The sequence below is a fragment of the Haloactinopolyspora sp. genome, from assembly GCF_027324685.1.
Taxonomy (GTDB): Bacteria; Actinomycetota; Actinomycetes; order Jiangellales; family Jiangellaceae; genus Haloactinopolyspora.
In genome coordinates, this window is the sequence record NZ_DAHVSH010000002.1 from 1 (window position 1) to 53836 (window position 53836).

General features: G+C 68.6%; 48 protein-coding genes and 3 tRNA genes. 43 read left to right on the top strand and 8 right to left on the bottom strand.

Annotated features, from left to right (window positions below; all coding sequences use genetic code 11):
- The first annotated feature begins 141 nt into the window (after positions 1–141).
- Together M6444_RS00165 and M6444_RS00170 are read left to right on the top strand one after the other, a co-directional pair.
- The gene (locus tag M6444_RS00165; RefSeq protein WP_298321677.1) at positions 142–372 is read left to right on the top strand and encodes a helix-turn-helix domain-containing protein; all 231 of its coding nucleotides are present in this window, start codon (positions 142–144) and stop codon (positions 370–372) included.
- 26 nt (positions 373–398) lie between these two features.
- Positions 399–1574 carry a tyrosine-type recombinase/integrase gene (locus M6444_RS00170; protein WP_298321678.1) on the top strand — a complete coding sequence of 392 codons (1176 nt, stop codon included), beginning with the start codon at positions 399–401 and terminating at the stop codon, positions 1572–1574.
- Positions 1575–1590: 16 nt separating this feature from the next.
- On the opposite strand, the gene M6444_RS00175 is transcribed toward M6444_RS00170, so the two are convergent.
- Positions 1591–1664 (bottom strand) — tRNA-Gly (locus M6444_RS00175).
- Positions 1665–1728: 64 nt separating this feature from the next.
- Between M6444_RS00175 and M6444_RS00180 the strand changes: the two genes are divergently transcribed.
- The 11 genes from M6444_RS00180 to M6444_RS00230 all read left to right on the top strand — a co-directional run bounded on the left by M6444_RS00180 (position 1729) and on the right by M6444_RS00230 (position 15202).
- Positions 1729–1804: transfer RNA gene (locus M6444_RS00180), tRNA-Pro, on the top strand.
- A gap of 84 nt (positions 1805–1888) precedes the next feature.
- Positions 1889–3376 (top strand): trigger factor, encoded by a 1488-nt coding sequence (gene tig, locus M6444_RS00185; protein WP_298321680.1) that lies wholly within the window; start codon positions 1889–1891, stop codon positions 3374–3376.
- A gap of 389 nt (positions 3377–3765) precedes the next feature.
- The gene (locus M6444_RS00190) at positions 3766–4344 is read left to right on the top strand and encodes an ATP-dependent Clp protease proteolytic subunit (RefSeq protein ID WP_363326180.1); all 579 of its coding nucleotides are present in this window, start codon (positions 3766–3768) and stop codon (positions 4342–4344) included.
- A 56-nt stretch (positions 4345–4400) separates the two neighbouring features.
- Positions 4401–5006: an ATP-dependent Clp protease proteolytic subunit gene (locus M6444_RS00195; RefSeq protein WP_298321684.1), complete on the top strand. Its 606-nt coding sequence runs from the start codon at positions 4401–4403 to the stop codon at positions 5004–5006.
- Between the two features lie 233 nt (positions 5007–5239).
- A complete protein-coding gene (gene clpX, locus M6444_RS00200) occupies positions 5240–6526 on the top strand; it encodes an ATP-dependent Clp protease ATP-binding subunit ClpX (RefSeq protein ID WP_298321686.1) in 1287 nt (428 codons plus the stop codon).
- Between the two features lie 92 nt (positions 6527–6618).
- Complete coding sequence (locus tag M6444_RS00205) at positions 6619–8283, top strand: metallophosphoesterase (protein ID WP_298321688.1); 1665 nt, start codon at positions 6619–6621, stop codon at positions 8281–8283.
- A 77-nt stretch (positions 8284–8360) separates the two neighbouring features.
- Entirely contained in the window at positions 8361–9797 is a 1437-nt protein-coding gene (locus M6444_RS00210) for a GuaB1 family IMP dehydrogenase-related protein (protein WP_298321690.1), read from the top strand.
- 17 nt (positions 9798–9814) lie between these two features.
- On the top strand, positions 9815–10732 hold the full coding sequence (locus tag M6444_RS00215) for an NADP-dependent oxidoreductase (protein WP_298321692.1): 918 nt from the start codon (positions 9815–9817) through the stop codon (positions 10730–10732).
- A gap of 100 nt (positions 10733–10832) precedes the next feature.
- Positions 10833–13448 (top strand): valine--tRNA ligase, encoded by a 2616-nt coding sequence (locus M6444_RS00220; RefSeq protein ID WP_363326181.1) that lies wholly within the window; start codon positions 10833–10835, stop codon positions 13446–13448.
- 90 nt (positions 13449–13538) lie between these two features.
- Complete coding sequence (locus M6444_RS00225) at positions 13539–14873, top strand: Mur ligase family protein (RefSeq protein WP_298321699.1); 1335 nt, start codon at positions 13539–13541, stop codon at positions 14871–14873.
- Positions 14870–15202 (top strand): DUF4233 domain-containing protein, encoded by a 333-nt coding sequence (locus M6444_RS00230; RefSeq protein WP_298321701.1) that lies wholly within the window; start codon positions 14870–14872, stop codon positions 15200–15202. Before M6444_RS00225 ends, M6444_RS00230 begins: the two co-directional genes overlap by 4 nt.
- A 48-nt stretch (positions 15203–15250) precedes the next feature.
- On the opposite strand, the gene ndk is transcribed toward M6444_RS00230, so the two are convergent.
- Positions 15251–15703 carry a nucleoside-diphosphate kinase gene (ndk, locus tag M6444_RS00235; RefSeq protein ID WP_363326179.1) on the bottom strand — a complete coding sequence of 151 codons (453 nt, stop codon included), beginning with the start codon at positions 15701–15703 and terminating at the stop codon, positions 15251–15253.
- 182 nt (positions 15704–15885) lie between these two features.
- On the opposite strand from ndk, the gene M6444_RS00240 reads away from it, so the two are divergent.
- The 16 genes from M6444_RS00240 (at position 15886) to M6444_RS00315 (ending at position 34078) form a co-directional block, all read left to right on the top strand.
- A complete protein-coding gene (locus M6444_RS00240) occupies positions 15886–16683 on the top strand; it encodes an SAF domain-containing protein (protein ID WP_298321705.1) in 798 nt (265 codons plus the stop codon).
- A gap of 4 nt (positions 16684–16687) precedes the next feature.
- On the top strand, positions 16688–17467 hold the full coding sequence (locus tag M6444_RS00245) for a hypothetical protein (protein WP_298321707.1): 780 nt from the start codon (positions 16688–16690) through the stop codon (positions 17465–17467).
- 6 nt (positions 17468–17473) lie between these two features.
- Entirely contained in the window at positions 17474–18775 is a 1302-nt protein-coding gene (locus tag M6444_RS00250; RefSeq protein WP_298321709.1) for an ATPase, T2SS/T4P/T4SS family, read from the top strand.
- Positions 18772–19641, top strand: coding sequence for a type II secretion system F family protein (locus M6444_RS00255; protein ID WP_298321710.1), 870 nt, complete (start codon positions 18772–18774; stop codon positions 19639–19641). The genes M6444_RS00250 and M6444_RS00255 overlap by 4 nt, the downstream gene beginning before the upstream one ends.
- Entirely contained in the window at positions 19638–20564 is a 927-nt protein-coding gene (locus tag M6444_RS00260) for a type II secretion system F family protein (RefSeq protein ID WP_298321712.1), read from the top strand. Before M6444_RS00255 ends, M6444_RS00260 begins: the two co-directional genes overlap by 4 nt.
- Before the next feature lie 61 nt (positions 20565–20625).
- Positions 20626–20859: a hypothetical protein gene (locus M6444_RS00265; RefSeq protein ID WP_298321714.1), complete on the top strand. Its 234-nt coding sequence runs from the start codon at positions 20626–20628 to the stop codon at positions 20857–20859.
- 14 nt (positions 20860–20873) lie between these two features.
- Positions 20874–21281: a TadE/TadG family type IV pilus assembly protein gene (locus tag M6444_RS00270; protein WP_298321716.1), complete on the top strand. Its 408-nt coding sequence runs from the start codon at positions 20874–20876 to the stop codon at positions 21279–21281.
- Positions 21278–21703 carry a TadE/TadG family type IV pilus assembly protein gene (locus tag M6444_RS00275; protein WP_298321718.1) on the top strand — a complete coding sequence of 142 codons (426 nt, stop codon included), beginning with the start codon at positions 21278–21280 and terminating at the stop codon, positions 21701–21703. Before M6444_RS00270 ends, M6444_RS00275 begins: the two co-directional genes overlap by 4 nt.
- Positions 21700–22137 (top strand): pilus assembly protein TadG-related protein, encoded by a 438-nt coding sequence (locus tag M6444_RS00280; RefSeq protein ID WP_298321721.1) that lies wholly within the window; start codon positions 21700–21702, stop codon positions 22135–22137. The genes M6444_RS00275 and M6444_RS00280 overlap by 4 nt, the downstream gene beginning before the upstream one ends.
- A 70-nt stretch (positions 22138–22207) precedes the next feature.
- Positions 22208–25222: a hypothetical protein gene (locus M6444_RS00285; RefSeq protein WP_298321723.1), complete on the top strand. Its 3015-nt coding sequence runs from the start codon at positions 22208–22210 to the stop codon at positions 25220–25222.
- 171 nt (positions 25223–25393) lie between these two features.
- On the top strand, positions 25394–25666 hold the full coding sequence (locus tag M6444_RS00290; protein WP_298321725.1) for a WXG100 family type VII secretion target: 273 nt from the start codon (positions 25394–25396) through the stop codon (positions 25664–25666).
- Positions 25667–25856: 190 nt separating this feature from the next.
- Complete coding sequence (locus M6444_RS00295) at positions 25857–30506, top strand: FtsK/SpoIIIE domain-containing protein (protein ID WP_298321727.1); 4650 nt, start codon at positions 25857–25859, stop codon at positions 30504–30506.
- 139 nt (positions 30507–30645) lie between these two features.
- Positions 30646–30930, top strand: coding sequence for a hypothetical protein (locus M6444_RS00300; protein WP_298321729.1), 285 nt, complete (start codon positions 30646–30648; stop codon positions 30928–30930).
- A gap of 53 nt (positions 30931–30983) precedes the next feature.
- On the top strand, positions 30984–33074 hold the full coding sequence (locus M6444_RS00305; RefSeq protein WP_298321731.1) for a hypothetical protein: 2091 nt from the start codon (positions 30984–30986) through the stop codon (positions 33072–33074).
- Positions 33075–33160: 86 nt separating this feature from the next.
- Entirely contained in the window at positions 33161–33667 is a 507-nt protein-coding gene (locus M6444_RS00310; RefSeq protein ID WP_298321733.1) for a hypothetical protein, read from the top strand.
- 246 nt (positions 33668–33913) lie between these two features.
- Positions 33914–34078, top strand: a complete 165-nt coding sequence (locus M6444_RS00315) for a hypothetical protein (RefSeq protein ID WP_298321735.1) — start codon at positions 33914–33916, stop codon at positions 34076–34078.
- Between the two features lie 6 nt (positions 34079–34084).
- Here M6444_RS00315 and M6444_RS00320 read toward each other — a convergent pair whose 3' ends face one another.
- The 4 genes from M6444_RS00320 to M6444_RS00335 all read right to left on the bottom strand — a co-directional run bounded on the left by M6444_RS00320 (position 34085) and on the right by M6444_RS00335 (position 37513).
- Entirely contained in the window at positions 34085–35110 is a 1026-nt protein-coding gene (locus tag M6444_RS00320) for a hypothetical protein (protein WP_298321737.1), read from the bottom strand.
- On the bottom strand, positions 35107–35805 hold the full coding sequence (locus M6444_RS00325) for a hypothetical protein (RefSeq protein ID WP_298321739.1): 699 nt from the start codon (positions 35803–35805) through the stop codon (positions 35107–35109). The genes M6444_RS00320 and M6444_RS00325 overlap by 4 nt, the downstream gene beginning before the upstream one ends.
- A gap of 122 nt (positions 35806–35927) precedes the next feature.
- Entirely contained in the window at positions 35928–37079 is a 1152-nt protein-coding gene (locus M6444_RS00330; protein ID WP_298321741.1) for a hypothetical protein, read from the bottom strand.
- Positions 37076–37513 (bottom strand): hypothetical protein, encoded by a 438-nt coding sequence (locus M6444_RS00335; RefSeq protein WP_298321743.1) that lies wholly within the window; start codon positions 37511–37513, stop codon positions 37076–37078. The genes M6444_RS00330 and M6444_RS00335 overlap by 4 nt, the downstream gene beginning before the upstream one ends.
- Positions 37514–37725: 212 nt before the next feature.
- Between M6444_RS00335 and M6444_RS00340 the strand changes: the two genes are divergently transcribed.
- Entirely contained in the window at positions 37726–39648 is a 1923-nt protein-coding gene (locus M6444_RS00340; protein WP_298321744.1) for a TIGR03960 family B12-binding radical SAM protein, read from the top strand.
- Between the two features lie 76 nt (positions 39649–39724).
- Here M6444_RS00340 and M6444_RS00345 read toward each other — a convergent pair whose 3' ends face one another.
- Positions 39725–40441 carry an MBL fold metallo-hydrolase gene (locus M6444_RS00345; protein ID WP_298321745.1) on the bottom strand — a complete coding sequence of 239 codons (717 nt, stop codon included), beginning with the start codon at positions 40439–40441 and terminating at the stop codon, positions 39725–39727.
- A 46-nt stretch (positions 40442–40487) separates the two neighbouring features.
- Between M6444_RS00345 and M6444_RS00350 the strand changes: the two genes are divergently transcribed.
- Positions 40488–41303: a PhzF family phenazine biosynthesis isomerase gene (locus M6444_RS00350; protein ID WP_298321747.1), complete on the top strand. Its 816-nt coding sequence runs from the start codon at positions 40488–40490 to the stop codon at positions 41301–41303.
- On the opposite strand, the gene M6444_RS00355 is transcribed toward M6444_RS00350, so the two are convergent.
- Positions 41278–42666 carry an FAD-binding oxidoreductase gene (locus tag M6444_RS00355; RefSeq protein WP_298321750.1) on the bottom strand — a complete coding sequence of 463 codons (1389 nt, stop codon included), beginning with the start codon at positions 42664–42666 and terminating at the stop codon, positions 41278–41280. The two genes, M6444_RS00350 and M6444_RS00355, sit on opposite strands and share 26 nt — an antisense overlap.
- A 116-nt stretch (positions 42667–42782) precedes the next feature.
- Between M6444_RS00355 and M6444_RS00360 the strand changes: the two genes are divergently transcribed.
- From M6444_RS00360 to M6444_RS00415, 12 genes are all read left to right on the top strand, one after another.
- Entirely contained in the window at positions 42783–43553 is a 771-nt protein-coding gene (locus tag M6444_RS00360) for a TIGR03936 family radical SAM-associated protein (RefSeq protein ID WP_298321752.1), read from the top strand.
- A gap of 395 nt (positions 43554–43948) precedes the next feature.
- The gene (locus tag M6444_RS00365; RefSeq protein ID WP_298321754.1) at positions 43949–46819 is read left to right on the top strand and encodes a ribonuclease E/G; all 2871 of its coding nucleotides are present in this window, start codon (positions 43949–43951) and stop codon (positions 46817–46819) included.
- A gap of 93 nt (positions 46820–46912) precedes the next feature.
- Positions 46913–47224 carry a 50S ribosomal protein L21 gene (gene rplU, locus M6444_RS00370; protein WP_298321756.1) on the top strand — a complete coding sequence of 104 codons (312 nt, stop codon included), beginning with the start codon at positions 46913–46915 and terminating at the stop codon, positions 47222–47224.
- 13 nt (positions 47225–47237) lie between these two features.
- Positions 47238–47495, top strand: coding sequence for a 50S ribosomal protein L27 (gene rpmA, locus M6444_RS00375; protein ID WP_298321758.1), 258 nt, complete (start codon positions 47238–47240; stop codon positions 47493–47495).
- Between the two features lie 113 nt (positions 47496–47608).
- The gene (obgE, locus tag M6444_RS00380) at positions 47609–48952 is read left to right on the top strand and encodes a GTPase ObgE (RefSeq protein ID WP_363326182.1); all 1344 of its coding nucleotides are present in this window, start codon (positions 47609–47611) and stop codon (positions 48950–48952) included.
- A 37-nt stretch (positions 48953–48989) separates the two neighbouring features.
- Entirely contained in the window at positions 48990–50099 is a 1110-nt protein-coding gene (gene proB, locus M6444_RS00385; protein WP_363326183.1) for a glutamate 5-kinase, read from the top strand.
- Between the two features lie 49 nt (positions 50100–50148).
- Positions 50149–51411 (top strand): glutamate-5-semialdehyde dehydrogenase, encoded by a 1263-nt coding sequence (locus M6444_RS00390; RefSeq protein ID WP_298321764.1) that lies wholly within the window; start codon positions 50149–50151, stop codon positions 51409–51411.
- Between the two features lie 26 nt (positions 51412–51437).
- Positions 51438–51581, top strand: coding sequence for a hypothetical protein (locus M6444_RS00395; protein WP_298321766.1), 144 nt, complete (start codon positions 51438–51440; stop codon positions 51579–51581).
- Between the two features lie 28 nt (positions 51582–51609).
- Positions 51610–52206 carry a nicotinate-nucleotide adenylyltransferase gene (nadD, locus tag M6444_RS00400; RefSeq protein WP_298321768.1) on the top strand — a complete coding sequence of 199 codons (597 nt, stop codon included), beginning with the start codon at positions 51610–51612 and terminating at the stop codon, positions 52204–52206.
- Positions 52207–52253: 47 nt separating this feature from the next.
- The gene (rsfS, locus tag M6444_RS00405) at positions 52254–52667 is read left to right on the top strand and encodes a ribosome silencing factor (protein WP_298321770.1); all 414 of its coding nucleotides are present in this window, start codon (positions 52254–52256) and stop codon (positions 52665–52667) included.
- Complete coding sequence (locus tag M6444_RS00410) at positions 52664–53299, top strand: histidine phosphatase family protein (protein WP_298321772.1); 636 nt, start codon at positions 52664–52666, stop codon at positions 53297–53299. The genes rsfS and M6444_RS00410 overlap by 4 nt, the downstream gene beginning before the upstream one ends.
- A 67-nt stretch (positions 53300–53366) precedes the next feature.
- A tRNA-Ala gene (locus M6444_RS00415) sits at positions 53367–53439 on the top strand.
- Positions 53440–53836: the final 397 nt, after the last annotated feature.

Genomic DNA, 53836 nt, shown 5'->3' on the forward strand with positions numbered 1-53836 from the left:
CTCGTACGCCCGACTCATCGGCCACGCCATCGCCCAGAAACACCGATGGCGCACCCAATACCGACAAGCCCAAACTCGCGCCGGACCCGACACCCCAGATCTTTCGGCAACCACAACAGCAGCATGACTAGGAAGGACATCATGATGGCGAGTGACGACAACGAGATGTTGACGGTTGCTCAGGCAGCCGCAGCGATGGGAATGAGCCCGCGTTACGTGCGTCGGCTGATTGCTGAGCGGCGCATCGCGTTCCATCGCCTCGGTCGGTCGGTTCGTATCGCACGGGCTGATGTGCGTGCGTTCATAGACGACGGGCGGGTGGAGCCCATGACCGCTTCGGAGGTCTGGCGTTACCTGCGTGGAGTTGCGTGATGCCTGCTCGTCGACGATTTGGCAGTGTGCGGCGGCGAGACTCGGGCCGGTGGCAAGCGCGGTATCGCGGCCCAGACGGGCAATTGCGGTCGGCTCCCCACACCTTTGAGCGTAAGTCGGATGCTGAACGGTTCCTGAGCCTGGTCGAGGCACAGATCATGCGGGGGGAGTGGCTGGATCCAGAGCGCCAAAAGGTGCGACTCGTCGACTACGCCGAACGCTGGATCGCCGAACGTCCGGGGCTTCGGCCTCGCACTGTCGAGCTGTACGAGATGCTGTTGCGCAAGCACATCGCGCCGTATATCGGCGGCGCTCCGCTCGGAAAGATCACCACGCCACTCGTTCGGGAATGGCGCGCGCAATTGCTGCGCGACGGTCGATCGCAGTCGACGACGGCCAAGGCGTATCGGCTGCTTCGAGCGGTGTTGATGACGGCTGTCAAAGAAGACCACATCCTTGCGCGTAACCCTTGCCGCGTGAAGGGAGCAGATCAGGAGACGCCTGAGGAACGTCCCGTGCTCACGCCAGGGCAGGTCTTCCGGCTAGCTGATGCGGTCAGGCCTCGCTACCGGGCGCTCGTGCTGTTCGCCGCATTCACCGGCCTTCGTTATGGCGAGCTCGCAGCACTCCGGCGTTCTGACATCGACTTGAACAGCGCTGTGGTGACCGTTGTGCGCGCCTACGTGGAGCAGAAGGGCAAAGGGCCGGTGATCGGTCCGCCAAAGTCACGTGCCGGTCGTCGACGAGTCGGGTTTCCACGTCGGCTCGTGCCCATACTCGTCGACCACATGGCCGAGCATGTGGGCCCGGGCCACGATGCGTTGGTCTTCGCCGGACCCAAAGGTGCGGTCATTCGGCGTAGCAACTTTCGGCGCCAAGTCGGTTGGAAGTCCGCAGTAGAACAGATCGGTGTTCCCGCGTTGCACTTCCACGATCTGCGTCACACAGGGAACATGCTCGCCGCTCGAGCGAATGTCAGTACCCGCGATCTGATGGACCGGATGGGTCACGACTCTATGCGTGCCGCCTTGATGTACCAGCATGGATCGGACAGTGCGACGCGCACCATCGCTGATGCTCTCGATGTGCACATGGACGGACTGAATGGCGCCGAGAACGATGCCGCCGTGGCCCAAACGTGGCCCAGGGGCGGACCTGCCGCTAGCGATGCCGAGATCGAACAGGTCGAATCCGGCCCGTGACCTGGTTCGGTCGTCGTGGAGCGGGTGACGGGAATCGAACCCGCACGACCAGCTTGGAAGGCTGGGGCTCTGCCATTGAGCTACACCCGCATGGGCGGCGAACCGCCCGCGGTACAGAGTACCCTGTCGCCTGGCCTAGACTTGTCCGGGCACGCGGGGCGTAGCGTAGTGGCTAGCGCGCCTGCTTTGGGAGCAGGAGATCGCAGGTTCGAGTCCTGTCGCCCCGACCAGCCAGCGTTCGCGGTGGTGGTCCGGTTCGCCGGCCCCCGCTGTGACCGTGCCAGACAGACCACCATTACAGGAGACACGTCAGCGTGAAGAGCGTCGTCGAGACCCTCAATCCGACGCGGGTCCGGCTTGCGGTCGAGGTTCCGTTCGCCGAGCTTGAGTCGAACATCAAGTCCGCTTACCAGCGGATCGCCGCACAGGTGACGGTGCCCGGCTTCCGTAAGGGCAAGGTGCCTCCTGTGGTCATCGATCAGCGGATCGGCCGGCCCGTCGTGCTCGAGGAGGCCGTCAACGAGGCGCTTCCCAAGCTCTACGGTGACGCGATCCGCGAGAACGACCTGCAGCCGTTGGGCCAGCCTGAGGTCGACATCTCGGAGTTCAACGACGGCGAGGAGCTGAAGTTCACCGCCGAGGTCGCCGTACGGCCCAAGATCACCCTGCCGGAATGGGAGGGCCTGGAGGTCCAGGTCGACGACGCCGTGGTCGAGGACTCCGACGTCGAGGAGCGCCTCGAAGCGCTGCGCGCCCGGTTCGGCACGCTCGTCGGCGTCGAGCGGCCGGCGGCGGACGGCGACTTCGTCCAGATCGATCTCAACGCCACCGCTGACGGCGAGCCCATCGAAGGCGGGCAGGCCACCGGCGTGTCGTATCAGATCGGCAAGGGCGGCATGATCGATGGCCTCGACGAGGCCGTCACCGGCTTGTCGGCGGGTGAGTCGACGACGTTCCGCACCAAGCTGGTCGGCACCCACGAAGGTGAAGAGGTCGACTGCGAGGTCACCGTCACTGCGGTGAAGGAACAGCAGCTGCCTGAGCTCGACGACGAGTTCGCCCAGCTCGCCAGCGAGTTCGACACGCTCGAAGAGTTGAAGGCGGACGTACAGGAGCAGGCCCTGCGCGCCGCGCGGATCGAGCAGGCGATGTCGGCTCGTGACAAGGTGCTCGACCTGCTGCTGGAGAAGGTCGGCGACGTGCCGTTGCCGGACGAGCTGGTGCAGGAACAGGTCGAGGAGCACTTCTCGGACGGTCACGGCGACGACGACCACCGCGCCGAGTACGAGGAACAGTTCCGCAAGAACCTCAAGTCGCAGTTCGTGCTCGACGAGCTCGTCAAGGCCGAGAACATCGAGGTCGCGCAGGACGAGCTGAGCTCCTACATCATCCAGCAGGCGATGCAGCAGCGGATGGACCCCAACCAGCTCGCTCAGCGCATCGTCGACCAGGGCAACCTCCCGTCGGTCATGGCCGACGTCGCGCGCGGCAAGGCCCTCGCGCAGGTGGTCGAGAAGGCCAACGTCGTCGACGCCTCGGGGAAGCGGGTCGAGCTGGACCGGCTGCGTGAGGACGGCACGATCGCCGAGCCCGGCGAGGACGATGGCGCGCAGCAGGTCGGGGACTCGTTCGAGTTCGCCGAGATCGAGGACGACTCCGCGGCTGGTGACCAGGCCGCTGATGCGGACGCCGTCGAGGGTGCGGAGGCCGCTGACGACGCGGCCGAAGTCGCTGACGATGCGGCAGAGGCTGCTGACGGCGATCAAGACGACGCTGACGACTCGGGCGAGTCGAAGGCCTGACCGGAACACCGGTTTTCGTGACGGTCGGACGAGGCTTCGGTGCCTCGTTCGACCGTCGCCGTTCGAGGTCGGGTCAGGCGGCCGCGGTCGGCCATCGCGTCCCTGTATGGCGCTACACCACGAGGTTTTCTGCTGCGCCAACAGGCGTGCACGGGTGGTGCGGCAGGGAATCGCCAAGTGAACATGATCATTCAGGAGCACGCCGTGAGCGAACAGGGGCGCGCAGCGGATGGGCGCGGACCTGTGCTTGGTTAGTGTCAGTGAAGCAACCGAACCCAGGTCGTGACGACCATCTGTACTGCCCCTAGGAGATCACGGTGAGCACACGCCCCGAGACGTCCGGCCCGGTCGAATTTCCGCAGGCCCAGACACCCACTCCCGGCTCGTCCATGGGCCTGGACGACCACATCTACAACCGGCTGCTCCGCGAACGGATCATCTTCCTGGGCTCGGAGGTCCGCGACGAGAACGCCAATGCCATCTGTGCGCAGTTGCTGCTGCTCGCAGCCGAGGACCCCGAGCGTGACATCGAGCTGTACATCAACTCGCCCGGCGGCTCGGTGTCGGCGGGCATGGCGATCTACGACACGATGCAGTTCGTCCGGCCCGACGTCATGACGGTGGCGATGGGCTTCGCGGCCTCCATGGGCCAGTTCCTCCTCACCGCCGGAACCCCGGGCAAGCGCTACGCCCTGCCGCACTCGCGCATCCTCATGCACCAGCCCTCCGGCGGGATGGGTGGCTCGGCCAGCGACATCCGGATCCAGGCCGAGCAGATGCTGCGCACCAAGCAGGAGATGGCCGAGATCACCGCCCACCACACCGGGCAGCCGGTCGAGACCATCGTGCGCGACTCCGACCGCGACCGCTACTTCACGCCGCACGAGGCGCTGGAGTACGGATTCATCGACCACGTGATCGAGAGCGCCACGCAGCTGCCGCGCAACGGTAACGGCGCCAGCTCGTGATCACGGCTCGTCCGTTCGACTCCGGCCCCCTCGCAGCGCACATCTAGGAGACTTCGATGAACTACTACATCCCGCAATGGGAGGAGCGCACCTCCTACGGCTACCGGCGTATCGATCCGTACGGCAAGCTGTTCGAGGAACGCATCATCTTCCTCGGGACCCCGATCAGCGACGATGTCGCCAACGCCGTCATGGCCCAGCTGATCTGCCTGGAGTCCATGGAGCCCGACCGCGACATCGAGATCTACATCAACTCGCCCGGTGGTTCGTTCACCGCGATGACGACCATCTACGACACCATGCAGTTCATCAAGCCCGATGTGCGCACGGTGTGCATGGGCCAGGCGGCCTCGGCGGCTGCGGTGCTGCTGGCGGCCGGCGCGCCGGGCAAGCGGCTGGCCGTCCCGAACGCGCGGATCCTCATCCACCAGCCCTACACCGAGGGCACCTACGGCCAGGCCAGCGACATCGAGATCCAGGCGAACGAGATCCTCCGGATGCGCTCGCTGCTGGAGAAGATGCTCTCCGAGCACTCCGGCCGCGACGTCGAGCAGGTCCGTCAGGACATCGAGCGGGACAAGATCCTCACGACCCAGGAAGCCATCGACTACGGCTTGGTCGACAACTTCACGTCCTCGCGCAAGGCCAGCCTCGTCGGCTGACCGGCCGGACCCGGATCGTGGCGCGTCGCCGTCCGTGCGACGCGCCACGCCCGATCTGGCGAGGGGGTGCCCGATTGTCGGGCCGACGTTGTACCGTCAAAGGACGCGGGGCTCGAGAGGTCCGCGATACGCACGACGTCGATTCGCGCGTGGGTCGTTGAAACAGCGGCCCGTCTCGCGGATCCTCGGTCGTTACGGCCGGGAATGCAGTTCAGGACGGAAGGACGTACCGCGTGGCACGCATCGGCGACGCTGATCACTTGCTCAAGTGCTCGTTCTGCGGCAAGAGCCAGAAGCAGGTGAAGAAGCTCATCGCAGGGCCTGGGGTGTACATCTGCGACGAGTGCATCGATCTGTGTAACGAGATCATCGAAGAAGAGCTCAGCGAAACGCCCGGTGGCGAGCTTGCTGAGCTTCCCAAGCCGCGCGAGATCTACGAGTTCCTCGAGTCCTACGTCATCGGGCAGGACGTGGCGAAGAAGGCCCTGTCGGTGGCGGTGTACAACCACTACAAGCGGGTGCAGGCTCGCCAGGCCGGCAGCTCGCGCAACCAGGGCGACACCGTCGAGCTGTCGAAGTCGAACATCCTGCTCATCGGGCCTACCGGCTGCGGTAAGACCTATCTGGCGCAAACCCTGGCCAAGATGTTGAACGTGCCGTTCGCCATCGCTGATGCCACCGCGCTGACCGAAGCCGGCTACGTCGGCGAGGACGTCGAGAACATCCTGCTGAAGCTGATCCAGGCCGCGGACTACGACGTGAAGAAGGCCGAGACCGGCATCATCTACATCGACGAGGTCGACAAGATCGCGCGGAAGTCCGAGAACCCGTCCATCACCCGCGACGTCTCCGGCGAAGGCGTACAGCAGGCGCTGCTGAAGATCCTCGAGGGAACGACGGCCAGTGTGCCGCCGCAGGGCGGGCGGAAGCACCCGCACCAGGAGTTCATCCAGATCGACACCACGAACGTGCTGTTCATCGTCGGTGGCGCGTTCGCCGGACTGGACGAGATCATCGAGCAGCGCGTCGGCAAGCGAGGCCTCGGATTCGGCGCGGACATCCGCAGCAAGGCCGAGCGTGAGGCCGCCGACACGTTCGGTGACGTGATGCCGGAGGACCTGCTGAAGTTCGGCCTGATTCCGGAATTCATCGGCCGGTTGCCGGTCATCACCACGGTGTCGCCACTGGACCGCGAGGCCCTGATCCGCATTCTCTCCGAGCCGCGCAACGCCCTGGTGAAACAGTACGTCCGGTTGTTCGACCTCGACCACGTGGAGCTGGAGTTCGCCGACGACGCCATCGAGGCAGTCGCTGACCTGGCGTTGATGCGGGGGACCGGTGCGCGCGGCTTGCGCGCGATCCTCGAAGAGGTGCTGCTGCACGTCATGTACGAGGTTCCCAGCCGCGAGGACGTGGAGCGTGTGATCGTCACCCGTGAGGTGGTCGAGCAGAACGTGCTGCCCACGCTGATCCCCCGGGAAGGCCCCCGCAAGCGCGAACGGCGCGAGAAGACCGCCTGAATCCCGGTAGGCTCGCCGCCGCTGCCGACCGTCGCCCGGCGTCGCGGCGACTACCTGTCGATCATGTCGTCGGGGCCCCGTAAGGTCAGCCCATGCGTGATCAGCGCCCGAGCGACATGTCGCCGGTACAGATCGGCTTCACGCCGCAGAAGCCCGTGCCCTGGCTCAACCCCGGTCTGCTCGCGGGCACCGCGGTACGGGTGGCGTTGGCGCACCTGTTCGGCGGTTACCTCGACAAGCGCGAGCTGCAGGCGGTGCTGCCGAGCGCCGTGGACGACCATTCCGGCGCCGAGGAGCTCTGGATCGACTACGTCGCCGACCTCGGGGACGGCTTCGACGCCACGTACAGCATCGCCCACCTGCTCGCCCGGGAAAGCCTGACCGTCGACGGGACCGACCTGCCGCGCGCCGACGCCGTCGTCCTCGGTGGCGACCAGGTGTACCCCACGGCGTCGGTCACCGACTACGAGAACCGGTTCAAGGGCCCGTACCGCGCGGCCTTCCCACCGCAGCCGGGCCAACCGAGCCATGCGGCGCCGACGATGTACGCCGTGCCGGGTAACCACGACTGGTACGACGGGCTCACCGCGTTTCTGCGCCTGTTCGCTCAGAACGACCCGATCGGCGGCTGGCAGACCAGCCAGCGTCGCAGCTACTTCGCCGTCGCCCTGCCGCACCGGTGGTGGCTGCTGGCCATCGACGTCCAGCTCGCCTCCTACATCGACGAACCACAGCTCGAGTACTTCCGGCAGGTGGCCAGCCAGCTGGGGCCGGACGATCGCATCGTGCTGTGCTCGGCCAAGCCCGGCTGGGTTCAGACCATCGACGACCCCCAGGCGTACGACAACCTCGACTACTTCGTTCGTACCGTGATCGAGCCGACCGGCGCGCGAGTGCCGCTGCTGCTGGCGGGCGACCTGCACCACTACACCCGCTACGCCGGCGACGACACCGACGGCCGGCCCCGCCACTTGGTGACCTGCGGCGGCGGCGGAGCATACCTGGTGGGTACGGCGCACCTTCCGGAGGCCGTCTCGGTGCCGCCCGAGACGACGACCGACCGCGAGGCCAGCAAGCCGCGCCAGTACCGCCTCGAGTCCGCTTACCCCGACCGGAAGCGGTCACGTCGGCTCGGTCGGGGCATCCTCACGAAACTGCCGCGGCGCAACCCGGGCTTCGTTGCGTTGCTCGGTGTGATGCAGACGCTGTGGATGCTGGCGTTGCTCACCGCGGACGGCGGCTGGCTCAACGGCGCCGTCGGCGTCACCGGGGCCGGCGTGGTCGCAGGGACGCTGTTGTTCGCCACCGCGCTCGGTACCCGTGGCCGGCGGCAGTGGATCTGCGGTGCGTTGCACGCGGTGCCGCATCTGGCGCTCGGCCTCGTCGGGGCGGCCGCGTGGTCGGCGCTGCCACTGGCCGACGCGCCGAGCCCCTGGGACACCGTGCTGGCCTTCGTCGTTTACCTGCCCGTGGCCGGGCTCGTCGACACCTGGATCGTCGGCGTGTACATGCTGCTGGCGCGTTACGTCCGGGTCAACGTCAACGAGCTGTACGCCGGTATGGGTATCACCGACTACAAGTCCTTCGTGCGCATGCACATCGGTACCGACGGCTCGTTGACACTGCATCCGATCGCGGTCGAGCGGGTGTGCCGCCGCTGGCACGCCGATCCCGACGCACCAGCCGCGGCGTCGTGGATCGCGCCGGTTGAACCGCTGCGTCCCAGCCGGGTCGAGCCGCCTGTCACGCTGTCCTGAGCCTCGCCCATAGGCTAAAGATGGAGGGCCGCCGGAAATCCGTCCGGCCGGCACACCGCAGCCGAGGGGAGCGTCCGATGCGATTCATCCGGGGGCAGGCGCCGGACCAGGACCTCACGTACAGCGACGTCTTCCTGGTCCCGAACCGTTCCGCTGTCGGTTCCCGCCTCGACGTGGACCTCACCACGTCCGACGGCAGCGGCACCACCATTCCCATCGTCGCGGCGAACATGACGGCGGTGTCGGGGCGGCGGATGGCCGAGACCATCGCCCGCTGCGGTGGCCTGGCGATCATTCCGCAAGACATTCCGGTGGATGTCGTCGCCGACGTCATCGCCTGGGTCAAGCGCCGCCACATCATCTACGACACCCCGCTGACCATGGATCCCTCCGGCACCGTCGGCGAAGCGTTCAACCTGTTGCCCAAGCGTGGCCACGGCGCTGTCATCGTGGTCGACGACGGCCGAGCCGTCGGGGTGGTCACCGAGGCGGACTGCCAGGATGTCGATCGCTTCACCCAGTTGCGCAGCGTGATGTCCACCGAGTTGCTCACCCTGCCTGACGGCGTCGACGCCGAGGCGGCGTTCAATCAGCTGCACGACGGCCGCCACCGGCTGGCGCCGGTGGTCGACGAGAACGATCGCATCGTCGGCATTCTCACCCGGGAGCGTGCCCTGCGGGCCACGCTGTATCGCCCCGCGGTCGACGCCGACGGCAGGCTGCGGGTGGGCGCGGCCGTCGGCATCAACGGCGACGTCGAAGGCAAGGCCAAGGCGCTGCTCGCCGCAGGCGCGGACGTCCTGGTCATCGACACCGCGCACGGCCATCAGGAGCGCACCATCGAGGTGCTGCGCAAGGTGCGTGGCCTCGACCCGCAGGTGCCCGTGGTCGCCGGCAACGTCGTCACAGCCCAGGGCGTCACCGACCTCGCCGAGGCCGGCGCCGACATCATCAAGGTCGGGGTCGGCCCGGGCGCGATGTGCACCACCCGCATGATGACCGGTGTCGGGCGCCCGCAGTTCTCGTCGGTGCTCGAATGCGCCGACCGAGCGCGCGAGCTCGGCGTGCACGTCTGGGCCGACGGTGGCGTCCGGCATCCCCGCGACGTCGCGCTGGCCCTGGCCGCAGGTGCCGACAACGTCATGATCGGGTCCTGGTTCGCCGGCACGTACGAGTCGCCGGGCGACGTGCTGCGTGACGGTGACGGACAGATGTACAAGGAAAGCTTCGGCATGGCGTCGGCACGCGCGGTGAAGCTGCGCTCGGCCGGCGACTCCGCGTTCGAGCGGGCCCGCAAGGGGATCTTCGAAGAGGGCGTGTCGAGCTCGCGGATGTACTTGGATCCGAGCCGGCCCAGCGTCGAGGATCTCATCGACAACATCGTCGCCGGTGTGCGCAGCGCTTCCACCTACGTCGGGGCGGCGACGATCAGCGAGTTCCGGCAGAAGGCCGTGGTGGGAGTGCAGAGCGCGTCCGGGTACACCGAGGGCATGCCCGTCGACGTGAGCTGGTGACGAGGAGAGGGAGTCAGATGACCCAGGCAGTCCGCTACGACCGGTACGGCGGTCCCGAGGTCCTGCGGATCGTCGATCTGCCCACGCCGGAGCCGGCGCCCGGCCAGGTCCGGGTCGCGGTGCACGCCGCCGGGGTGAACCCCCTCGACTGGAAGTTGCGCAGCGGCCTGTACTCCGGGGGCAAGCCGTTGGGCAAGCCGGCCGGGGTAGGGTTCGACTTCGCCGGGACGATCGACGCCGTCGGCTCGGACGTCACCGGCTGGGCTCCTGGGCAGGCGGTGTTCGGGCAGACTCGCCCGGGCGCCGCGGCCACGCACGTGCTGGCCGATCCGGCCGCGCTCGTCGCCAAACCGGACTGGCTGTCGTTCGAGCAGGCCGCCGCGTTGCCGGCGCCGACCGAAGCCGCGCATCGCACCGTGCACATGCTCGACATCAAGGCCGGGCAGCGGCTGCTCATCCATGCTGTGGCCGGCGGGGTCGGGCTGGTGGCCGCTCAGCTCGCCCGGGCGCGTGGCGCCACGGTGATCGGCACGGCCAGCGCGGAGCGCCACGACCTCCTCCGCGACTTCGGCGTCACCGCGGTGACCTACGGCGACGGCTGGGCCGACCGGGTCCGGGCGGTCGCCCCCGACGGTGTGGACGCGGTCCTCGACGCCTCCGGCCGGGGCGTGCTCAAGGAGTCCGTCGAGCTGGCCGGCTCACCTGACCGCGTGGTGACCCTCGCCGACAACTCCGCCGCCGACCACGGCGTGCGGCTGACCACCAGCGGCCAGGCCACCATCCCCGAGGTGTTCGCCGAGGTGCTGCCGTTGATGGAGCGCGGCGATCTGACCCTTCCGGTGACGGCGACCTACCCGCTGGAGCAGGTCGCCGAGGCACACCGCATCAGCGAAGAGGGTCACCTGTTCGGCAAGATCGTCATCGTCGTGGCGTAGGCCGGCACGTCGCCGATGACGCCTGCTCCGTACATCACATCGGCCACGGTCACACGTTGCCGTCTCGACGTCGGTAGACTTCGCCCGCGTGACCGAGACCATGCGACCCGACTCCACACTGCCGACCACCTTCGACCCGGTGGAGGTCGAACAGCCGACCTACGAGCGGTGGGTCGAGCGTGGTTACTTCGAGGCTGACGACCACAGCGACAAGCCGCCGTTCTGCATCGTCATCCCGCCGCCGAACGTCACCGGCTCGCTGCATCTGGGGCACGCCTTCGAGCACACGCTGATCGACGCTCTGGTCCGGCGCCGGCGGATGCAGGGCTACGAGGCGCTGTGGATGCCGGGCATGGACCACGCCGGCATCGCGACCCAGAACGTCGTGGAGCGTGAGCTGGCCAAGGCCGGCCAGTCCCGCCATGACCTCGGGCGCGAAGCCTTCGTGCAGAAGGTCTGGGAGTGGAAGGCCGAATCCGGCGGCAAGATCCTGGCGCAGATGCGCCGACTCGGCGACGGCGTGGCGTGGAGCCGCGAACGATTCACCATGGACGACGGGTTGTCCCGCGCCGTGCAGACGATCTTCAAGCGGCTCTACGACGACGAACTCATCTACCGCGCCGAGCGGATCATCAACTGGTGTGTGCGCTGCCACACGGCGCTGTCGGACATCGAGGTCGAGCACAGCGACGACGACGGCGAACTGATCTCCATCCGCTACGGCGACGAGGACAGCGGCATCGTCGTCGCGACCACGCGGGCCGAGACGATGCTCGGCGACACCGCGGTCGCCGTGCACCCCGACGACCCGCGCTACCAGCACCTGATCGGCACCGAGGTCGAGCTGCCGCTGACCGGGCGGCGCATCCCCGTCATCGCCGACGCGCACGTCGACCCCGAGTTCGGCACCGGCATGGTCAAGGTCACCCCGGCTCACGACCCGAACGACTTCGAGATCGGCCGGCGCCACGATCTGCCGCAGCTGACGATCATGGACGAGCACGGCGTCATCACCGCGCACGGACCGTTCGAGGGGCTGGACCGGTTCGAGGCCCGTCCGGCCATCGTCGCCGCGCTGCGCGAGCAGGGTCGCATCGTGGCCGAGAAGCGTCCCTACGTGCACGCCGTGGGGCACTGCTCGCGGTGCAAGACGGTGGTGGAGCCGCGGCTGTCGCTGCAATGGTGGGTCAAGGTCGCCCCGCTGGCCCAGGCCGCCGGGGACGCCGTGCGCGACGGCCGGGTGCGCATCCACCCGTCGTCGATGGAAGCACGCTGGTTCGGCTGGGTGGACGACATGCACGACTGGTGCATCTCTCGCCAGCTGTGGTGGGGCCACCGCATCCCGGTCTGGTACGGCCCCGATGGCGAGGTCGTCTGCGTCGGGCCGGACGAGCAGCCGCCGTCGGGCGAGGGCTGGCACCAGGACGAGGACGTGCTGGACACGTGGTTCTCGTCGGCGCTGTGGCCGTTCTCCACGCTGGGCTGGCCCGAGCGCACCCCGGCGCTGGCCAAGTTCTATCCGAACCAGGTCCTGGTGACCGGCTACGACATCCTGTTCTTCTGGGTCGCCCGGATGATGATGTTCGGCATTTACGCCAACGCCGAGAACGGTCCCGACGACGCCGTGCCGTTCCGGACCATCGCCTTGCACGGCATGGTCCGCGACGAGCGGGGCAAGAAGATGTCGAAGTCGTTCGGCAACGCCGTCGACCCGATGGACTGGATGGACGCCTACGGCTCGGACGCGTTGCGCTTCACGCTCGCGCGGGGCGCCAACCCCGGTACCGACGTGCCGATCGGCGAGGACTGGGTCCAGGCGTCGCGCAACTTCTGCAACAAGCTGTGGAACGCCACGCGCTTCGCGCTGATCAGCGGTGCGCGCCTCGGCGACGTTCCGCCGGCCGACGAGCTCACCGCGCCGGACCGGTGGATCCTGTCGCGGTTGGCCGCCACCGTCGCCCAGATCGATGCCTTCTATGAGGACTTCCAGTTCGCCAAGCTCACTGACGCGCTCTACCACTTCGCCTGGGACGAGTTCTGCGACTGGTACGTCGAGCTGGCCAAGACACAGTTGAGCGCCGGCGGGGAACGGGCCGAGCGGACCCGGCTGGTGCTCGGGCACGTCCTGGACACGCTGCTGCGGCTGCTGCATCCGGTGACGCCGTTCGTCACCGAGGCGCTGTGGACGACGCTGACCGGGCACGAGTCGGTCGTCATCGCCGAATGGCCGCAGGCCGAGAACGCCCGGGCCGACGCCGCCGCCGAGGCGACGGTGGCCGAGCTGCAGCGCATCGTCACCGAGGTCCGCCGTTTCCGTGGCGACCAAGGGGTCAAGCCCGGCCAGCGGGTCCCCGCGCGCATCATCGAAGAGACCGGCAGCGTCGTCGCCGACCACGAGGACGCGTTCCGCTCGCTGACCCGCCTCGACCGGCCGGGCGAGGCGTTCTCGCCGACGGCCCGCGTGGTGGTGGGCGCCGTCACCGTCGAGCTCGACCTGTCCGACGCCGTCGACGTCGAGGCCGAACGCCGCCGCCTGACCAAGGACCTCGCCAACGAGCGCAAGGCGCTGGAGCAGGCGAACCGCAAACTCAGCAACGAGCAGTTCCTCGCCAAGGCTCCGGAGGCCGAGGTGGCCAAGGTCCGCCGCCGCCGCAGTGATGCCGAGGCCGACATCGCCCGACTGGAAGCCCAGCTCGCACAACTGCCGACGACGTGACAGTTGCGGCGATGCCGGTGGGCGAGGCGACCGGGTGGTGGGGGAGAATTGCCCCGGAGGCCGTGGTGGAGTCGTCGAGATGGGTGAGCTGTGAGCAGTGACGTCGTGCGCCGGATCGAAGCCGAACTGCTCGCTCGGCGGCCGGAGTCGCACGTCGAGCCGTCTCTCGAGCGCATCCGCGACCTCGTCGACATGCTGGGTAACCCGCAGCGGGCGTTTCCGGTCGTGCACGTGGCGGGAACGAACGGCAAGACGTCGACGGCCCGGATGATCGACGAGCTCTTGCGTGAGCTCAACCTGCGCACGGGCCGGTTCACCAGTCCGCACCTGCAATCGGTCACCGAACGTATCGTCCTCGACGGTGAGCCGGTCGCCGCCGAGCGCTTCGCGGCGACCTACGCCGAAGTGGCGCCGTTCCTCGACCTGGTCGACTCCAAACACGACGTCGCGCTGGGCTACTTCGAGGTCCTGACGGCGCTGGCATACGCGATCTTCGCCGACGCCCCCGTGGACGCCGCCGTCGTCGAGGTCGGCATGGGCGGGTCGTGGGACGCCACGAACGTCGCGGACGGCAAGGTCGCCGTCGTCATGCCCATCTCGGTCGACCACGCCGACTATCTGGGCGACACCGTCGAGGTGATCAGCGAGGAGAAGGCGGGCATCATCAAGCCCGGCTCGTACGCGGTGCTCGCTGCGCAGGATGCGGCCGCCGCCGAGGTTCTGCTGGCCCGCTCGGTCGAGGTCGGCGCCACGGTGGCGCGCCAGGGCGTGGAGTTCGGGGTGCGGCGGCGCGAGATGGCCGTGGGCGGACAGATGCTGGACATCCAGGGTCTCGCCGGCTTGTACGACGACGTCTTCCTGCCGCTGCACGGTGAGTTCCAGGCGCACAACGCCGCCGCGGCTGTGGCGGCGGTCGAGGCGTTCGTGGGCGGGGGCCGCGACGAGCTCGACGCGGAAGGGGTGCGCGCGGCGTTCTCCCGGGTCACGTCGCCAGGCCGGGTCGAGGCGCTGCGCCGGGGCCCGGTGGTGCTGGCCGACGCGGCACACAACCCGGCCGGCGCTGCCGCCCTGGCCGCGACGCTGTCGGAGGAGTTCTCGGCCACGTCGTTGGTGGCGGTCGTGGCGGTGCTGGGCGACAAGGACGCTGCCGGCATCCTCGCTGCGCTGGAGCCGGTGGTGGCCGCGGTCGTCGTCACCGAGAACTCCTCGCCGCGTTGTCTTCCGGTCGCCGACCTGGAGGCCGTGGCCGTCGACGTGTTCGGCGAACAGCGCGTCAGCGTCGCCACCCCGCTACCCGAGGCCATCGACACCGGCCTGGCCCTGGCTGAGCGCGAAGGCGCCATCGGCGGTCACGGCGTCGTCGTGACCGGCTCGGTGGTGACGGCGGGCGACGCTCGGCAGGCGTTCCTGGGGGACAGCGGATGAGCCGGATCGCTGCGACGATCCTGACCTTCGAGTCGATCGTCATCCTGCTGGCGGTGCCGGTCGCGGTGAACGTCTCCGACGTGCGAACGTCGACGGCGTGGCTGGCCGCGGGCGCACTGGTACTGATGTGCGTCGTGGCCGCCGGTAGCCTGCGTCACGGCCGAGTGGGTTACGTCCTCGGCTCCGTCGCGCAGGTGGCCGTCGTGCTCGCCGGGTTCGTGGTGCCGGTGATGTTCGTGCTGGGCGGGTTGTTCGCCCTCATCTGGTTCATCCTGATGCGCATCGGCCCCGAGGTCGAGCGCGCCAAGGCCGCCCGCGAGGGCGAGTGACGAAGCAGGATCTGCCAGCGCTTCGGCGCCGGCAGATCCTGCGTCGACTCACAGCCCAGGGAACCAGAGCTCGAGCTCGCGCTTGGCGGAGTCGGCCGAGTCCGAGGCGTGCACCAGGTTCTCCGACGTCGACAGTGCATAGTCGCCGCGGATGGTGCCGGGAGCGGCCTTACGCCCGTCGGTGGCGCCGTTGAGCCCGCGTACGACGTCGATGGCCTGGTCTCCTTCGAGGACGAGCGCGACCAGCGGCCCGCCGGTGACGAACTCGCGCAAGGCCGGGTAGAACGGCTTTTCGACGTGCTCGGCGTAGTGAGCGTCGGCCAGCGAAGCATCGATGGTGCGCTGATCCATCGCGACGATGGACAGTCCCTTGTTCTCGTAACGGGCCAGAATCGTTCCGACCAGGCCGCGGCGGACGGCGTCGGGCTTGATCAAGACGAGCGTGCGCTCGGACACGGGGATTCTCCTGTGCGAAAAGTGATACGGACGTTGTGCAGACATTAACGCGTTCTGCCCGCCGGGCAGGCGCCGGCAGTGACCTGGCCGGCCATGCTCATGGTCAAGATTCGCGATACAGTGCCCCACGGACAAGTACGCGGTGCGGGGCCGCGGCGCGCGGCGCGAGCGGCGAGCGGATCGCCCGCCGACGACATGGACCGATTCTGGAGCGGTAGAGCGACCTCATGGCGGGGACAGTGCAAAGCGGCGATGCGACCAGTGAACGACAGCGAGCACGCGAACAGCGCGGCATCCGCAGCACTCAACGAGTCAAGAGCGAAGCCAACCGGCTGCCCGCTCCGCCGCGCCAGCGCCGCCCGGCGCTGGCCGCGCTGGCGGTCCTGCTGATCGTCGGCGGCGCGGCGGTGGCCGCGCTGCTGGCGCTGCGGGTGGACGAACGGGTCGAGGTGGTCCAGGCCGGTGCCACCATCCAAGCCGGCCAGCAGATCACCGCGGAGCACCTCACCACCACTCGTGTCGCCGCCGAAAGCGACCTGCTGGTGCCGGAGTCTCAGGCCGACCGCCTCATCGGCACCTACGCGTCGTCCCAGATCACCGAGGGCCAGCTCATCGACGTCACCATGCTCAACGAGTCCGGCCCGATCGAAAGCGACGGCGTCGCGGTGGGTGCCTCGTTGGCCACCGGGTTCGCGCCGGCCGAGGGTCTGCGTGCCGGCGACATCGTCGACTTGGTCTCCATCGTCACCGGGCAGGGCGAGACCATCGTCGAAGACGCTCGCGTCGCGTCCGCGTCGACCACCGGCGGCAACGACGGTACGCAGGCGGGTGTGTCGGCGACATTCATCGTCGACCGCGAAGATGCCGCGCAGGTGGCCGGCGTTGCCGCCACCAACCAGTTGGTCGTCGTGCTGGTCGAGCGCGGTGTGCCGTTCGAGGACAACGCCGACGACGCCGACAACGCCGACGATGGCGGCGGCGACGACGCCGGGTCCGACGAGGAATCCGCTGAGGAACAGGGGTGAGCCGGTGCTGATCGCCTTTGTCTCGGCCAAGGGCTCGCCCGGCGTCACCACCACGGTGAACGCGCTGGGCGGAATCTGGCCTTCGGACGTCGTCGTGGCCGATTTCGACCCGGCCGGAGGCGACTTCGCCTTGCGTCACCGCGGGGTGGACGGCGAGCCGTTGGACAACGACCGCGGCCTGCTGTCGCTCGCGGCCGCTGCCCGGCGCGGTACCGGCGAGGCCGATCTCGGCGAGCACGTCCAGGTCGCCTCGGGAGGGCTCCAGGTCATCCCTGGTGTCACCCGGCCGGAGCAGTTCACCGGTATCGGCGCTGCGTGGCCGGCCGTTGCCACCATGCTGGCCAACAGCCCCTTCGACGTGCTCGTCGACTGCGGGCGGGTGGTGCCCGGCACCCCGCTCCTGCCGGTGCTCACCGCCGCCGACGCCGTCATCTTCGTCGTCCGGCCCGGCATCGAGTATTACGCGCACCTGCGTGAACGGCTGCGCTGGCTGGCCGAGCCGCTGCACATCGGCGAGCTCGGCAGCATCCCGCTCGGCATCGCGTTGATCGCCGGTAGCTCCGACACCTCTGCTCCTCGTGATCTCGACCGGTTGCTGCAGTACGACGGGCACCAGGTCAGCGTCCTCGGCCGGATCGCCGAGGACCCCAAGGCCGCCGGCGCCCTGGCGGGGCGATGGAGCCGTCGCATCGACCGGTCGTTGTTGATCCGGTCGGCGCGCGAGCTGGCCGAGTCCGCACGCGCGCTGGCCATGGCACGAACGCGGACTTCGGCAAGGAGCTGATGGCACGTGGATCAGAACCTCATCCGACGCCTGCGCGAGGAGGTCGCCGACACCCTGGCGCGCCAGCGGCGCGACGACGCCGCCAACGGCGTGCCGCCCATGACCGGCGAGGACGAGCGCCAGTTCGCCCGAGCCGTCATCGGGCGGGTGCTCGACTCCTACGCCCGCGAGGAGATCAGCGCCGGGCGAACCCCGCCGACGGCCGAAGAGGAAGAGGAGATCTCTTCGGGTATCCACGCCGCTCTGTTCGGTGTGGGTCGGCTGCAGCCGCTGCTCGACGACCTCGAGGTCGAGAACATCGACATCAACGGCTACGACAACGTGTTCATCCAGTACGCCGACGGGCGTGAGGTGAACGGCGCCCCGGTGGCCGAAAGCGACGACGAGCTGGTCGAACTCGTGCAGATCCTCGGCGCCTACTCCGGGCTGACCAGCCGTCCCTTCGACTCCGCCAACCCGCAGCTCGACATGCGCCTGCCCGACGGCAGCCGGCTCTCCGCGGTCATGGGCGTGTGCGCACGCCCGGCGGTGTCGATCCGGCGCGCCCGGCTGTCGCGGGTTCACCTCGACGAGCTGGTCTCCTACGGCTCAGTGACCGAGGAACTGGCGGCCTTCCTGTCCGCAGCCGTGGCCGCGCGGAAGAACATCATGATCGCCGGTGCCACGAACGCGGGCAAGACGACGCTGCTGCGCGCGCTGGCCAACGAGATCCCGCCGTCCGAGCGGCTCATCACCGTCGAGCGGGCCCTCGAGCTCGGGCTGGGGGAGTTCCCCGACCTGCACCCCAACGTCGTCGCGTTCGAGGAACGGCTACCCAACTCCGAGGGCCAAGGCGCCATCACCATGGCCGAGCTGGTCCGCCGCAGCTTGCGGATGAACCCCAGCCGGGTGATCGTCGGCGAGGTGCTCGGTGACGAGATCGTCACGATGCTCAACGCCATGAGCCAGGGCAACGACGGTTCACTGTCGACCATTCACGCCAACAGCTCCATCGAGGTGTTCAACCGCATCTCGACCTACGCCATCCAATCGGTCGAACGACTGCCGGTGGACGCGACCATGATGTTGATCGCCGGTGCCATCGACTTCGTCGTGTTCGTCGAGAAACGCAACGAGTTCAACGAGGGCGGCAAGCTGCGCCGGTTCGTGTCGAGCATCCGGGAGATCAACGGTGTGGACGGCCGGGTGCTGTCCAGCGAGGTCTTCGCCGCGGGCCCGGACGGAGTCGCCGTGCCGGCGGCTCCGATCTCGTGCCTGGACGATCTCGTCGCCGTCGGGTACAACCCGCATTCCCAGGTGATCGCGTGAGCCCGTCCATCCTGCTCATCACGCTGATCGGTGCCGGTATCGGCGCCGCGATCATGTTGTTGATCGTGGCGCTGCGGGGGACCGAACCCAAGCCGCCGCAGCCGGGGACCTCGGCGCGGTCGATGGTGGAGAAGCTCGGCCGGCAGACCGTTCTGGGCATCGGCGCGGGCGTCGCGACGCTGGCCGTGACGCGGTGGCCGGTGGCCGCCATCGGCGGCGGCTTGTTGGTGACGTTCTGGCCGGCGCTGTTCGGCGGGGCGAAGTCCGAACGTGACGCCATCGCGCGCCTGGACGGGCTGGCGTCGTGGACGGAGTCGCTGCGCGACACCATCGCCGGCGCGGTGGGCCTCGAGCAGGCGATCCCGGCCACGGTCTACGCCGCTTCGCCGTCGATCCAGCCGCAGCTGCGCCTGCTCGCCGACCGCCTGCGCATCCGGGTGCCGATGCCCGAGGCGCTGCAGAGCTTCGCTGACGACCTCGACGACGCCAGCGCCGACCTGGTCGTGTCAGCGCTGATCCTCAACGCGCGGCTGCGCGGGCCGGGTCTGCGCCAGGTGTTGAGTTCGCTGGCCGACTCCGCACGCGCCGAGCTCGACATGCGCCAGCGCGTGCTGGCCGGGCGAGCGAGCACGCGGCGCTCGGTGCAGATCGTGGTGATCTTCAGCCTCGGGTTCATGCTCTTCCTCGCCGTGGTCAATCGGGACTACGTCGAGCCCTACTCCCAGCCGCTGGGTCAGATCGTGCTGGGAGTCATCATGGGCATCTTCGCGCTGGGCTTCATCTGGATGCGCCGGCTGGCGGCCTTCGAGACCCCGGCGCGGTTCCTGGTCACCGCAGAAGCCGAGGGTAGCGGGGTGCGGTCATGACCCTGATCATGCTCGGCGGTGCCGTGGTCGGCCTCGGGCTGTTGCTGCTCGGGGTGCTGATCTCGGCTCCGCGGGTCAACCCGGCCGCGGCGTTGGCCAAACTGGACGCCGAACGCACCCGGGCGAAACACGAACGCCTGGTCGCGGTGTCGATCGACCCGCGCCAGGTGCGCGAGTCGCCGACGCTGCGCCGGTTCGGCGGGCAACTGCGCGAGACGCTGGAGAACGCGGGCATCAACCTAGGCTCGCTGCGCCGCGACCTGTCGCTGATGGGCCGCTCGCTCGAAGGACACTTGGCCACGACCGTGCTCACGGGGCTGATCGGGTTCATGACCCCGGTGGTCGTGTCGACGATCCTCACGGTCGGCGGCATCTCATTCGGCATCCCTGCCTCGGCCGTGCTTGGTTTCGTCCTGGCCCTGGTGTTCGCCGTCATCCCGACGCTCACCTTGCGGTCCAACGCTGCCGACCGGCGCCGCGACTTCCGCCATGTCGTCGGCTCCTTTCTCGACCTCGTCGCCATGAACCTCGCCGGTGGCCGGGGCGTTCCCGAAGCGCTGCAGGCGGCCTCGTCACTCAGCGACGGGTGGGGGATGGTCCGCATCCGCGACACGCTGCTCACCGCCCGGCTGCACGGAGTGACGCCGTGGGCCGCACTGGGCGAGCTCGGGGACGAGGTCGGCGTGGAGGAGTTGCGCGACCTCGCCGCGGCGCTGGCCCTGGTCGCCGAGGACGGCGCGAAGGTGCGTGAGTCGCTGGCAGCCCGTGCGGCGTCGATCCGCCGGCGGGAGCTGGCCGAGATCGAGGGCAAGGCCGGGCAGAAGTCGCAGTCGATGCTCGTGGCGCAGTTGCTGCTGTGTGTCGGCTTCCTGATCTTCCTCGTCTACCCGGCCCTGGTCGACGTCATGACCCAGAGCGGCTGACGGAGGCTGACGAGGCGAACAAGGCATAATCCCGACGCGACCGATCCGGACCTGGAGACCGATGAGTATGAATCTCGATCTGAAACCCAACACCCCCCTGGGTTGGCTGATGCTGACCCTGACGGCCCACGTCGAACGGGCCCGGCGCGCCCCCGACCGTGGCGCCTCGGCCATCGAGTTCGTCATCATCACCGCCGTGCTGGTGGCCCTCGCCGCGGCCGTGGGGGTCGTGATCTATCGGCTCGTCAAGACCGAGGCCGACTCCATCGACATCCCGGACGCTCCCGGCGGCTGAGCCTCGAGGTCACCATGGTGCTGGAACGCCTCAGGCGGCTGCGATCACAACGCGGGGTCAGCTCGATCGAGCTCGTGCTGTACACCCCGCTCATGTTCTTGATCATTTTTGTGATCGTGCAGTTCACCCTGACGTGGCACGGCAACCAGATCGCCGCGGCGGCCGCGCGTGAGGCCGCTCGGGAGGCCCGCATCGGCGGGGGTACCCCAGCGGCTTTGTCCGCTGCCGAGGCCCGCGGCCACGAGTACGCCGAGGTCGTGGGCAACGGCCATCTGGTCGACATCGAAGTCGATGCCGTCCAGGTGGGTGAGAACGTCCGAGTGACGGTGAGCGGGCGGGCCACCGAGATCGTCAACAACCTCGCTCCGCGGGTCTCACAGACCGTGGAAGGCCCGATCGAACAGTTCATCCCGGACCTATGACACGTATCCAGCAGGTGGCGCGGACGCTGGGCCGGCAGCGCGGATCGATGGCCGTGGAGGTCGTGATCCTGGCGCCGGTCCTCGTCGCCGTCATGATGCTCGTCGTCGGCTTCGGCCGCTACGTCGACCGCTCCGCCGACGTCGATTCGATGGCCCGCGACGCGGTCCGGGCGGCATCGCTGCAGCGTGACTACGGATCGGCCAGTGCCGCCGCACAGGCGATCGTCGAGTCGTCGACGCCGCCGGGCGTGTCGTGTGGGCAGGCTTCGCTGGGCGGGACGTTCGCGGCCGGCGAGATCATCACGGTCGAGGTCAGCTGCAAGGTGTCGTTCGACGGTCTCGGCTTCATCGGGCTGCCGGGCTCGGCGACATTGACCGGGGAGAGCTCGGCGCCGCTGGACGTGCTGCGGAGAACATCGTGATCCGCCGCACGCGCAGCGAGCGCGGCGCCATCAGCGCGATGCTCGTCACGCTGATCGTCATGCTGTTCGTGCTCGCCGGTCTGGTCGTCGATGGCGGATTCGCCATCAACGCGCGGCAGAAGATCTACGACGACGCCGAACAAGCCGCCCGCGCGGCGGCGAATCAGATCGACATCGAAACCTTGCGAGCCACCGGCGAGATCGTCATCCTCGAAGGGCAGGCCCGGCAGAAGGCCCAGGAGTACATGAGTGCTCGAGGCTATCCGCCGAGCCAGGTTCAGGTCTCGGTCGACGACGTTGCGGGCGAGGTGACCGTGGCTGCTCGGGACACCGTCAACACGACACTGCTGCAGCTGATCTTCATCTCGGACTTCGACGTCGAAGGCCAGGCCACCTCGCGCCCGGCCGTCGGCATCACGGGGGAGATGCCATGATCGGGAGACGTTCGCACCCGAACGATGCGCACTGCCAGCGATTGACCAGGAGCGGAACGGACAAGCCAGCATGAGCGGTAACGAACGGGGCGCACGCAGTACCCGCCGGGCCGGGCGGCGCGCGAGTCAGGCGTCGCGCCAGGTACAACCGGTCAGCCCGGACGACGTCCAGCCGGTCGGGGCCGACGACCTGCGCCCGGCCGAGCCGTACGGTCCCGCACCGGAGGCCGGCGGCGTCATCGCGCCGACCGCGACGCTGCGCGAGACCGGGCCGGAACGGTTCCAACGCCGCGAGCAGGTCGAGCCCGAACGCAACCTGTTGCAGGCGTTCGCGGCAGGTTTGGCACTGGCGGCGCTGATCGTCGGCGTCCCGGTGGCGCTGGTCATTCTCGGCGGATCGCCGCCGGTGCCCACGTCCTGGCCGACCCGCGACGATCTCACCGCCACCATCGGCACCGAGCAGCTCGTCGGCGTGCTGCTGTGGATCGTCTGGCTGGCGTGGTTGCAGTTCACCGTCTGCGTGCTGATCGAGATGCGCAGCGCCGTTCGTGGCGTCGGGCTGCCGAGTCGTGTGCCGCTGTCCGGGCCGACCCAACGCTTCGCCCGCGCTCTGGTCGCCTCGCTCCTGGTGGCCACGGCCACGGTCGGGCAGGCCAGCGCTGCGGCACCGTCGACGGTCGACGACTCGCCGACGGTCTCCACGTCGGCGAGCGCAGAGTACGACGGCACGGTGGAAGCGACGGTGCAGGAGTCGCAGGCGCCGGAAGCCGAGGTGGAAGCGGACCAGGGCGAGGTCGAGTACCGGCTGGGTGACATGGTCCTCGGGCCCGAAGAGGGCAAGGAGCTGGTCGGGCACAGGGTGTATGTCGTCCAGCCGCCCGAAGGCCGCTATCACGACAACCTGTGGGACATCGCCGAGCGCACGCTCGGTGACGGCCGGCGCTATCAGGAGATCTTCGAGCTCAACCGGGGCCGGGTGCAGCCGGACGGACACGAGCTTTCGCTGGCTCGCCTGATCTATCCGAACTGGCTGCTGATCGTGCCCAACGACGCCACCGGCGTCGACGTCGTCACCGTCGAGAAGCCCGCTCCGGCGGAAACCCCGCCCACGTCCGAGACCCCGGTGCCGCCGGGTGAAGAGGGCACGGGCGGCGAGTCCGGCGAGGCCGGCCATGACGTCGGAGCCGACGCTTTCAGTCAGTTCGCCGCGGTGGGCGAGGCCGAAGCCGTCTCCACGAACCCGCATGCCGGGCTGATCGACGCCGGCCTACTGGCCGCCGGTGTGCTCGGAGCGATCGAGGTGCTGCGGCGTCGCCGACGTACCCCCGAGCCCGGAGACGACGAACTCGAGGCCGAGGTCGCCCTGCGCATCGGCGCCGACCCCGACCGCGCCCGCTGGCTCGACCACGCGCTGCGCAGTCTGGCGGCCGGCTGCCAGCAGGAGCGCAGCCCGCTGCCGCCGGTCTACGCCGCGGTCGTCGACAACACCTCGGTGGAGCTTCTGCTCGCGCCGGCGCGCACCGAGGCGCCGGCGCCCTGGTCGGTCACCGACGAAGGCCGCCGTTGGCGTCTCGAGCGGTCCGAGGTCAAGATCGGCGACGAACTGCGCGGCAACGTGCTGGCTCCGTACCCGGGCCTGGTGTCCCTGGGCCACAGCGGCGAGCGTGACGTGCTCATCGATCTCGAGGCCGCCGGCGGACCCATCAGCGTCGACGGAGACCCGGAAGCGACCATCGAGGTCGTCACCGCGCTCGCCGTCGAGCTGGCCACGAACCAGTGGTCCGACCACCTCCGGGTCACCGCCGACGGCTTGCCTGAGTCGCTGAGCGCATTCGACTCCGGGCGGCTGCGGCTCGTCGACGGCGTCGAGGATCTGTTGCCGGAACTGGTGGCGCGCCGCTCGGACCGTCTCGGCACCGATGTCCTGACCGGACGGGTACGGCCCGGGGGTGCCGGTAGTTGGATGCCGGAGTACCTGGTGCTGGGCACCCCGCCGTCCGGTGAGCTGGCCGAGCAGCTGGTGGCGTTGACCGACGCCGCGGGCCGCTCGCCGCTCGGCGTGATCTGCGCCGGCGACGTGCCCGGCGCGCGGTGGCGGATCTCCGTGGATGCATCCGGGACCCTCGAGCTGCCCGCGCTGGGCCTGAGCGTGCGTGCCAACCGCCTGCCGTGGCGCAGTGTCGAGGCCGTGGCCGGGCTCGTCGATCCGGATCGCGGCGGCGATCCGGGTGCCGGCACACTCAACGAGGCGTGGCTGACCGAGCAGCGCCCGGAGGTGCCCCAGGTCCGCTCGGTCTCCAGCGAGGCCGACCTCGCCATGGCGCCGGTGCGCGTATACATCCTGGGGCCCGTGGCCGTCCAGGCCGCCACCGAGATCGACGAGGAACGCCGGGCGCTGGCGACCGAGATCGTCGTGTACCTCGCGCTGCATCGTGAGGGGGTGCACCCGACGGTGCTCGCCTCGGCGATCTGGCCGCGTGGCGTCACGGCGGCGGTGCGCGAGGCGACCTTCGCCCGGGTCCGCGACTGGCTCGGTGTCGATCGGTCCGGGTCGCCCTACCTGCTCAGTACCGAAGACGGGCGGATGCGCCTCAGCGATGCTGTGGCGGTGGACTGGGAGGTCGTGTGTAGTCTGCTCAGCCAGGCGCGCCAGGTTCGCCAGCCCGCGGAAGAGGCAGATCTGCTACGCCGGGCCCTGCGGGTCGCGCGCGGTCCCGTGCTCAGCGAGCGCCCTGCGGGCCGCTACTCGTGGATCGCCCGCGCGCGCGTCGAGCGGATCGCGTCGGATCTGTTGGTCGACGCCGCCCACCGGTTGTCGACCATCACCCGTGAGGGCGGTGATCCGGCTACCGGCGCTGCGGCGGCACGAGCCGGGCTGCGGGTCCGGCCGGCCGAGCAATTGTTGTGGCGCGATCTGCTGCACGCCCAGCACAGCGTGGACGGGCGCGGGGGAGTCATCGCGGTCGAGAGCGAGATGAGCCAGACCTTAACCGAGATCGGCAATATCCAACTCGCACCCGAAACACTGGCATTGCTCGACGAGTTGTTGCCGAGTCCGGGCGGTCGCCACCGTGATCTTGCATGAGGCTGTTGACGCAACGTGGAGGAAGTGTTTACTACTCAGACGGATAGGGCAATCGCGCGGGCAATTAATTGACGAGTCCCCGATGTTGCCCATCTGGACATGGCAGGTAGGCTCTGCCGTGTCGTGCCGCGCCCGACCGGTGCGGCAAAGTCATCACGAGGGAGACAAACAATGGGTGTTGGTGCAGAACTAAGCACGCTTGCAGAGCTTCACAAGACGTTCACCAACAAGGCCGAGGACGCCGAGTCCATCAAGACCGAGGTTGACAACGGTCTGTCCAGCGCGGTCTGGACCGGTCGTTATTCCGAGGACTTCCGCAACGCGTGGGAAGACTACAAGAAGAACCTCGACACGCTGCGTGACGCTCTGAACGGAGCGGCTGATGACGTGCGGACGAACCACAACAACATCGCTGAAGCGACGGGTGAGCCCGACCGCATCTGAGCGCTGCAGGTCATTTGCTGGTGGCCCACATCCTGTCACGTCGGGTGTGGGCCACTTTGTTGTGTCAGGTCACCGATTCTGTGACATCACGCAGGGCCACTGAATGAGCCATGACACCGCCTGACGGTAAGATGCCGACCGGGAAGGTGTGATCACGCGCTAGGTCTGGGGCGAGTACGTGCGGCTGTTGTTGAGTGCCACCTCTTCAGTCGACGGCGAGGTCGTCGACCTCGCGATCGACTGCGAAGAGGACGCCACGGTCGCCGACATCGCCCGGCAACTGGCCGTGCACGTCGCCCCCACCGAGCCCCAGGTGGTCCGCACGGGTGGACGCCATCTCGGGGTGGTGGGCGGAGCTCAGCCGGTGCTGCAAGACGACATGGCACTGCCACCGACGCTCTTTCTCGGGCAGACCCCGCTCGATCCCTCCACCCCGGTGGCCGAGTCGGAGCTGCGCCACGGCGCGCTGGTCGGTGTCGGCGTCGCCTTGCCCGACGTGTTCGCCGAGCGCACCGGGGTGGCTCAGGTCCGCATCGTCTCCGGGCCGGGCTCGGGCCACGTCCACACCTTGTCCCCGGGCAGCCACGAGGTCGGATCCGCCGCGGGCTGCACGGTCCGGCTGCGCGGCGACGACGCTCCCGACGTCGCGCTACGCCTCGACGTCGCCCTCGACGGCACCGTCACCGCCGTTCCCGACCCCTCCCTCGTCGGCCTCACGCTGACCTCGATCGTGCGCGAGCGGCCGCTCGAAGGCCCCATCGTCATCCCGAAGCTCGAGGAGGACACCGGGCAGTCCCGGAAGCGCCGCAAGCGCAAGCGCCGGCACAAGAAGCAGATGGAGGAGCTGGCCCGGCTCAAGCACCCGCACCTGACCATTGACCCCGAGGCCGAGCGTCCGTTCGTCCACCTCGACCGGGTTGCGCTCGATGCCCCGGTCGTGTGGACGCCGGGCAGCGCGCTCGTCGTCGGCGACACCGTGCTCGACCTCGCCCTGCCCGACGAGCCCGACGCGTCGTTGTCGCCGAGCCCGGGCGGGGCGACGCTGGATTACAACCGGCCGCCGCGGCTGCTGCCGCCGCCTCGCCAAACCGACTTCCGGCTGCCCAACGAGCCGCAGAAGCCGGAGAAGACGCCGCTGCCGTGGGCTATCGCCATGGCGCCGATGATCATGGGCGGCGCGATGTTCTACTTCACGCGGTCGCCGTTCAGCCTGATGATCATGATCTTGTCGCCGATGATGATGATCGCGCGGTACAAGAGCTCCAAGACGCAGAGCCAGAACCGGTACGCCGAGCAGATGAAGAAGTACGTCGAGCGGATGCGCAACATCGAGAACCAGGCGTACCAGGCCCTGGTCTCCGAGCGCGCCGCTCGCCGGCGCGACATGCCCGACCCGGCCGCGGTGCTGCTGTTCGCTACCGGCCCGCGGGCCCGGCTCTGGGAGCGACGACGTACCGACCCGGACTGGATGCACGTGCGGGTGGGCACTGCCGACGTCCCCAGCGAGGTCTCGCTGACCGACCCGGCCCGCGAAGACCACGAGCGGGTGCTGCGTTGGACCGCGCCCAACGTCCCCGTGGGCGTACCACTGGAAAATGCTGGTGTCACCGGTATCGCCGGCGACGATCCTGTTCGGCGGCAGGTGGCCGGCTGGATGGTGGCACAGCTCGCGGCGCTGCACAGCCCGGCTGATCTCGAGATCATCGTGCTGTCCGACACTGACGGCGGCGAAGCGTGGAACTGGGTGCGCTGGCTGCCGCACACGCGCCGGAGCGAAGAGTCCGAGGTGATCGCCGGGGTCGGCGCCGACGACGAGACCACGGGCCGGCGAGTCGCCGAGCTCATGGCCATCTTGGAACGCCGCAAGGCCGTCGTGGCCGATCGCGGCGGCGGTATCAGCGCCGCGCGCGAGGTGAACTTTCCGCCGCTGCTGGTCGTCCTGGACGGTGCCCGGCGCATCAGGCTGATCCCCGGGTTGATCTCGCTGCTGCGTGAAGGTCCCCGGCTGGGCATGTTCTTCGTGTGCATCGACGCTGATGAGCGCTTGCTCCCCGAGGAATGCCGGGCCGTCGTGGCCATCGGGGCCGAGTCCACCACGGTCCGGCGTAGCGGCGAGCCCACCATCGAGGGGGTCTGCCCCGACCTCGTCTCGCCCGCCTGGTGCGAACGGATGGCCCGCGCGCTGGCGCCGGTCAAGGACGTCAGCTCCGAAGACCTCTCGTCGTCGCTTCCCACATCCAGCCGCCTGCTCGACGTCCTCAAGCTCGACCCGCCGACGGGGGAGGCCATCGAGGGCTGGTGGGCCAGGATCGGGCGCACGACGAAGTCGGTCATCGGCGAAGGCATGGACGGCCCGTTCTCCGTCGACATCCGCGCCGACGGCCCGCACGGCCTGGTGGCCGGTACCACCGGTTCGGGTAAGTCCGAGCTCCTGCAGACGATGATCGCCTCGCTGGCCGTGGCCAACCGACCGGACGAGATGACGTTCGTCCTGGTCGACTACAAGGGTGGCGCGGCCTTCAAGGACTGCAACAATCTGCCGCACACCGTGGGCATGGTGACCGACCTCGACGGTCACCTCACCACGCGAGCTCTCGAGAGCCTCGCCGCCGAGCTGCATCGCCGCGAACATCAGTTGGCCGACTCCGGCACCAAGGACATCGAGGACTACCTGGCGGCCAAGGGCCCCGACGACGAGCCGATGCCGCGGCTGATGATCGTCATCGACGAGTTCGCCGCGCTGGTGGCTGAGTTGCCCGACTTCGTCAAGGGTCTCGTCGACATCGCCCGGCGTGGCCGGTCGCTGGGTGTGCACCTCATCCTCGCGACGCAGCGCCCCGCCGGTGTCGTCAGCGCAGAGATCAAGTCCAACACCAACCTGCGCATCGCGCTGCGTGTCACTGACGGCAACGACAGTCAGGACGTCATCGAGGCCAAGGACGCCGCCGAGATCTCCAAGTCCACCCCGGGGCGCGCCTATGCCCGGCTGGGCCATTCGTCGCTGATCGCGTTCCAGTCCGCCCGGGTCGGGGGCCGGCCCAACGCTCCGGATGCCGTCGCCGCCGTCGACCTGCGCCGGCTGTCCTGGGAGAGTCTCGGTCAGGTGCCGCCCCGGCCCGACGACGATGACGACGACGAAGACGTCAGCATCCCCACCGACCTGGAGAGCGTGGTCGCCGCCATCAACGAGGCGGCCGAACGCACCGGCATCCATGCGCCGCCGCCACCGTGGCTGCCGCCGTTGGACGACGTCGTGACGCTCGACGAGGTGTTGGCCGACCCGGCCGCCACCGTGGAGTCCGACCGCGAGATCCGGCTCCCGTTCGGCATCGTCGACGTGCCCAAGGAGCAGCGGCGCACGGTGGCCGTCTACGACTTGTCCGGTGGGGGACACCTGTCGATCGTCGGTTCTCCGCGGAGCGGACGTTCCAGCGTGCTGCGCGCCTTCGCCGGCGTCGTGGGGCGCACGATGTCGCCCAGCGACATCCACCTCTACGGCGTCGACTGCGGCAACAATGCGCTGCTGTCCATGGTGGGGCTGCCGCACACGGGCGCCGTCGTCAGCCGGGACCAGCCGGATCGTCTGTCGCGCCTGTCCACGCGTATCCGTGCCGAGATCGGTCGGCGCCAGCAGATCCTGGCCGAGCAGGGCTACTCCGACCTCAGCGAGCAGCGAGCCGGTGCGGCACGTCCGGAGGACCGGCTGCCGTACATCCTCGTGCTGTTCGATCGCTGGGAGGGCTTCATCCAGTCGTTCGAGAACTTCGACAGCGGGCGGCTGGTCGATCAGTGGATGCAGATCCTGCAGGAGGGTCCCGGCGTCGGCGTCAAGGTGATCATGGCCTCGGATCGTACCGCCCTGGTCGGGCGGCTCTCGGCGCTGCTCGAAGACAAGATGATGCTGCGGATGACCGACAACGCCGATTTCAGCTCCATCGGCAAGACACCTAAGTCGGTTCCCGAGCACATGCCTCCGGGGCGGGCGTTCCGAGCCGAGGGGTTGCTCGAGACGCAGGTCGCATTGTTGACCGCCGACGCCGAGGGCACCGCTCAAGTCGCCGCGCTACAAGAGATCGGCCGGCAGGCGAGCGAACAGTACGCTCACGTGCCCCGGTCGCAGCGTCCTTTCCGCGTCGATCCGCTGCCCACTCGCATCTCCTACGCCGACGCGTTGGCGCTGGCCGAGCGCGAGTTGGTCCCCACCGAGGTTCCGGTGGCCGTCGGCGGCGACACGCTGACGTTGCGCACGCTCGACGCCATCGATCACGGTCCGGGGTTCCTGATCCTCGGCCCGCGTCGATCCGGACGCAGCACCACGTTGCTGACCATGGCCACGTCAGCGCTCGACCGTGGGTGGCGGATGCTGATCATCACCCCGCGGCGCAGTCCGCTGGCGTCGCTGGCTGGGCGCGACGGCGTCGAGGAGGTCATCGATCTCGAACGCGAGAAGGACGAGGTCACCGCGTTGTTCGAGAAGATGGTCCCCGAGAAGGGTGGGTCTCCCACCGCGGTGGTCATCGACGACATGGAGCTGATGGGGGTCGACGGCTGGCTCGTCGACCTGCTGACCAAACACGTCCCGAAGCTGCGCGACACCGGCAGCGCGGTCATTGCTGCGGCTACGACCGACGACCTGGGCAGCAGTTACCGCGGACCTGCGGCGGTGCTGAAGAAGTCGCGCTCGGGCATCCTTCTCTCCCCGGGCGCGCCGGCCGACGGCGACCACTTCGGTGTGAAATTGCCGAGGTCGATGACCGGTGGCATGCCTCCTGGCCGTGGCTTGTACGTGGCGGCGGGCCAGTGGCAGCTCGTCCAGGTCCCGGAGACCACGGTGTCGTGAGGAACGGGATCCCGAGATCACCGCGTCGTGGTGAACGGGATATGGTGTGCGGGCGCCAGTGCGCAGTGTCGACATGTGACGGCTGGAAGTCGAGCCCGCTCGGGCGATGAACGGGAGCGAATGAGGAGCTGGGTGGGCCATGGCGGAAGAGGTTGACAACCAGTACCGGCTGGCGATGGAGGACGAGATGCCCCGGCTGCGTGGGCATGCGAGCATCTGTTCGTTCGCGTACTACGAGGTCGAGAACGCGCTGGAGAACGGCGCGTGGACGAGCACGGCAGCCGACACGTTCTCCAACGAGCTCGCTGACCATCATCGGTTGGCCGGCAACGACGGTGAGGATGCCGGCGCCGCGCTGGAGACGCGATTCGACAACGAGCCCGAGAAGGTGCCCGAGGACGACGACCGCGCCAACTGGCCGTGACGGGGACACTCGGGAGGCACAGGTGAACAGAGACATGAACCGGGGAGCACGTCGTGGCCAAGAAGGCTGAGATCGTCATCGCGGAGATGCGCAATCTGGTCACTGGCGTCGAGAATGGCATCGAGAACCTCACCGAGGCCAAGTCGGCCCTGACCTCGGCACTGGACAGGTTCAACATCGATCACACCCTCGGGGCCAATGTGCAGAAGGCCATCGACTGGGGCGAGACCGAGTTGCCCGGGGTCCGGCGGCGGTTGTCGCTGGCCGAGGCGCTCGAGGGCAGCGAGCCCGAGTGGGAGCCTGGCACGGCGAAGATCGACGAGAGCCAGATCTCCGACGTTCCGCCGGGCGAAGCCGAGCGGAACGGTGAGGAAGCGGCGCTGGCGCTGTTGGACAGTCCCGGAGAGATCACGCCGGAACTGGCCGCCGAGATCGAAGAGAACATGAACGACCCGTACTTCGCTGCGGGTTTCGCCAAGAACGCCGATCCTGAGCAGCTTGCGGCGGCGCTGGACACGCTGGATGCGTTCGTCGAGGCCACCGAGATCCCGATGGAGCTGCGCAACCGGATGGTCGAGGCCGTCGGGGCCACCATCGGTACCGCCACGCGCAACGTCGGCGATCTCGCGATGCCCGACGACTACCAGCAGCAGTGGACGTCGGCCATCACCGCGGATTCGTACGACCAGGGTGGTGACGCGCCGCAAAACCAGGCGCAGTATCTGGCCTTGCTGATGCAGCAGGGCACGTACGATCGCCAGTTCCTCAATTACGTCGGCGCCACGATCTACGACTACGAGACCAGCGGCGATGGCCCGGTGTGGGGTCCCAAGAGCAATCACATGGACCCCGTGCTCGACACCAACGGCGAGAAAGTCATCGACGTGATGGCCGCCTATATGGGGGCGCTGGAGAACAACCCGCTGGCCGCCCAGGACTTCTTCAGCCGCGGCGGCACGGTCGAGGTCGACGTCGAGGGCGAGAAAGTCCAGATGAACGAGCGCCTCGCGTACATGATCCAGGACCGTACGTGGGACTCGTTCGCCGACCCGAGCAACGGCGGCCAGTTCGGCGCTGCACTCGAAGCGGCGACCACGTACTTCCGCAACGACGAAGAAACCGGCCGGATCTCAGCCGAGATCGCCTCTCAGACATTCGCGCTGATCGGCGACCGTACTGGTGACGATGCCAGCGGTGGATTCCTCGGTATCGGGGCGAGCGACGGCTGGCAGATGTGGCGTGGGATGCGCGAAAACGTCGCCAACATCATGGCGAGTTACGGACCCGACATGTTGCGCATTGCTCGTACTGAGCAATCCGACGGCATCGGCCCGCCGTGGACCGTCGGTCCGGAAACCGAGATCCTCGGTGATGGCGCGCCGTACGGCGCGGCCATGGACCCAGAGTTGGTCCAGCAAATTCTCGGCACGTACGGTAAGGACGGCCAAGATGAGTACCTCAACATCGTCCTCGCCGGGGTAGGCGCCGCGTCACAGTGGCGGATGGGGACTGCGCTGGAAGGCGCGCTCGACGACGGCACACCGCCGCCGGCGCCGGTCGCCATCTTGCAAGGTCAGAACGTTCCGCAGCTGACGACAGCCACCAACGAGATGGCCGCTGCTTTCGGCTGGGTGATCAACGGCGCCTACCACGGGGCGCTGGACGAAGAGGAGCTCGAAGAGAAGCAGGCCGAGCTGCGCTCTCAGGTCTTCGGTGCCATGACCTCGATCCCTGGGGTGGCGCCGGCCGGCAAGTGGTCGGAGTTCGCCTTCGACCAGATCACTTCGCAGATCGAGGACAAGATCGGCGAGACCGACCCCGACGCCAGCGGCCAATTCTCCGAGCTGTCAGCGAATGAGAAGGAACAGCTGGAGCAGATGATCCTCAATCAGATGCTCGCCAATGGCTACTTCGACGAGGAGTACATCGACGAAGCCAACGGGGGAGAAGGCGGCACCCGCTACGAGGGTCCGCCGGACGACGCGATCGTTCCGGGCAGTGATCCGCCGCAGTTCGACTTCGACAGCCCGGCGTACAACGAGTGGCTGCGGACGAAGTTCCCGATGGATGACTTCTTGAACAGCAACGTGTACCCGCCGTTCAACGAGCACCTCGAAGCCGGCTTGGACCTGGCGGGCGGATGATGCGGCGCGCAGTCGTAGGTGCCGCGCTGGTGCTGAGTGTGTCGATGTTGTCCGCATGCGGCGGAGACGACGAAGGAGAACCGACCGTGCACGATCCCACCCCCTTGTCGAGCGCCGCGCCGTCGGGCGACCGGTTGTGTGACTTCCTGCCGCGGGCCAGCGTCGAGCAGGTCGTCGGTACCGACAGTTTCGAGGTCGAAGGTGGCCAGGTGTCGCGCGACTCGGCCGGTGCGCTGTCCGGCGCCGGGTGCCGGGTAGCCGTCGATGGTGACGTCGTGGTGTCGGTGAAGGTCGACTTCATGTTGGGCTACGCCGGCAGCGGCTTCCGAGACGGACTCAAGGACGAGCGCTACAACCAGCTTCCCGAGGACGCCGGTCTCGGCTACTCGTGGATCGCCAAGTCCGGCGAAGACGGCCCGACCACAGCCGAAGCTCGGCTTTCGCGCGGCGACTACATCATCGAGACCGAGGTCGTCGGCATCGTCGACGGGCGTGACCCTGAGGCTGATGCGGTCGCGCTGGCGCAGCAGGCCGGTGAGACTCTGGAGATCCCCGACACGTGGACGTTGCCCGAAGCTCCTCCGTCGAGGTAGGGCAGCGCACGTACCCTGACATGGTCGCGTCGGAAAGGGTGACAACCACATGGCGTCGACTACTTGTGGCGTCGCTCGTGCCGGGTGTGGTCGTGGTATCAGCGATCAGGTGGTGAGCTTCGATCTGACAGAGTTCCAGCACGGGCTGTCCGATGATGATCACCACCAGCTCCCCGACGAGGCCGGGCTGGGATTCTCGTGGCCCGCAGAGTCGGACGCACGGCGTGTCGGGTATGCGTCGGCTCGGTGGCCGTCCTCGTGCACGACGCACAGGCGGCGACGGCCATGGCCCCCGTGAGCGCCGTCGCTCTGGACGGCGATCAACTCTATGCCGCGGGTGAGACCGCTGAGGCCGGGCCGGAGTCGGAACTGCTGATCGTCTCCCAGCCGGTTGCGAGCGACTGGCGCTGACCTCGATCAGTCGGTGACCACGGACTGCACTTCTGCCACCGAGATGTTGACCGTCGTGTCTGTGGTGATGGGATCCAGCGCCCCGCTGTCGGTCTCGGCGCCACCGATTCCGCCGCGCCACGAGGTCGTCCACGCCGACGAGACAGTGACCGGGAAGCCGCCGGGGTAGTGGGTGGAAGCGCGGTTGAATGCCACCGCGCAGGCCGGGTCCTGGCCAGGCTCCCATGCGGTGAGGGCCTCGTGCGGGGCGCACGTCGTCGATCCCACTGGGGAGGCGATCTGCAAGCCATCGGTCTCGGCGCGAACCTCGACCCATACGCCGGTCTCCGGAATCGTGGCTCGCAGCTCGTGGACACCGTCGTCACCACCGACGGCGGCCGGATCGGTGACCCAGAAGGCAGTGTCCAGGTTGACGAGGGTGGTGTTGTCGGTGCCGGCGAGCTTGGGGTTCTGCTCGACCTGCGGCTCGGGGATCTCGATCAGCGCCTGCGCGGCGAGGGCGAGTTCCTCAGGCTGGATGATCGTGGGTGGCTCGCCTCTGGACTCTTCGTACCAGCCGAACCACTTCGGGATGCACGCATCGGGGAACCATGTCTGGCACGCGCCGAGGTACTTCGTGTAATCGGCTGCGGTCGCGTCTTCGACGCATTCACCCATGTACCACTGACCGGGGGTCTTCTTGTCCTTCTCGATGGCCTCGTTGACCTCGTCCAGGGTGGGCATGAACAACGCGCTCAGCGGAATCAGCCCCACATAGACCATCCACACCCCGGCGAATTCCTTCTCGTCGCCGGGGAACGCCGACCACCAGCACTTGGCCGGCACCGAAACGGTGATCGTGTCAGTGCCGCCCGGGACGACGTCACCGTCGATGGTGATGGTCTGCTCGACCGTCCCCTCGACGGAGTTGTCGCCGTCGTCGGATTCACCGTCGCCATAGCCGGCCACCGCGACGCCGTGACTGGACACGGCGAGCATCAGCGTGGCGCAGATCGCCACCAGGCCTCGCTTGAGACTCTTCCGGGTCGTCACGAGAAGACTCCCTCACAGGGTGATACGTCATCGGCGTACTCGACGCGGCTCGATTTCCAGGCGCCCTCGACGACCTCGAAGGTCATGGTGCCGAGGTAGAGCTCGTCATCGAACTTCGGTGGTGAACCCTCGGACACGTCGGCCCAGCCTGAGCTGTCGACGCAGAACTTCACTGTCGCGGTCTCGGCATCGGCCTCGACCGAGAGCAGGTGTTGCGGCATGGGAGGCCCGAGGCTGACGCGTTGCAGCTCGACAGATTCTTCGGCGTAGTCGCGCATCGTGTCGAGGTGCTCGCCGGTCGAGTACCGCTCGATACCGGTCTGCTCGAACGGCACACCCCACAGGATCTGCTCCCAGGAAGCCTGGACGTGCTGAAACGCCGTGACCACTGCTGTCTCGTCATCGGTGGCGTCTGCGGGTAGCTCCACCGGCACCGTGTCACGCAGTTCGACGACGCGTTCTTCCGGCAGATACGGCTGGGTGAACGTCGACGTGGGTTCCGGGTTGGTCTCGTTGCTGTCGGGGGAGCCCGGCTCGCTGACCTCCGGCGTTTCACTGGGCGCTGCGGAGTCGGTGGCATCTGGTGCCGTCGTCGAGTCCCCGGTCAAGCCAGCCGGTTCGTCGGCTGAGTCCGAACACGCGGCCAGCGCGAGAATGGTCGACACGGCGGCCGCTGCGCCGATAGAGCGGAACATGATCCCCCCTGTGAGCATGAACAAGTGCGCGCGCAATTTATCGCAAAGTGCGCGCCGCGTCATGTCGGGGTGCGGGGGACCGGGAAAGCCAGGCGACTTCCACGCTGACTGGCAGCGAAGGCTCAGTCTGGCGTTGCCTGCGCGGGCCGAAGTCGCGCAGCGAGGGCAGCCGTTTGCGGGTCGTCACTGTTCCGCAGCGCTTCCCACCGCGCCTCGTACCCCTCGGGTGGCGCCAACTCGCCGGTTCCTCGTGACCCGGTGGCGACCGTTGCTGCCGTCAGCCGCACGAGTTCGTCGTGGTCACCGGACTCGCCCTCCCCGCCCGAGGTGGCCTGCAGCACGACGCGCACGACCTCTTGCGGATCGGTGTTGTGCACGAACTCCTTGGCGAAATAGGGATCGTGCCGTCCCGACCGTAGGTCGGCGATGATCTCGCCGGTGGCCGGCTTCTCGTGTGTCACGGCGAAGCGCTGGGCGGCTTCTTGGCCGGCTTGGTACGACTGCTTCGGCGGGTAGTCGGGAACGAGGTTCTCGTCTCCGACGTAGGGAATGCGCACCACCGGCACACGCGGGTCGTCCGGACGGGGCCGAGGGCTGTCGCCCTCGAGATCCTGGGCCAGGGCGAGTCGTCGGCGCAAGCCCGGCAGCTCGTCCTCGATCCATGCTGCGATCTGGTCGAACGTGTTGGTGTCCGAGGTGTCGACCTGCACGCCGCGAAGGATGGATCGCAGTTCGCCCTGCAGCTCGACGACCCGCTCACCGGCGCGTTCCATGGCAGCCACCAGGCGCGTCATGGCCTCGATGTCGATCGACACCTTGTTCTCGGGCGGGATGTGATCGTCGGTGCCGCCGTCGTGGTCGAGCTCGCCGTGATCGGGCTCGCCGATGTCGTGGTCGCCGGAGTCGTCGGGTTCGCCGCCGACGTGCAGCGGCTCGTCCGGCGCCTCGTCCGTGGAGTCGTCGGAACCGGTGTCGTCGCCGGAATCGGAGTCGTCGGGGGACTCGGAGTCGGAATCGTCAGAACCAGAATCGCCATCGGCGTCAGCGTCGGTGTCGGTGCCTCCGCCCGAGTCCGAACCACCCGAGTAGCCCGAATCGCCGGAGTAGCCCGACCCGCCGGAGTAATCCGAGCCACCCGAGTAGTCGACGTCGTAGTCGGCATCGGCGCTGTCGGGTGCGAGGGCGTCCTTGTCGAGTTCGCCCCCGGTTTTGCCCTCGATGGTTCCGACGCTCTTGCCGGGTTCGTTCTGAAAGCCACCGGCTGCCTTGGTCATAGCGGCCTCAAGATCGGGTCGGGCATTTCGCCTCCACGAGTGTCAATGGCCTCCTGGATGGCGTCGACACAGCGTTGCGCGGCAGATTCGGCCATCCCCGCGTGGGTGGTCAGCCCGGTGGAGAACTCGTCGGCTCTGCGGCTGACCCAGGCGCCGTCCTCCATCGCCTTGAGCGCGGGTTCCAGCAGAGCCGACATGTCCTCCATGACCAGCTGGGCGCGGTGCAGGGCCATCTCGAGCTCTTCGAGCGAGGGCTGCGGAAAGCAGTCGATGATGTCGTCATCGGGCGGTGTGATGACGACCCCGTCGGGGAGTCCGTGCTGGTCCGGCGGCACCTCGACCCGGTCGGGGAGGGTGTGATAGTCCGGCGACACGTCGACGCGGTCCGGCTGGGTTTCGAACTCCGGCCCGAAGGATTCGGAGCTGTCCGCCATCGGGGCTGCCTGCCTTCCATCATCACTGACGTACGGGCGACGTCGGTGTCGGGCGATTCAGCGTGCCCAGCCCGTCCGACAGGCACACCTTACCGTCCGTCAGCAAGCGCGCACTATCGACGGCGGTTGCCCTGAGTGCGGCCGCCGGTTGCCCTGACTGCGACCGGTTAGGCTTGTTGGTGAACCGAATCCAGCCTCGTCACAGGACCATCATGCCCGTCGAGTCGTTGTTTCCTCAGCTCGAGCCGTTGTTGTCGAAGGTCGCCAAGCCGATTCAGTACGTAGGCGGCGAGATGGGAGCGGTCACCAAGTCGTGGGAGGACGCCGACGTGCGGTGGGCCCTGATGTACCCCGACGCCTACGAGGTCGGGCTGCCCAACCAGGGCGTGCAGATCCTCTACGAGATCCTCAACGACCTGCCCCGGGTGCTGGCCGAGCGTACGTACGCCGTCTGGCCCGATCTCGAGAAGCTGATGCGCCAGCACGGCGTGAGCCAGTTCACCGTCGACGCGCACCGACCCGTCGGCGCCTTCGACCTGCTGGGCGTCTCCTTCGCCACCGAGCTCGGCTACACGAACCTGCTCACGGCTCTCGACCTGGCCGGTATCCCGATCCTGGCAGCCGACCGCGACGACACGCACCCCGTCGTCGTCGCCGGCGGGCATGCCGCGTTCAACCCGGAGCCGGTCGCTGATTTCGTCGATGCCGTCGTCCTCGGCGACGGCGAAGAGATCGTGCTGGCCATCACCGAGGTCGTGCGCGAGTGGAAGGCCGAAGGACGCCCGGGCGGGCGGGACGGGCTGCTCGAGCGGTTGGCCGCAGGCGGCGGCGTCTACGTCCCCCGGTTCTATGACGTGGACTATCTACCAGACGGGCGCATCGCCCAGGTGGTGCCCAACCGTCCAGGGGTTCCCGCGCGGGTGCGCAAGCACACCGTCATGGACCTCGACCAGTGGCCGTATCCGCGCAAGCCGTTGGTTCCGCTGGCCGAGACCGTGCACGAGCGCTACAGCGTGGAGATCTTCCGCGGGTGCACGCGCGGCTGCCGGTTCTGTCAGGCGGGCATGATCACCCGGCCGGTGCGTGAGCGCTCCATCACCACCATCGGCGACATGGTGCAGACCGGGTTGGAGAACTCCGGGTTCACCGAGGTGGGGTTGTTGTCGCTGTCCAGTGCCGATCACTCCGAGATCGGCGAGATCGCCAGCGGACTGGCTGACCGCTACGAGGGCACCAACACGTCGTTGTCACTGCCGTCCACGCGGGTCGATGCGTTCAACGTGACGCTGGCCAACGAGCTTTCGCGCAACGGTCGCCGTACCGGGCTGACCTTTGCGCCCGAGGGCGGCTCGGAGCGGCTGCGCAAGGTCATCAACAAGATGGTCAGCGAAGACGACCTGATCCGTACGGTGTCCACGGCCTTCGGACACGGGTGGCGCCAGGTCAAGCTCTACTTCATGTGCGGGCTGCCCACCGAGACCGACGACGACGTGCTCGCCATCGCTGACCTCGCCAAGCGCGTCATCGACGCCGGCCGTGAGGTGTCCGGGCGCCGCGACATCCGGTGCACGGTGTCCATCGGCGGGTTCGTGCCGAAGCCGCACACGCCGTTCCAATGGGCCGGGCAGGCCGATCACCAGGTCGTCGACGACCGTCTGCGTAAGCTGCGCGATGCCATCCGGGCCGACCGGTCCTACGGCAAGGCCATCGGCCTGCGCTACCACGAGGGCAAGCCGAGCATGATCGAGGGGCTGCTGTCGCGTGGTGACCGCCGGGTCGGGCGGATCGTGCGTGCGGTCTGGGATGACGGCGGTCGGTTCGACGGCTGGGGTGAGTACTTCTCCTACGAGCGGTGGGTGAAGTGCGCCGAGGAGGCATTGCGCGACGAGCCGGTCGACCTGGCCTGGTTCACCACGCGGGAACGTGAACGCGACGAGGTCCTGCCCTGGGACCACCTCGACGCGGGCCTGGATCGCGACTGGCTGTGGGAGGACTGGCAGGACGCCCAGGACGAGATCGAGCTGGACGACTGCCGGTGGACGCCCTGCTTCGACTGCGGAGTGTGCCCGCAGATGGGCACGGAGATCCAGACGGGGCCGACCGGGCAGAAGCTGCTGCCGCTGACCGTCGTGTAGCGCGCACCACAAGGCGATGTGTCGCACCACGAGGCGTGTACGGGTGGTGCGGCAGGGAATTGCCACCTGAACATGATCATTTGTCCAGCAGGTCGGGGGGAAGGTCGTCGCGGTGGCGGGGGACGTCGTGGCTCTCGACGTACCACTCGATGTCGTCACTGATCAGCGAGGCGACCATGTCGAGGTCAGGTTCGTCACCGGGTTGGCGCAGGTGAAACGGTGGCGGGTAGTAGCAGTCTCCGAGGAACAGCACGCCGTCGCCGGGAACCGTCACGACGATCGACTCCGGCGTGTGCCCACCTCCGACATGGCGAAGGTGCACGGTGGCGCCGCCTGCGATGACGGTGAGCTCCTCGGTGAAGGTGCGCTCCGGCAGCACGATGCGCAGCTCGTCGAAGTCGTCGACGGCGCGGCCTCTGGCCCGGTAGCTCGGGCCCAGTGAGGGATCGCGGGCGATCTCGGCGTGCAGGTACGCCTGACTCCACGGTTTGGCCGCCTCGGCGGCGAGCAGCTCGGTGCACAGCTCGTGAGCGACCGCCGGGACCTCCCAGGCGCCGGCGCCCCAGGTGTGGTCCCAATGGTGGTGGGTGTACACCAGCAGCTGCGGCGTGGGGATCCCGGCCTCGTGCACGGCCTGGCGGATCTGGCGAGCCAGGGCGGGACCGTGTCCGGCGTCGATCACGATCGACCCAGTCTCACCGGCGACAATGCCTACGCTGGCCTGCACATTCTCCGAGTCCGGATCGTGCGGCCACAACCATACGGACGCTGTCAGTTGCCGCAGAGCGGGCATGATCAGCCACCTCCGTCGCCTCGCGGCCCTACCGTACGCTGAGGCCGTGCGTATCAGCGTGGTGGACGCCTTCACCGATCATCCGTTCGCCGGCAACCCGGCAGGTGTGTGTCAGGTGCCTGCCTCGGTCGACACCGCATGGATGCAACGCCTCGCCGCGGAGATGAAGCACTCCGAGACGGCGTTCGTGCGCCCGGTCGATCAAGCCACGGCGGACTACGAGCTGCGGTGGTTCACCCCGGCCGCCGAGGTCGAACTGTGCGGGCACGCCACGTTGGCCACGGCCCACGTGCTGTTCGACGCGGGGACGCCGAGCCCGCTGCGCTTCACCACCCGCAGTGGCATTCTCACCGTCCGCCGCGGCACGGACGGCCTGATCAGCATGGACTTCCCGGCGTATCCGCCGACGGCGGCGCCGGCACCGCCCGGTCTGGCCGACGCCCTGGGCATCGAGCCGGTATGGACCGGAACCAGCAACTTCGACCTGCTCGTGGCGGTGAGCGACGAGGACGCCGTGCAGCACCTGACCCCGGACATCGAGGCTCTCGGGGCGCTGCCGGCGCGGGGTGTGATCGTCACGGCGCGGGCGTCCAACCGTGGCGACGCCGATTTCGTGTCCCGGTTCTTCGCGCCCCGCGTCGGTGTGCCCGAGGATCCGGTCACCGGTTCGGCGCACTGCGTGCTGGCGCCGTACTGGGCCGGTGTGCTGGGGCGAGACGACGCGACGCCGATGATCGGGCGTCAGCTGTCGCCTCGGGGCGGGACGGTGATCACGACCATGCGCGGTGACCGCGTGGAACTCGCCGGACGGGCCGTCACGGTGCTCGAGGGGACGGTTACACCGGCGACGGTGCCGGAATGATGTTGTGGTTGAGCCGGAAGACGTTGTCCGGATCGTAGGTCGCCTTCACCGCAGCCAGCCGCTGGTAGTGCTGGCCGAACCCGGCTGCGACGCGATCGTGCCCCTCGTCGCCGATGAAGTTGAGGTAGACGTCACCGGTCGCCCACGGGCGCATCGCCGCGCGCACGTTCCGGGTCCACTGGATGCCCCGCTCGTCGTCGCCGGCGTCGGTCCACAGCCCGAACGGGTGCACCACCCATGGCGCCGTGCGCCACGGGATCGGGTCGTCGACCTCGGCCCGTGCCGTGGCTCCGCCCATCGGGAACAGGACGTGCTGCGACGCTGACGAGGTGATCATGTCGTCGACGGCCGCGCAGAAGGCGTCGATGGCGTCGTCCGGCAGCGCGTCGAGATGTTCGGCCGACCAGTAGTTCCGTTGTCCGGGCGGATCGTCCAGTGCGCGCTGGATGTCGGCGTAGGGCATCGGCTCGACCATGGTGCCCTCGGGGCCGAGTCCGAACAGCGGCGCGGCGAGTTCGCGCAAGTCCGCAGCGCTACCGGCGTAGATCAGCACGACGGCGAAGCAGAGTCGCTCGACGAGGTGGCTGGGCACGAATTCGTCGGCGGTGCCGGTGAGGTAGATCGCCGCGCCGCCGAGGTCGTCCGGAGCGGTCTGCATCAGGTCACGGAACGCTCGGACGACGGCGGGTCCGTGCTCGGGACTCCAGAGCAACAGCGCCAACGTGGTCTCGGGCAGTTCGTGCAACGCCAGGGTGAGCGAGGTGACGACGCCGAAGTTTCCGCCGTCGCCGTGCAGCGCCCAGAACAACTCCGGATGCTCGTCGGCCGAGGTGTGAACCACCTCGCCCGCAGCGGTCACCAGCTCCGCGGCGACCAGGTTGTCGCAGGCCAGGCCGAACTTGCGATCCAGCCAGCCGGTGCCGCCGCCGAGCGTGAAACCGCCGACGCCGGTCGTGGACACTCGCCCGCCGGTGGTGGCCAGGTGGTAGGGCTGGCAGGCGGCGTCGAGGTCGGCCATCGTCGCGCCGCCGCCGACTTCGGCGGTGCGTGTCTGCGGATCGACCCGGACGTGGTTCAGGTGCCGCAGGTCGATGACCAGCCCGCCGTCAGTCGACGATGAGCCGGCCACGCTGTGACCACCACCTCGGACGGCCACCTCGAGCCCGGCGTTGCGGGCGTGGTTGAGCGCCGTCACGACGTCGGCGGTGTCCGTGCACTGGGCGATGAGGCTCGGATGCCGGTCGATCATGGCGTTGAACACGACGCGAGCGGCGTCGTAGCCGACTGTGTCCGGGGTGAGAAGGGTGCCGCCGAGACTCGTGCGAAGCCGGGCGATGGTGGAGTCGTCGCGAAGGTCTGTCATCGAGTGCCCCCTGTGTGACGCGTTCGTGACGCTACGCCCGGCACATGGTGTCCACAATGAGCCTTTTGTCCTTTTGTTCGGAATCGCTGGTGGTTCGCGTCGGGGAGAATGGGCGGGTGACCCCCTCGACACCCCCGCATGAACAGCTCCCCCCTGTGCAGAAGCTCCGGGTGCGCTTCGCCAAGCGGGGGCGGCTGCGTTTCACCAGCCACCGCGACTTCCAGCGTGCTTTCGAGCGTGCGCTGCGCCGCAGCGGCGTGCCGGTGGCGTACTCCCAGGGATTCACGCCGCATCCCAAGGTCTCCTACGCCGGAGCGGCGCCCACGGGAGCGATCAGCGAAGCTGAGTACCTGGAGCTTTCCATGACGCGCCGGTGCGTGCCGAGCGAGGTCGGTGCCGCGCTCGACGAGGTCCTGCCGCCTGGGCTCGACATCGTGGAGGTCGTCGAGGCGGGCTCGGGTGCGCTGGCCGACCGGCTGCAGGCGTCGGTGTGGCACATCGAGCTCCCGGACACCCACGTGGCGCAGGTCGGTGCCGCGCTGCGGACGTTCCTGTCGGTCGACTCCGTGCCGGTCGAGCGGCTGACGAAGAACGGCGTGCGAGTGCTCGACGCGCGTGCGGCAGTGCTGGCAGCCGAGGCGGTCGGGGACGAGCCGCCGGCGATCCGGCTGACGGTGCGCCATCAATCACCCACGGTCCGCCCGGAGGAAGTGATGAAGGGGCTCGAGGCGACGTCCGGATTCATCCCGTCCGCGCCCATTCAGGTGACCCGGCTCGAGCAGGGCATCTTCACTGCACCGGGGAGCGCTCTCACAGACCCGCTCGAGCCGGATCGTGCTGGTGGAGGCGGTGATCCCGCCGACGCCGGCCGCCCGGGCTCGACGTGATCTAACGCACATACGCGCCGGCCGGGTAGGCGCTGTCACGGGGTTCGGGGTCCCGTGTGCGATACTCGTAACAGGTTGTACGGCATCAAGTCGTGCGACTCGACGACGTTCTCGCCGACGTCCTGCGCCACGACCCCACGGGCCGCGCAGAGACGCTTGGCACGGTGGGCCGGTGTTGGCTCAGCCGCGAGGCGCCCTGGTGACGGGATGCGCCGCCGCGGCGGGTGAGACATCTGGTTGCCGACGTTCTGGTGCGGTGGGCGTCGCCGACGACAGGCTTTCCACCTGACGCGGCCACCGAAGGCTGCGTGAGGTGGCCGATGTGTAGCTCTGCCTCGGGCAGCAGCGCGCCGAAGGGCGCGGCGCCTCGGGGCGGAGCTGACGGGAGTACCCGCATGCAGGAAGAGAACACCACCCCGGGTGATGATGCCGGGGCGTCGGCGGGCGCAGTCACCGCCGATGATGCCGCCACATCGTCTCGGCGCCGGCGTGCCGCTAGCCGGGCTGCAGGCCCGCCGGAGGACGCGCTGACGCCCGGCGACACCGGTGGCGAGACCTCGGTCGCACCACCGGATGCGCTGGACACAGAGCCGGAGACCCCGACGAAGAGGGCCCCGGCCAAGAGGACTCCGGCGAAGAAGGCGGCGACCAAGAGGGCAACAGCCAAGAAGGCCACCACGACGAAGAAGACCGCGGGGAGCAAGCAGCCCGAAGCGGCAGCGCAGGGGGAAGCGCCGGCGCCGGACGACGTCGCAACGCCGAGCGAATCGACGCAGGCCGAATCGACGCAGGCCGAAGTGCCGAAGGCTGAGCCGCCGAAAGTCGAAGCGTCGCAGGACCAGGCGCCGGCGCGGTCCAAGAGCGTCGATGCCGCCGCCACGACCACGGCCAGCGAGCCCGACGGTGCCGTGGCCGCGCCCGTCCTGTTCCAGCCTCCGGCTTTCGATGCCACACCGCTGTTCGCCGCGCCTACGCCCGTCCCGGCCGGTCGGGCGCAGAACAAGCATGACTCCGCCGTCGGGGCGAGCAACCGGTCCGACGAGTTCGCTGACACCGATGCCTCGGACGACCACGACTCCGGCGACATCGACGACTCCGACGACACCGGTGACACTGACGCCGACGGTTCTCGTCGCCGTCGTCGCCGCCGTGGTGGCCGCGGCCGTCGCCGCAAGGCCGACGGCTCCGGCGATGTTTCGACCGATGACACGTCGAGCACGAACGACCAGCCGAGTCTCAGCTCGGACGAGTCGGCCGAGCCCGACCACGACATCGACGATTCCGGCGCCGCAGATGGTGACGGCGACGCCGAAGGTGAGGGCGAGGGCGGTAGCCGTCGTCGTCGCCGCCGTCGTCGCCGCCGCAGCGAGTCCGACACCGACGAGACCCGGGCTGACGACCCGCCCAACACCGTCGTCAAGGTCCGAAGCGCCCGAGAGGTCGACGACGAGGTGGCCTCGGTCAAGGGGTCGACCAGACTCGAGGCGAAGAAGCAGCGGCGACGTGAAGGCCGCGAGGCCGGCCGGCGCCGCCCACCCATCCTGTCCGAGGCGGAGTTCCTCGCCCGCCGCGAGGCGGTCGACCGCGTCATGGCCGTTCGCCAGTCCGGCGACCTCACCCAGATCGCCGTGCTCGAAGACGGCGTCCTGGTGGAGCACTACGTCAGCCGTGCATCGCAGCAGTCGCTGATCGGCAACGTCTACCTCGGCCGGGTGCAGAACGTGCTGCCGGCCATGGAGGCGGCGTTCATCGACATCGGCCGCGGCCGCAACGCGGTGCTCTACGCCGGCGAGGTCGACTGGGCCGGGCTGGGCACTGGCGATGGTCAGAAGCGGATCGAAGACGTCCTGAAGTCCGGGCAGTCCGTGCTCGTGCAGGTGACCAAGGACCCCATCGGGCACAAGGGCGCCCGGCTGACCAGCCAGGTCAGCCTGCCGGGCCGATACGTCGTCTACGTGCCCGGCGGCTCGATGAACGGCATCAGCCGCAAGCTGCCGGACAACGAGCGCAACCGCTTGAAGAAGATCCTCAAACAGGTCGTACCCGAAGACGCCGGCGTCATCGTGCGCACTGCCGCCGAAGGTGCTTCAGAAGAGGAACTGACCAACGACGTCGCGCGATTGCAGGCCGAGTGGGAGGCGATCCAGAAGAAGTCGTCCGGCAGTGCGCCGGCGCTGTTGCACGGTGAGCCGGACCTGGCGATCAAGGTGGTCCGCGACCTGTTCAACGAGGACTTCACCAAACTCGTGGTCTCCGGCGACCGCGTGTGGGACACCATCGAGGAGTACGTCACGCACGTGGCGTCGTCGCTGAGCGATCGGGTGGAGCGCTGGACCCGTCACGAGGACGTGTTCGCCGAGTTCCGCATCAACGAGCAGATCGCCAAGGCCATGGATCGCAAGGTGTGGCTGCCCAGCGGCGGATCACTGGTCATCGACCGGACCGAGGCGATGACCGTCGTCGACGTCAACACCGGAAAGTTCACCGGGTCCGGGGGCAACCTCGAAGAGACGGTCACCAAGAACAACCTCGAGGCGGCCGAAGAGATCGTCCGGCAGCTGCGGCTGCGCGACATCGGCGGCATCATCGTCATCGACTTCATCGACATGGTGCTCGAATCGAACCGCGACCTGGTGTTGCGTCGCCTGGTCGAGTGCCTCGGCCGCGACCGGACGAAACATCAGGTGGCCGAGGTGACGTCGCTGGGCCTGGTCCAGATGACCCGAAAACGCATCGGTACCGGTCTGCTCGAGGCGTTCAGCGAGCCGTGTCCGCACTGCAAGGGCCGCGGCGTTCTGGTGCACGACCACCCGGTCGAGTCCGGCTCGTCGGAGTCCGGCAACGGCCATGGCAACGGCAACGGCAACGGCTCGGGCAAGTCCAACCGCTCGGACAAGCGTGGCCGCAAGCGCAAGGCCGAGCAGACGGCGAAGCAGCAGAGCCCGGAGATCGTGGTGCCCAAGCTCGAAGCGTCGGCCAGCCCGGGCGAGGCGTCGCCGGCGGACCTGATGCCCGCGTCGAGTGACAACGGCACCTCCGTGCAGGCCGAAGCCGATGAGCAAGCCGAGCAATCTGAACAGCAGCCCGAGCAAGCCGAGCAGAAGCCCGGTCAACTCGAGCAGCAGCCCGAACCGGCCCAGCCGCCGGCCCGGCGCCGTCGCCGCGCTCAGCGCCCGGCCGGTAGCCCGGAAGCCGGTAGCCCGGAAGCCGAGAACCAGGGTGAAGGCCGCGAGTTTGACCAGGCGGTGGCTGAGTCCGTACCCTAGAGCGTCGGCGCGAACTGCGCCCCAACCCGCGTGCCTGCTCACCCGAGCGAGGCGTGCGCGCCCGAAAAGCCCAAGCGAGAGAGTGAGTCCGCGGTGTACGCGATCGTCCGCAGCGGCGGTAACCAGCAGAAGGTCTCCGTCGGAGATGTCATCGACGTCGATCGCCTTGATGGCGAAGTCGGTGCCACGGTCACGCTCCCGGCGGTGCTCGTGGTCGACGGCGAGACCGTCACGTCCGACCCGAAGGCACTGGCCGGTGTGTCGGTGAACGCGGAGATCGTCGGCGACCACAAGGGCCCGAAGATCACGATCCTCCGGTACAAGAACAAGACCGGGTATCGGCGGCGCCAGGGGCACCGCCAGCGCTACACCCAGGTCAAGGTCACCGGTATCGAGACGAAGTAGGCAGGAAGAAGTCATGGCTCACAAGAAGGGCGCCTCGTCCAGTAAGAACGGGCGCGATTCCAACGCACAGCGACTGGGCGTGAAGCGGTTCGGTGGCCAGGTCGTCAACGCCGGTGAGATCCTCGTCCGGCAGCGTGGCACCCACTTCCACCCGGGCGAGAACGTCGGCCGGGGCAAGGACGACACGCTGTTCGCGACGTCGCCCGGCGCCGTCGAGTTCGGCGTACGGCGGGGCCGCAAGGTCGTCAACATCGTCCCGGCGGGGGAGTGACCTCCCGCTCCACACGAGTCTTCCAACACGAGCGGGCCGGTCGCCTCGACTGGCCCGCTTTTCGTCGTCCAGCACATGTCGATCACATGAAGGGGTGAGGTGCAGCCATGGCGATTCCGTCGTTCGTCGACCGCGTTGTGCTGCATCTGGCGGCCGGATCCGGTGGGCATGGCTGCATGTCGATCCATCGGGAGAAGTTCAAGCCGCTGGGTGGCCCCGACGGCGGCAATGGCGGGCGCGGTGGCGACATCGCGCTCGTCGTCGATCCCAGCGTCACGACGCTGCTGGACTACCACCGCTCGCCGCACCGGAAGGCGCGCAACGGCACGCCGGGTGCGGGCAGCCACCGCAACGGCGCCGACGGCGAGGACGTCGTGCTGCCCGTGCCCGACGGCACCGTCGTGACGACCCGTGACGGCGAACTGATCGCCGACCTCGTGGGCGCCGGCACTCGGATCGTCGTCGCCCGCGGCGGCGCCGGCGGGCTGGGCAACGCCGCGCTGGCGACGAGGCGGCGCCGCGCTCCCGGGTTCGCCCTGCTGGGCGAGCCCGGCGAGACGCTGGACGTCGTCCTCGAGCTCAAGAGCGTGGCCGATGTCGGCCTGGTGGGCTTCCCCAGCGCCGGCAAGTCCAGTCTGATCGCGGCCATGTCGGCTGCCCGCCCCAAGATCGCGGACTACCCGTTCACCACCTTGGTGCCGAATCTCGGTGTGGTCGAGGCCGGCGACGTCCGGTTCACCGTCGCCGACGTTCCGGGCCTGATCGAGGGCGCGAGTGAGGGCCGTGGCCTGGGCCACGAGTTCTTGCGCCACATCGAGCGATGCCAGGCGTTGGTCCACGTCGTCGACGGCGCCACCATCGAGCCCGGCCGCGACCCGGTCAGCGACATCGAGGTCATCGAAGCCGAGCTCGAACGGCACGGTGGTCTGTCCGACCGGCCGCGGCTGGTCGCGCTGAACAAGATCGACGTGCCGGACGCGCGCGACCTGGCCGAGATGGTCCGCGCCGACGTCGAGGCGCTCGGCTGGCCGGTGTACCCGATCTCCGCCGTCACCGGCGAGGGCATGCGCGAGCTGGCGTTCGCGATGGCCGAAGCGGTCGAGACCGCGCGCGCGGCAGCGCCGCCGCCGGAGGCCACCCGCATCGTGTTGCGGCCCACCGCCGTCGACGACGCCGGGTTCACCGTCACCAAGGAAGGCGAGCGGTTCCGGGTCCGAGGCGCCAAGCCGGAGCGGTGGATTCATCAGACCGACTTCGCCAACGACGAGGCGGTCGGCTACCTCGCGGACCGCCTGGCGCGGTTGGGAGTCGAGACCGAGCTGGTCAAGGCCGGTGCGCAGCCAGGCGACGAGGTCGTCATCGGCGGCGAGGACGCCGTGGTGTTCGATTGGGAACCCAGTGTGCATGCCGGCTCGGAACTGCTCGGCCCGCGTGGCACCGATTCCCGCCTCGGATGAGGTGGGTGAGGTGAACGGTAGCGCTGGGCGCGAGGCGCTGGCCCAGGCACCCCGAGTGGTGGTCAAGGTCGGCTCGTCCTCGCTGACCACCACCCGTGGCGGCATCGACGACGCCAAGGTCGCGTCGCTGGTCGACACGCTGGCCAAGCTGCGCGCCGCCGGCCGCGCCGTCGTGCTCGTCTCGTCCGGCGCCATCGCCGCTGGGCTGGCGCCGCTGGGCATGCCGAGCCGTCCCCGCGACCTCGCCCGTCAACAGGCGGCGGCCAGCGTCGGGCAGGGCCTGCTGATGGCCAACTACACCAGTGAGTTCGCCGCCCACGGACTGCAGGTCGGCCAGGTGTTGCTGACCGTCGACGACGTGACGCGCCGCGCGCACTACCGCAACGCGTACCGGACGCTGCACAAGCTGCTCGACCTGGGCGTGGTCCCGATCGTCAACGAGAACGACACCGTCGCCACCCACGAGATCCGCTTCGGCGACAACGACCGCCTCGCCGCGTTGGTCGCGCAGCTGGTGCACGCGGACCTGTTGGTCCTGCTCTCCGACGTGGACGGGTTGTACGACAGCAATCCGCACCACCGCGAGGCCAAGCGGATCGCCGAGGTCCACGACGTCGGCGAGCTCGACGGCCTGGACCTCGGTTCGGCCGGGCGGTCCGGGCTGGGCAGCGGCGGAATGCAGACCAAGGTCGAGGCGGCGGCCATCGCGACGGGCTCCGGCATCGACGTGGTGCTGGCCTCGGCGCCGGAGGCCGCAGCCGTGCTGGCCGGTGACCAGGTCGGCACCTGGTTTCACCGCCGTGCGGCCCGTCGCTCCACACGGTTGCTGTGGCTGGAGCACGCCACCGACGGCCGAGGCAGCCTGACCCTGGACGCCGGGGCGGTGCGGGCGGTGGTCGAACGCGGCGCCTCGCTGTTGCCCGCCGGTATCACGGCGGTGGACGGGACATTCTCCGCCGGTGATCCGGTCGACCTGCTCGATACCGAGGGCACCCGGGTCGCGCGCGGACTGGTGAACTTCGACGCGGCCGAGCTGCCCGCCTTGCTCGGGCGCTCGACGAAGGAGCTGGCGCTCGAGTTGGGCCCGGCCTACGAGCGAGAGGTCGTGCACCGCGACGACATGGTGTTGCTGAAGCCGTCCCGGTGACCGGTCGCGCCGAAGGGGTGTGCCGGTGGCCCGGACTAGACTGCCGAACATGGAGGACGACGTGACCGTATCGGTGGCAGAGCTGGGTCGGCGCGCGCGTGTCGCGGCTGCCGACCTCGCCGTTCGCACGCGCGCGAACAAGGACGCGGCACTGCTGGCGATGGCCGAGGCGCTCGAGGCGAACGCCGGGTCGATCGTCACGGCCAACGCCGACGATGTCGCCCGGGCGCGCAGCGCAGGCACCAGCGAAGCGATCATCGACCGGCTTCGCCTCGACGAAGCACGTGTCGGCGCGATGGCTGACGGCCTGCGCCAGGTGGCGGGCCTGCCCGACCCGGTGGGTGAGGTGGTCCGCGGCTACACGCTGCCCAACGGTCTACAGGTCAGTCAGCGGCGGGTGCCGTTCGGCGTCGTGGGCATCATCTACGAGGCTCGGCCCAACGTCACCGCCGACGCCGCAGGTCTGGCGCTCAAGAGCGGTAACGCCGTGCTGTTGCGCGGATCGTCCAGTGCCGCGGCGTCCAACGCCGCCATCGTCGACGTGCTGGCGCGGGCAGTCGCCGACGCGGGGCTGCCGGTCGACGCCGTCCAACTGGTCCGGGGCGGGGGACACGACGCGGTCAAGCAGCTCATGCGGGCTCGCGGGTTGGTCGACGTGCTGATCCCGCGCGGTGGGGCCGGCTTGATCCGCAGCGTGGTCGAGGAGTCCACCGTGCCCGTCATCGAGACGGGCGTGGGCAACTGCCACGTGTACGTCGACGCCGACGCCGACCTCGCCCGCGCACTCGAGATCGTCCTGAACGCCAAGGTCCAACGGCCCAGCGTGTGCAATGCCGCCGAGACCCTGCTCGTCCATGCCGACGTCGCTGACGCCTTCCTGCCCGGTGCGCTGGCCGCGCTGCGTGAGCACGGGGTGACGGTGCACGGTGACGAGCGTGTGCAGGGCTACCGCGACGACGTCGTGCCGGCCACCGATGACGACTGGGCGCAGGAGTACCTCTCGCTCGACCTCGCCGTGGCGGTCGTCGATTCGCTCGACGACGCCGTCAGCCACATCCGCCGGTGGGGCAGTGGTCACACTGAGGCCATCGTCACCGACTCGCTGGCGGCATCGCGCCGGTTCACCGCGACCACGGACTCCGCTGCGGTCATGGTGAACGCGTCGACCCGGTTCACCGACGGCGAGCAGCTGGGCTTCGGGGCCGAGATCGGCATCTCGACGCAGAAGCTGCATGCGCGTGGTCCGATGGGCCTGCCGGAGCTGACCACGACCACCTATGTCGTCACCGGCGACGGCCACGTCCGAAGCTGACCTGAGCCTCGGATAGGGTGCACGGCATGAACACGGTTGTCCTGCTGGCTGAACAGGCGCACGGCGATGACGGATTTCCGGCCTGGGGCTGGGGCGTCGGAGCGCTCACCATCCTGTTGGTGTTGCTCATCATCACCTTGATCTTCGGCAAGGGACGGCCCCACGCCTGATGGGGCGGCGGACCCACGGTGTCAAGAGATGAGCGAACGCAGGCGGCTGGGTGTGATGGGGGGCACGTTCGACCCCATCCACCACGGCCACCTGGTAGCCGCCAGCGAGGTCCGGCACTGGTTCGGCCTCGACGAGGTCGTTTTCGTGCCGACCGGCAGGCCGTGGCAGAAGGAGGAGCACGAGGTCTCCGCGGCCGAAGACCGCTACCTCATGACGGTCATCGCCACCGCGTCCAACCCGTCGTTCTCCGTCAGCCGCGTCGACATCGACCGTCCGGGCCTGACCTACACCGTCGACACGCTGCGCGACCTGAAAGCGCAGCGCGGTGACGACACCGATCTGTACTTCATCACCGGTGCCGACGCGCTCACGCAGATCCTGTCGTGGCGCAACCACGATGAAGTGTTCGACCTCGCGCACTTCGTCGGCTGTACCAGGCCCGGGCATGTGCTGTCCGACGCCGGGCTACCGGAGGGCAAGGTGACCCTGGTCGAGGTGCCCGCCTTGGCGATATCGTCCAGCGAGTGCCGCGAACGGGTGAAGGCCGGCGAGCCGATCTGGTACCTGGTTCCGGAGGGAATCGTTCAGTACATCAACAAGCGCGGCCTGTACGTCCAGTCATGAGACGCTTGGGGAGCAGGGCACGCATGCACAAGAGGGGTCATTGAGGTTTGACAGCAACCGATCGCGCTGTAGAGCTCACGGTCGCAGCCGCCCAGGCTGCCGCCGACAAGCTGGCTGACGACATCGTCGCCTTCGACGTGTCCGATCAGCTGGCCATCACCGACGCGTTCCTGGTGTGCTCGGCCGGCAGCGATCGTCAGGTCCGTTCCATCGTCGACGCCATCGAGGAGCGGCTGCGTGACCTCGACGCCAAGCCGGTGCGGCGCGAGGGTGAGCGCGAGGGCCGGTGGGTGCTGCTCGACTACATCGACGTCGTGGTTCATGTGCAACACGCCGAAGACCGCGTGTTCTACGCACTGGAACGGCTGTGGAAGGACTGCCCCACCATTCCGCTCCCGGACCAGCACGGCGCTGGGCAGAACGGCGCTGGGCAGAACGGCGCGGGCGGAGAGCAGGAGTGAGCCGCAGGATCGTCCTGTGGCGGCACGGCCGGACCGAGTGGAACGCCGCAGGCCGGTTCCAAGGTCAGACCGATGTGGCCCTCGACGACGTCGGACGCGAACAGGCACGTGAGGCCGCCACCCGGCTGGCGGCCCTGTCTCCCGAACTGCTCGTCTCATCGGACCTGCAGCGCACCCGCGACACCACGGCGACTCTGGCCGACCTGGTCGGACTGGACGTCGAGCTGGATCCGCGACTGCGTGAGACCTACGCGGGGCAGTGGCAGGGCTGCACGTCTGCGCAGATCGCCGAACGCTGGCCCGACGACTACAAGGCTTGGCGCGCCGGCGACCCGTTGCTGCGCGTCGGCGGCGGTGAGACTCGACAGGAGGTGGCCGAGCGGATGTTCGCCGCGGTCACCGATGCCGCGGCGAAGCTGTCCGAGAACGGCCTGGCGGTGCTGACCTCCCATGGCGGCGCGGCCCGACTGGGCATCGCCGCACTGATAGGCCTTCCCCTGCACCGATTCACCAACGTGGGCGGGCTGTCGAACTGCTCGTGGTCGATGCTGCGCGAGGGCGACGACGGCTGGATTCTCGTCGAGCACAACGCCGGAACCCTGCCGACGCCAGTGGCCATCGAGGAGGGTTGAGTCGACGGCGGGGGCGATTATGACCTTCGGCCCACCGTCAGCTAAGCTAGCGGAGCCGATTCGGCACGGGGCTGTGGCGCAGCTGGTAGCGCACCTCCATGGCATGGAGGGGGTCAGGGGTTCGAGTCCCCTCAGCTCCACTTGATCCGCACGTCAGCGTTGTGGCAGGGGGATTCGATTCCCCGTCAGTCACCGACTCGACAGGTCGTTTTTGGCGGCGCCTATAGGCTTGAGCGCGCGCCTTGGCCGGGTGCGAACCTGCAGGTCAGCGGCCTGAGATTGCTGGGAACTGAGACTTGATGGCAGGTCCGGTGGGTCGACACTCAACCGACGGGTCAAGGCGCGGGGCGGCGAACTCGAACTGGTACTCGACTGATTCGTCGCCGGGCCGTGATCCGCTCGCCATCGCGCCCCGCGGTCGACACCGTCTGCGCGATCATGAGCTGGTACCGGCGTCATGGCGCCGGGGGTGACTCATCGTCAGCGTGGTGAGTGCCATGTTTGTCTCATGATCGCCGCTGCGGGGAGATCATGAGG

Bases quoted from the DNA above. Each gene is read 5' to 3' on its own strand.
- M6444_RS00165 (WP_298321677.1), top strand. From the start codon at position 142: ATGATGGCGAGTGACGACAACGAGATGTTGACGGTTGCTCAGGCAGCC.
- M6444_RS00190 (WP_363326180.1), top strand. From the start codon at position 3,766: ATGGGCCTGGACGACCACATCTACAACCGGCTGCTCCGCGAACGGATC.
- M6444_RS00195 (WP_298321684.1), top strand. From the start codon at position 4,401: ATGAACTACTACATCCCGCAATGGGAGGAGCGCACCTCCTACGGCTAC.
- M6444_RS00205 (WP_298321688.1), top strand. From the start codon at position 6,619: ATGCGTGATCAGCGCCCGAGCGACATGTCGCCGGTACAGATCGGCTTC.
- M6444_RS00210 (WP_298321690.1), top strand. From the start codon at position 8,361: ATGCGATTCATCCGGGGGCAGGCGCCGGACCAGGACCTCACGTACAGC.
- M6444_RS00215 (WP_298321692.1), top strand. From the start codon at position 9,815: ATGACCCAGGCAGTCCGCTACGACCGGTACGGCGGTCCCGAGGTCCTG.
- M6444_RS00220 (WP_363326181.1), top strand. From the start codon at position 10,833: ATGCGACCCGACTCCACACTGCCGACCACCTTCGACCCGGTGGAGGTC.
- M6444_RS00230 (WP_298321701.1), top strand. From the start codon at position 14,870: ATGAGCCGGATCGCTGCGACGATCCTGACCTTCGAGTCGATCGTCATC.
- ndk (WP_363326179.1), bottom strand. From the start codon at position 15,703: ATGTCTGCACAACGTCCGTATCACTTTTCGCACAGGAGAATCCCCGTG.
- M6444_RS00240 (WP_298321705.1), top strand. From the start codon at position 15,886: ATGGCGGGGACAGTGCAAAGCGGCGATGCGACCAGTGAACGACAGCGA.
- M6444_RS00260 (WP_298321712.1), top strand. From the start codon at position 19,638: ATGACCCTGATCATGCTCGGCGGTGCCGTGGTCGGCCTCGGGCTGTTG.
- M6444_RS00265 (WP_298321714.1), top strand. From the start codon at position 20,626: ATGAGTATGAATCTCGATCTGAAACCCAACACCCCCCTGGGTTGGCTG.
- M6444_RS00270 (WP_298321716.1), top strand. From the start codon at position 20,874: ATGGTGCTGGAACGCCTCAGGCGGCTGCGATCACAACGCGGGGTCAGC.
- M6444_RS00275 (WP_298321718.1), top strand. From the start codon at position 21,278: ATGACACGTATCCAGCAGGTGGCGCGGACGCTGGGCCGGCAGCGCGGA.
- M6444_RS00285 (WP_298321723.1), top strand. From the start codon at position 22,208: ATGAGCGGTAACGAACGGGGCGCACGCAGTACCCGCCGGGCCGGGCGG.
- M6444_RS00290 (WP_298321725.1), top strand. From the start codon at position 25,394: ATGGGTGTTGGTGCAGAACTAAGCACGCTTGCAGAGCTTCACAAGACG.
- M6444_RS00300 (WP_298321729.1), top strand. From the start codon at position 30,646: ATGGCGGAAGAGGTTGACAACCAGTACCGGCTGGCGATGGAGGACGAG.
- M6444_RS00325 (WP_298321739.1), bottom strand. From the start codon at position 35,805: ATGTTCCGCTCTATCGGCGCAGCGGCCGCCGTGTCGACCATTCTCGCG.
- M6444_RS00330 (WP_298321741.1), bottom strand. From the start codon at position 37,079: ATGACCAAGGCAGCCGGTGGCTTTCAGAACGAACCCGGCAAGAGCGTC.
- M6444_RS00335 (WP_298321743.1), bottom strand. From the start codon at position 37,513: ATGGCGGACAGCTCCGAATCCTTCGGGCCGGAGTTCGAAACCCAGCCG.
- M6444_RS00340 (WP_298321744.1), top strand. From the start codon at position 37,726: ATGCCCGTCGAGTCGTTGTTTCCTCAGCTCGAGCCGTTGTTGTCGAAG.
- M6444_RS00345 (WP_298321745.1), bottom strand. From the start codon at position 40,441: ATGCCCGCTCTGCGGCAACTGACAGCGTCCGTATGGTTGTGGCCGCAC.
- M6444_RS00355 (WP_298321750.1), bottom strand. From the start codon at position 42,666: ATGACAGACCTTCGCGACGACTCCACCATCGCCCGGCTTCGCACGAGT.
- M6444_RS00365 (WP_298321754.1), top strand. From the start codon at position 43,949: ATGCAGGAAGAGAACACCACCCCGGGTGATGATGCCGGGGCGTCGGCG.
- rpmA (WP_298321758.1), top strand. From the start codon at position 47,238: ATGGCTCACAAGAAGGGCGCCTCGTCCAGTAAGAACGGGCGCGATTCC.
- M6444_RS00390 (WP_298321764.1), top strand. From the start codon at position 50,149: ATGGAGGACGACGTGACCGTATCGGTGGCAGAGCTGGGTCGGCGCGCG.
- M6444_RS00395 (WP_298321766.1), top strand. From the start codon at position 51,438: ATGAACACGGTTGTCCTGCTGGCTGAACAGGCGCACGGCGATGACGGA.
- nadD (WP_298321768.1), top strand. From the start codon at position 51,610: ATGAGCGAACGCAGGCGGCTGGGTGTGATGGGGGGCACGTTCGACCCC.